The 56,576-nt window shown below is 44.1% G+C and carries 60 protein-coding genes, 2 tRNA genes and 3 rRNA genes (2 of these 65 running past the window's edge); 4 read left to right on the plus strand and 61 right to left on the minus strand.

The window, feature by feature from the left end; translation table 11 throughout:
* From rpoC to pbp1b, 3 genes are all read right to left on the minus strand, one after another.
* On the minus strand, nt 1-1,023 hold the 5' end (the start) of the coding sequence (gene rpoC / locus HBA50_RS09420) for a DNA-directed RNA polymerase subunit beta' (protein WP_080940867.1). It extends 2,622 nt beyond the left edge of the window; 1,023 of the gene's 3,645 nt are visible here — the first part of the coding sequence; it begins with the start codon at nt 1,021-1,023; its stop codon lies beyond the left edge, outside the window.
* A 38-nt stretch (nt 1,024-1,061) separates the two neighbouring features.
* The gene (gene rpoB, locus HBA50_RS09425) at nt 1,062-4,634 is read right to left on the minus strand and encodes a DNA-directed RNA polymerase subunit beta (protein WP_045498139.1); all 3,573 of its coding nucleotides are present in this window, start codon (nt 4,632-4,634) and stop codon (nt 1,062-1,064) included.
* A 415-nt stretch (nt 4,635-5,049) separates the two neighbouring features.
* Nucleotides 5,050-7,470, minus strand: a complete 2,421-nt coding sequence (gene pbp1b / locus HBA50_RS09430) for a penicillin-binding protein PBP1B (RefSeq protein ID WP_045498142.1) — start codon at nt 7,468-7,470, stop codon at nt 5,050-5,052.
* Between the two features lie 195 nt (nt 7,471-7,665).
* Here pbp1b and tyrS point away from each other — a divergent pair, with 195 nt between their 5' ends.
* A complete protein-coding gene (gene tyrS / locus HBA50_RS09435; RefSeq protein ID WP_045498145.1) occupies nt 7,666-8,922 on the plus strand; it encodes a tyrosine--tRNA ligase in 1,257 nt (418 codons plus the stop codon).
* Between the two features lie 73 nt (nt 8,923-8,995).
* On the opposite strand, the gene HBA50_RS09440 is transcribed toward tyrS, so the two are convergent.
* Both HBA50_RS09440 and HBA50_RS09445 read right to left on the minus strand, forming a co-directional pair.
* On the minus strand, nt 8,996-11,074 hold the full coding sequence (locus HBA50_RS09440) for a heavy metal translocating P-type ATPase (protein WP_045498148.1): 2,079 nt from the start codon (nt 11,072-11,074) through the stop codon (nt 8,996-8,998).
* A gap of 1 nt (nt 11,075) precedes the next feature.
* A complete protein-coding gene (locus HBA50_RS09445; protein WP_000910910.1) occupies nt 11,076-11,354 on the minus strand; it encodes a DUF6110 family protein in 279 nt (92 codons plus the stop codon).
* A 151-nt stretch (nt 11,355-11,505) separates the two neighbouring features.
* Between HBA50_RS09445 and HBA50_RS09450 the strand changes: the two genes are divergently transcribed.
* Complete coding sequence (locus HBA50_RS09450) at nt 11,506-12,354, plus strand: methyltransferase domain-containing protein (protein WP_005591276.1); 849 nt, start codon at nt 11,506-11,508, stop codon at nt 12,352-12,354.
* A gap of 69 nt (nt 12,355-12,423) precedes the next feature.
* Here HBA50_RS09450 and HBA50_RS09455 read toward each other — a convergent pair whose 3' ends face one another.
* The 47 genes from HBA50_RS09455 to tgt all read right to left on the minus strand — a co-directional run bounded on the left by HBA50_RS09455 (nt 12,424) and on the right by tgt (nt 44,937).
* Nucleotides 12,424-13,554, minus strand: coding sequence for an ABC transporter ATP-binding protein (locus HBA50_RS09455; RefSeq protein ID WP_005591277.1), 1,131 nt, complete (start codon nt 13,552-13,554; stop codon nt 12,424-12,426).
* Between the two features lie 198 nt (nt 13,555-13,752).
* Nucleotides 13,753-14,316: a DUF6287 domain-containing protein gene (locus tag HBA50_RS09460; RefSeq protein ID WP_045498187.1), complete on the minus strand. Its 564-nt coding sequence runs from the start codon at nt 14,314-14,316 to the stop codon at nt 13,753-13,755.
* 68 nt (nt 14,317-14,384) lie between these two features.
* Complete coding sequence (locus HBA50_RS09465; protein ID WP_045498191.1) at nt 14,385-14,600, minus strand: heavy-metal-associated domain-containing protein; 216 nt, start codon at nt 14,598-14,600, stop codon at nt 14,385-14,387.
* A gap of 1 nt (nt 14,601) precedes the next feature.
* Nucleotides 14,602-16,863, minus strand: coding sequence for a heavy metal translocating P-type ATPase (locus tag HBA50_RS09470; protein WP_052687622.1), 2,262 nt, complete (start codon nt 16,861-16,863; stop codon nt 14,602-14,604).
* The gene (locus HBA50_RS09475; protein ID WP_045498194.1) at nt 16,863-17,306 is read right to left on the minus strand and encodes a CopY/TcrY family copper transport repressor; all 444 of its coding nucleotides are present in this window, start codon (nt 17,304-17,306) and stop codon (nt 16,863-16,865) included. The genes HBA50_RS09470 and HBA50_RS09475 overlap by 1 nt, the downstream gene beginning before the upstream one ends.
* A gap of 146 nt (nt 17,307-17,452) precedes the next feature.
* The gene (locus HBA50_RS09480; protein WP_045498198.1) at nt 17,453-18,955 is read right to left on the minus strand and encodes a zinc ABC transporter substrate-binding protein AdcA; all 1,503 of its coding nucleotides are present in this window, start codon (nt 18,953-18,955) and stop codon (nt 17,453-17,455) included.
* A gap of 9 nt (nt 18,956-18,964) precedes the next feature.
* Nucleotides 18,965-19,771, minus strand: coding sequence for a metal ABC transporter permease (locus HBA50_RS09485; RefSeq protein ID WP_045498201.1), 807 nt, complete (start codon nt 19,769-19,771; stop codon nt 18,965-18,967).
* Nucleotides 19,764-20,474, minus strand: coding sequence for a metal ABC transporter ATP-binding protein (locus HBA50_RS09490; RefSeq protein WP_005591283.1), 711 nt, complete (start codon nt 20,472-20,474; stop codon nt 19,764-19,766). The genes HBA50_RS09485 and HBA50_RS09490 overlap by 8 nt, the downstream gene beginning before the upstream one ends.
* Nucleotides 20,471-20,914: a zinc-dependent MarR family transcriptional regulator gene (locus HBA50_RS09495; RefSeq protein WP_005591284.1), complete on the minus strand. Its 444-nt coding sequence runs from the start codon at nt 20,912-20,914 to the stop codon at nt 20,471-20,473. Before HBA50_RS09495 ends, HBA50_RS09490 begins: the two co-directional genes overlap by 4 nt.
* Before the next feature lie 168 nt (nt 20,915-21,082).
* Nucleotides 21,083-21,156, minus strand: a tRNA-Asn gene (locus HBA50_RS09500).
* A gap of 5 nt (nt 21,157-21,161) precedes the next feature.
* Nucleotides 21,162-21,277, minus strand: a 5S ribosomal RNA gene (gene rrf, locus HBA50_RS09505).
* A 100-nt stretch (nt 21,278-21,377) separates the two neighbouring features.
* A 23S ribosomal RNA gene (locus HBA50_RS09510) occupies nt 21,378-24,275 on the minus strand.
* A gap of 126 nt (nt 24,276-24,401) precedes the next feature.
* Nucleotides 24,402-24,474: transfer RNA gene (locus tag HBA50_RS09515), tRNA-Ala, on the minus strand.
* A 53-nt stretch (nt 24,475-24,527) separates the two neighbouring features.
* Nucleotides 24,528-26,074: ribosomal RNA gene (locus HBA50_RS09520) — 16S ribosomal RNA — on the minus strand.
* The 16S, 23S and 5S rRNA genes sit together here with 2 tRNA genes alongside, the layout of an rRNA operon.
* Nucleotides 26,075-26,521: 447 nt before the next feature.
* On the minus strand, nt 26,522-27,793 hold the full coding sequence (locus HBA50_RS09525) for a gamma-glutamylcysteine synthetase (protein ID WP_045498204.1): 1,272 nt from the start codon (nt 27,791-27,793) through the stop codon (nt 26,522-26,524).
* Between the two features lie 213 nt (nt 27,794-28,006).
* Nucleotides 28,007-28,393: a 50S ribosomal protein L17 gene (rplQ, locus tag HBA50_RS09530; RefSeq protein WP_005591286.1), complete on the minus strand. Its 387-nt coding sequence runs from the start codon at nt 28,391-28,393 to the stop codon at nt 28,007-28,009.
* Between the two features lie 11 nt (nt 28,394-28,404).
* Nucleotides 28,405-29,343 carry a DNA-directed RNA polymerase subunit alpha gene (locus HBA50_RS09535; RefSeq protein WP_005591287.1) on the minus strand — a complete coding sequence of 313 codons (939 nt, stop codon included), beginning with the start codon at nt 29,341-29,343 and terminating at the stop codon, nt 28,405-28,407.
* 45 nt (nt 29,344-29,388) lie between these two features.
* Nucleotides 29,389-29,772, minus strand: coding sequence for a 30S ribosomal protein S11 (gene rpsK, locus HBA50_RS09540; RefSeq protein ID WP_001118385.1), 384 nt, complete (start codon nt 29,770-29,772; stop codon nt 29,389-29,391).
* 17 nt (nt 29,773-29,789) lie between these two features.
* On the minus strand, nt 29,790-30,155 hold the full coding sequence (rpsM, locus tag HBA50_RS09545) for a 30S ribosomal protein S13 (protein WP_005591288.1): 366 nt from the start codon (nt 30,153-30,155) through the stop codon (nt 29,790-29,792).
* 17 nt (nt 30,156-30,172) lie between these two features.
* Nucleotides 30,173-30,289 carry a 50S ribosomal protein L36 gene (rpmJ, locus tag HBA50_RS09550; RefSeq protein ID WP_001808836.1) on the minus strand — a complete coding sequence of 39 codons (117 nt, stop codon included), beginning with the start codon at nt 30,287-30,289 and terminating at the stop codon, nt 30,173-30,175.
* Nucleotides 30,290-30,313: 24 nt separating this feature from the next.
* Nucleotides 30,314-30,532: a translation initiation factor IF-1 gene (infA, locus tag HBA50_RS09555; RefSeq protein WP_001029883.1), complete on the minus strand. Its 219-nt coding sequence runs from the start codon at nt 30,530-30,532 to the stop codon at nt 30,314-30,316.
* 116 nt (nt 30,533-30,648) lie between these two features.
* Entirely contained in the window at nt 30,649-31,287 is a 639-nt protein-coding gene (locus HBA50_RS09560) for an adenylate kinase (RefSeq protein WP_045498215.1), read from the minus strand.
* 95 nt (nt 31,288-31,382) lie between these two features.
* Nucleotides 31,383-32,693 carry a preprotein translocase subunit SecY gene (secY, locus tag HBA50_RS09565; RefSeq protein ID WP_045498217.1) on the minus strand — a complete coding sequence of 437 codons (1,311 nt, stop codon included), beginning with the start codon at nt 32,691-32,693 and terminating at the stop codon, nt 31,383-31,385.
* A 12-nt stretch (nt 32,694-32,705) separates the two neighbouring features.
* Entirely contained in the window at nt 32,706-33,146 is a 441-nt protein-coding gene (gene rplO, locus HBA50_RS09570; protein ID WP_045498220.1) for a 50S ribosomal protein L15, read from the minus strand.
* A 151-nt stretch (nt 33,147-33,297) separates the two neighbouring features.
* The gene (gene rpmD, locus HBA50_RS09575; protein ID WP_002894509.1) at nt 33,298-33,480 is read right to left on the minus strand and encodes a 50S ribosomal protein L30; all 183 of its coding nucleotides are present in this window, start codon (nt 33,478-33,480) and stop codon (nt 33,298-33,300) included.
* Between the two features lie 13 nt (nt 33,481-33,493).
* The gene (gene rpsE, locus HBA50_RS09580) at nt 33,494-33,988 is read right to left on the minus strand and encodes a 30S ribosomal protein S5 (protein WP_005591292.1); all 495 of its coding nucleotides are present in this window, start codon (nt 33,986-33,988) and stop codon (nt 33,494-33,496) included.
* A gap of 18 nt (nt 33,989-34,006) precedes the next feature.
* Nucleotides 34,007-34,363: a 50S ribosomal protein L18 gene (rplR, locus tag HBA50_RS09585; protein WP_009659213.1), complete on the minus strand. Its 357-nt coding sequence runs from the start codon at nt 34,361-34,363 to the stop codon at nt 34,007-34,009.
* An 85-nt stretch (nt 34,364-34,448) separates the two neighbouring features.
* On the minus strand, nt 34,449-34,985 hold the full coding sequence (gene rplF / locus HBA50_RS09590) for a 50S ribosomal protein L6 (protein ID WP_005591293.1): 537 nt from the start codon (nt 34,983-34,985) through the stop codon (nt 34,449-34,451).
* 62 nt (nt 34,986-35,047) lie between these two features.
* Complete coding sequence (locus HBA50_RS09595) at nt 35,048-35,227, minus strand: hypothetical protein (protein WP_000648250.1); 180 nt, start codon at nt 35,225-35,227, stop codon at nt 35,048-35,050.
* A gap of 166 nt (nt 35,228-35,393) precedes the next feature.
* Complete coding sequence (rpsH, locus tag HBA50_RS09600; protein ID WP_002899666.1) at nt 35,394-35,792, minus strand: 30S ribosomal protein S8; 399 nt, start codon at nt 35,790-35,792, stop codon at nt 35,394-35,396.
* Nucleotides 35,793-35,972: 180 nt separating this feature from the next.
* Complete coding sequence (locus tag HBA50_RS09605; protein ID WP_001085697.1) at nt 35,973-36,158, minus strand: type Z 30S ribosomal protein S14; 186 nt, start codon at nt 36,156-36,158, stop codon at nt 35,973-35,975.
* A gap of 17 nt (nt 36,159-36,175) precedes the next feature.
* Nucleotides 36,176-36,718, minus strand: a complete 543-nt coding sequence (rplE, locus tag HBA50_RS09610) for a 50S ribosomal protein L5 (RefSeq protein ID WP_005591294.1) — start codon at nt 36,716-36,718, stop codon at nt 36,176-36,178.
* Between the two features lie 23 nt (nt 36,719-36,741).
* Nucleotides 36,742-37,047: a 50S ribosomal protein L24 gene (gene rplX / locus HBA50_RS09615; RefSeq protein ID WP_005591295.1), complete on the minus strand. Its 306-nt coding sequence runs from the start codon at nt 37,045-37,047 to the stop codon at nt 36,742-36,744.
* A 78-nt stretch (nt 37,048-37,125) separates the two neighbouring features.
* A complete protein-coding gene (gene rplN / locus HBA50_RS09620) occupies nt 37,126-37,494 on the minus strand; it encodes a 50S ribosomal protein L14 (RefSeq protein WP_002894494.1) in 369 nt (122 codons plus the stop codon).
* Nucleotides 37,495-37,519: 25 nt separating this feature from the next.
* Nucleotides 37,520-37,780, minus strand: coding sequence for a 30S ribosomal protein S17 (gene rpsQ, locus HBA50_RS09625; RefSeq protein ID WP_002885836.1), 261 nt, complete (start codon nt 37,778-37,780; stop codon nt 37,520-37,522).
* A gap of 27 nt (nt 37,781-37,807) precedes the next feature.
* Nucleotides 37,808-38,014, minus strand: a complete 207-nt coding sequence (gene rpmC, locus HBA50_RS09630; RefSeq protein ID WP_005591297.1) for a 50S ribosomal protein L29 — start codon at nt 38,012-38,014, stop codon at nt 37,808-37,810.
* Nucleotides 38,015-38,023: 9 nt separating this feature from the next.
* A complete protein-coding gene (gene rplP / locus HBA50_RS09635) occupies nt 38,024-38,437 on the minus strand; it encodes a 50S ribosomal protein L16 (RefSeq protein WP_005591298.1) in 414 nt (137 codons plus the stop codon).
* 3 nt (nt 38,438-38,440) lie between these two features.
* Nucleotides 38,441-39,094: a 30S ribosomal protein S3 gene (rpsC, locus tag HBA50_RS09640; RefSeq protein ID WP_005591299.1), complete on the minus strand. Its 654-nt coding sequence runs from the start codon at nt 39,092-39,094 to the stop codon at nt 38,441-38,443.
* Nucleotides 39,095-39,106: 12 nt separating this feature from the next.
* Complete coding sequence (gene rplV / locus HBA50_RS09645; RefSeq protein WP_005591300.1) at nt 39,107-39,451, minus strand: 50S ribosomal protein L22; 345 nt, start codon at nt 39,449-39,451, stop codon at nt 39,107-39,109.
* Nucleotides 39,452-39,462: 11 nt separating this feature from the next.
* Nucleotides 39,463-39,744 carry a 30S ribosomal protein S19 gene (gene rpsS / locus HBA50_RS09650; RefSeq protein ID WP_000533766.1) on the minus strand — a complete coding sequence of 94 codons (282 nt, stop codon included), beginning with the start codon at nt 39,742-39,744 and terminating at the stop codon, nt 39,463-39,465.
* Between the two features lie 86 nt (nt 39,745-39,830).
* Nucleotides 39,831-40,664 carry a 50S ribosomal protein L2 gene (rplB, locus tag HBA50_RS09655; protein WP_002894482.1) on the minus strand — a complete coding sequence of 278 codons (834 nt, stop codon included), beginning with the start codon at nt 40,662-40,664 and terminating at the stop codon, nt 39,831-39,833.
* A gap of 17 nt (nt 40,665-40,681) precedes the next feature.
* Nucleotides 40,682-40,981, minus strand: coding sequence for a 50S ribosomal protein L23 (locus tag HBA50_RS09660; protein ID WP_005591301.1), 300 nt, complete (start codon nt 40,979-40,981; stop codon nt 40,682-40,684).
* Nucleotides 40,981-41,604 carry a 50S ribosomal protein L4 gene (gene rplD, locus HBA50_RS09665; protein WP_005591302.1) on the minus strand — a complete coding sequence of 208 codons (624 nt, stop codon included), beginning with the start codon at nt 41,602-41,604 and terminating at the stop codon, nt 40,981-40,983. Before rplD ends, HBA50_RS09660 begins: the two co-directional genes overlap by 1 nt.
* A gap of 24 nt (nt 41,605-41,628) precedes the next feature.
* Entirely contained in the window at nt 41,629-42,255 is a 627-nt protein-coding gene (gene rplC / locus HBA50_RS09670) for a 50S ribosomal protein L3 (RefSeq protein ID WP_045498245.1), read from the minus strand.
* Between the two features lie 81 nt (nt 42,256-42,336).
* Nucleotides 42,337-42,645, minus strand: coding sequence for a 30S ribosomal protein S10 (gene rpsJ / locus HBA50_RS09675; protein ID WP_005591304.1), 309 nt, complete (start codon nt 42,643-42,645; stop codon nt 42,337-42,339).
* 262 nt (nt 42,646-42,907) lie between these two features.
* Nucleotides 42,908-43,321, minus strand: a complete 414-nt coding sequence (locus HBA50_RS09680) for a GyrI-like domain-containing protein (protein WP_005591305.1) — start codon at nt 43,319-43,321, stop codon at nt 42,908-42,910.
* A 473-nt stretch (nt 43,322-43,794) separates the two neighbouring features.
* Nucleotides 43,795-44,937, minus strand: a complete 1,143-nt coding sequence (tgt, locus tag HBA50_RS09685) for a tRNA guanosine(34) transglycosylase Tgt (RefSeq protein ID WP_005591306.1) — start codon at nt 44,935-44,937, stop codon at nt 43,795-43,797.
* 147 nt (nt 44,938-45,084) lie between these two features.
* Between tgt and HBA50_RS09690 the strand changes: the two genes are divergently transcribed.
* Nucleotides 45,085-45,918: a DUF975 family protein gene (locus tag HBA50_RS09690; protein ID WP_045498248.1), complete on the plus strand. Its 834-nt coding sequence runs from the start codon at nt 45,085-45,087 to the stop codon at nt 45,916-45,918.
* A 194-nt stretch (nt 45,919-46,112) separates the two neighbouring features.
* Here the strand turns inward: HBA50_RS09690 and HBA50_RS09700 are convergent, their stop codons facing one another.
* The 6 genes from HBA50_RS09700 to polA all read right to left on the minus strand — a co-directional run bounded on the left by HBA50_RS09700 (nt 46,113) and on the right by polA (nt 53,244).
* Nucleotides 46,113-47,579, minus strand: a complete 1,467-nt coding sequence (locus HBA50_RS09700) for an alpha-L-fucosidase (RefSeq protein WP_045498251.1) — start codon at nt 47,577-47,579, stop codon at nt 46,113-46,115.
* Nucleotides 47,580-47,804: 225 nt separating this feature from the next.
* On the minus strand, nt 47,805-48,470 hold the full coding sequence (locus HBA50_RS09705) for a DUF6287 domain-containing protein (protein WP_045498254.1): 666 nt from the start codon (nt 48,468-48,470) through the stop codon (nt 47,805-47,807).
* Between the two features lie 26 nt (nt 48,471-48,496).
* Nucleotides 48,497-49,141, minus strand: a complete 645-nt coding sequence (locus HBA50_RS09710; RefSeq protein ID WP_045498257.1) for a DUF6287 domain-containing protein — start codon at nt 49,139-49,141, stop codon at nt 48,497-48,499.
* A gap of 263 nt (nt 49,142-49,404) precedes the next feature.
* Entirely contained in the window at nt 49,405-49,902 is a 498-nt protein-coding gene (locus HBA50_RS09715; protein WP_045498260.1) for a kinase, read from the minus strand.
* Between the two features lies 1 nt (nt 49,903).
* Nucleotides 49,904-50,341: a CoA-binding protein gene (locus tag HBA50_RS09720; protein ID WP_015604237.1), complete on the minus strand. Its 438-nt coding sequence runs from the start codon at nt 50,339-50,341 to the stop codon at nt 49,904-49,906.
* Nucleotides 50,342-50,601: 260 nt separating this feature from the next.
* Nucleotides 50,602-53,244 carry a DNA polymerase I gene (gene polA / locus HBA50_RS09725; protein ID WP_045498263.1) on the minus strand — a complete coding sequence of 881 codons (2,643 nt, stop codon included), beginning with the start codon at nt 53,242-53,244 and terminating at the stop codon, nt 50,602-50,604.
* Nucleotides 53,245-53,356: 112 nt separating this feature from the next.
* Between polA and HBA50_RS10570 the strand changes: the two genes are divergently transcribed.
* Nucleotides 53,357-53,842 carry a YcxB family protein gene (locus HBA50_RS10570; protein WP_045498266.1) on the plus strand — a complete coding sequence of 162 codons (486 nt, stop codon included), beginning with the start codon at nt 53,357-53,359 and terminating at the stop codon, nt 53,840-53,842.
* A 47-nt stretch (nt 53,843-53,889) separates the two neighbouring features.
* Here the strand turns inward: HBA50_RS10570 and HBA50_RS09735 are convergent, their stop codons facing one another.
* The 3 genes from HBA50_RS09735 to thrC all read right to left on the minus strand — a co-directional run.
* Complete coding sequence (locus tag HBA50_RS09735) at nt 53,890-54,504, minus strand: HAD-IA family hydrolase (RefSeq protein ID WP_045498269.1); 615 nt, start codon at nt 54,502-54,504, stop codon at nt 53,890-53,892.
* Entirely contained in the window at nt 54,501-55,778 is a 1,278-nt protein-coding gene (locus HBA50_RS09740; protein WP_045498271.1) for an MATE family efflux transporter, read from the minus strand. Before HBA50_RS09740 ends, HBA50_RS09735 begins: the two co-directional genes overlap by 4 nt.
* A 108-nt stretch (nt 55,779-55,886) precedes the next feature.
* Nucleotides 55,887-56,576, minus strand: partial view of a threonine synthase gene (gene thrC / locus HBA50_RS09745; RefSeq protein WP_045498273.1) — the 3' portion only. Its footprint extends 795 nt past the window's final position; only the last 690 of its 1,485 coding nucleotides appear in the window; its start codon lies off the right edge, out of view — the gene reads right to left on this strand; its stop codon occupies nt 55,887-55,889.

The raw sequence follows: 56,576 nt of genomic DNA on the forward strand, positions 1-56,576 counted from the left end.
GCCTGAGAAGTCAACCCGTTTACCCAGCAAGTTTTGACGGAAGCGTCCTTGTTTACCTTTGAGCATGTGACTCAAAGACTTAAGTGGACGGCTACCTGGTCCTGTGATTGGACGACCACGACGACCATTGTCAATCAAAGCGTCCACCGCTTCTTGCAGCATCCGCTTCTCATTTTGAACGATGATGCCTGGTGCATTCAACTCAAGCAAACGAGCCAAACGGTTGTTCCGGTTGATAACGCGGCGGTAGAGGTCATTCAAGTCAGATGAGGCAAAGCGGCCACCATCCAATTGAAGCATTGGACGTAGATCTGGTGGAATGACTGGCAGGATGTTGAGAATCATCCATTCTGGCTTATTGCCAGAGCGGTAGAAGGCATCCAAAACGTCCAAACGACGAATAGCTTTGATTCGTTTTTGACCAGAAGCTGTTTTCAATTCTTCCTTGAGAGCCGCAATTTCTGTTTCCAAATCCACTTGTTTCAGCAAGTCTTGGATCGCTTCTGCTCCCATCTTGGCAACGAATGAACCTGCACCATATTCACGGAGGCGCTCACGATACTCGCGCTCCGTCATGATAGACTTGTGCTCCAGTGGTGTTTCCTTAGGATCAATCACCACATAAGCCGCAAAATAAATGACTTCTTCTAGGGCGCGCGGACTCATATCTAGAGTCAAGCCCATACGGCTTGGGATTCCCTTGAAATACCAAATGTGAGAAACCGGTGCTTTAAGCTCGATGTGCCCCATACGTTCACGACGAACCTTGGTCCGTGTTACTTCAACACCACAGCGGTCACAAATAATCCCTTTGTAACGAATCCGTTTGTATTTACCGCAGGCACACTCCCAATCCTTGGTTGGCCCGAAGATCACCTCGTCAAAGAGGCCTTCACGTTCTGGCTTCAAGGTCCGGTAATTGATTGTCTCAGGCTTCTTCACTTCTCCGTAAGACCATGAACGGACCTTACTTGGAGAAGCTAGGGTGATTTGCATACTTTTAAATCGATTTACATCAACCACTATTTCTTACCTTTCTTATTTATCTAATCAGCGACGAATTATTTTTCTTCATTTCCTTCAGCATCAAAAGCTGCTTTAGCTTCCTGAGCCTGTTTTTGACGTGCTTTTTCCAGATCATCCACATGGATCACATCTTCATCCATATCCTCATCCAAGTCACGAAGTTCTACTTCTTGGTCATCTTCGTCAAGGACACGCATGTCAAGACCAAGAGATTGCAATTCTTTCACAAGAACTCGGAAGGATTCTGGCACACCTGGTTTTGGAATTGGTTTCCCTTTGGTAATCGCTTCATAAGCTTTCAAACGTCCGTTGATATCGTCAGACTTGTAAGTCAAGATTTCTTGAAGTACGTTTGACGCGCCGTAAGCCTCTAGGGCCCAAACTTCCATTTCCCCGAAACGTTGTCCACCAAACTGAGCTTTACCTCCGAGTGGCTGTTGGGTAACGGTTGAGTATGGTCCGACTGAACGAGCGTGCAATTTATCATCAACCATGTGGTGGAGTTTGATCATGTACATGACACCAACTGATACACGGTTGTCAAACGGCTCACCAGTACGTCCATCGTAAAGGATTGTCTTGGCATCGCTATCCATACCAGCTTCACGAACTGTAGACCAGAGGTCTTCTGAGCTTGCTCCGTCAAAGACCGGTGTCGCAATGTGGATGCCCAAGTTACGGGCTGCCATACCAAGGTGGAGTTCCATAACCTGACCGATATTCATACGGGATGGCACCCCAAGTGGATTCAACATGATATCGACTGGAGTTCCGTCTGGCAAGTATGGCATATCTTCCACAGGAACGATACGAGAGACAACCCCTTTGTTTCCGTGACGTCCGGCCATCTTATCTCCGACCTTGATTTTACGTTTTTGAGCGATGTAGACACGCACCAGCATATTAACACCAGATTGCAACTCATCACCGTTTGCACGAGTAAAGATCTTCACATCGCGAACGACACCATCGGCACCGTGAGGTACACGAAGAGAAGTGTCACGTACTTCACGAGACTTATCACCAAAGATCGCGTGCAAGAGACGTTCTTCAGCTGAAAGATCTTTTTCACCCTTAGGCGTTACTTTACCGACAAGGATATCGCCTTCTTTAACCTCAGCACCGATACGGATAATCCCCATTTCGTCAAGGTCTTTAAGGGCATCTTCACCAACGTTTGGAATTTCACGAGTGATTTCTTCAGGCCCAAGCTTTGTATCGCGAGTTTCTGATTCGTATTCTTCGAGGTGGACAGAGGTGTAGACATCGTCTTTCACCAAGCGTTCGCTCATGATAACGGCATCCTCGAAGTTGTAACCTTCCCATGTCATGTAGGCAACGATTGGGTTTTGTCCAAGCGCCATTTCTCCATTTTCCATAGAAGGTCCATCAGCGATAAAGTCGCCTTTTTCAACGACATCGCCAACTTTTACAAGGGTGCGTTGGTTGTAGGCAGTTCCTGAGTTTGAACGACGGAATTTTTGAATGTGGTACACATCTAATGAACCGTCTTCACGACGAACTTCTACCTTATCCGCATCCGCATAGGTAACCTTACCATCATACTGAGCAATAACCGCCGCACCAGAATCGTGGGCAGCTTGGTATTCCATACCAGTACCGACATAAGGCGCTTTTGGATCAATCAAAGGCACAGCCTGACGTTGCATGTTGGCACCCATGAGGGCACGGTTGGAGTCGTCATTTTCCAAGAAAGGAATACATGCTGTCGCCACGGCAACTACCTGCTTAGGTGATACGTCCATGTAGTCTACTTGGTCTGATGGAAATTCTTGGTTATTACCTTGGTGGCGTCCCATAACAATAGGCTCTGCAAAGCCACCTTTTTCATTAAGTTTAGAGTTGGCCTGCGCTACGATAAATTCATCTTCCTCGTCAGCTGTCAGCCAAACGATTTCGTTGGTTACCACACCAGCTTCACGGTCTACCTTACGGTAAGGTGTTTGAATAAATCCGTATTTATTAAGATGTCCGTAAGAAGACAAGTTATTGATCAAACCGATGTTTGGTCCTTCAGGCGTTTCAATCGGACACATACGACCATAGTGAGTATAGTGCACGTCTCGCACTTCATAACCAGCGCGGTCACGTGTCAAACCACCAGGTCCTAAGGCAGAAAGACGACGCTTGTGAGAAAGCTCAGACAGCGGATTGTGTTGGTCCATGAACTGAGACAACTGAGAAGAACCAAAGAATTCTTTAATAGCAGCAGTTACTGGACGGATGTTGATGATTTGTTGTGGAGTCAGCACTTCATTGTCCTGAACAGACATCCGTTCACGAACATTACGCTCCATCCGAGAAAGTCCCAGACGAACTTGGTTAGCCAAAAGCTCACCAACTGCACGAATACGACGGTTCCCCAAGTGGTCAATATCATCCACACGACCGATACCTTCTGCCAAGTTGAGGAAATAGCTCATTTCAGCCAAGATATCAGCTGGTGTTACAGTCCGAACCTTGTCAGAAGGATTTGCATTACCAATAATGGTCACAACACGGTCTGGATCGCTTGGTGCGACGACCTTAAACTTCTGCAATTCTACAGGCTCTGTCAAGACAGCTGAGTCGTTTGGAATATAAGTGATCTTGTTCAAACCATTGTCCAGTTGCTCTGCAATGCTATCAATCACACTGCGAGTCATGACTGTACCAGCTTCGACAAGAATTTCACCTGTTTCAGCATCTACTAGATGTTCTGCCAATGTTTGATTGAGCAGACGATTCTTGATGTTGAGCTTCTTGTTAATCTTGTAACGACCAACGGCAGCCAAGTCATAGCGATGTGGATCAAAGAAACGTGCCACAAGTAAGCTACGTGAGCTTTCAGCCGTCTTAGGCTCACCTGGACGAAGACGCTCATAGATTTCTTTCAGAGCTTCATCCGTACGAGAGTCCATTGGGTTCTTGTGAATATCTTTTTCGATGGTGTTGCGCACCAAGTCGCTGTCACCAAAGATGTCCAAGATCTCATCATCTCCTGAGAAACCAAGCGCACGCACCAGAGTGGTAAATGGAATCTTCCGCGTCCGGTCAATACGAGTGTAGGCAATGTCTTTTGAGTCTGTTTCCAACTCTAACCAAGCACCGCGGTTAGGAATAACCGTTGAACCGTAGCCAACTTTTCCGTTTTTGTCAACTTTATCGTTAAAGTAAACCCCTGGAGAACGCACCAACTGGGATACGATAATCCGCTCACCACCATTGATGATGAAGGTCCCCATTTCAGTCATGATTGGGAAATCACCAAAGAAGACTTCCTGCGTCTTGATTTCACCAGTTTCCTTGTTAATCAAACGGAAAGTCACAAAGATTGGCGCTGAGTAGCTAGCATCGTGGATACGAGCTTCTTCCAGCGTATATTTAGGCTCACGGATTTCATAGCCGACAAATTCCAGTTCCATGGTGTCGGTAAAGTTTGAAATAGGAAGCACATCCTCGAAGACTTCTTTCAAACCATGGTCCAAGAAATCTTTAAACGAGTCTGTTTGAATTTCAATCAAGTTTGGTAAATCAAGAACTTCTTTAATTCTTGAAAAACTACGACGGGTCCGATGTTTCCCGTATTGAACGTCATGTCCTGCCAAGTTTCTAACTCCTTTTTTATAAAGTACAGAGGGAGGGAATCGGAGAAAATTGAGATTTTCTGATTATTGGAATACTAACCATTTGCCTCTCATATCACACTCTTCTTCACTCTTACCAAGGGGATACCCCTTCTACGCCATTGACTCTCGTCAAAACAGCTACAATCAGTCCTTTTTGCCAAGTTTTTAGAATCTTTAAGTTTGCGTTACAAATCCTAGAATTCTGAAAAATAGACACAAAAAGAGCAGCTAAATCTGACTTATAAAAAGTTTGATTTAACTGCTGCAAGCTTTAATCGGACAATATTTCAATTAAAGCACACGACAAATTATTGATACTATTATACCGTATTTATCTAGAAATTGCAAGGCTTTCCTCTTCTTTCTGAAAAGTTGAAAAGCCGTTTTTGATGTCCTAGTTTCCCTGTCGGTTACTGCTGGAATTCGTCCCATTATTGGAATTCGGATTAGAGCTAAAGTTAGAACCAGAATTAGAGGTATAACCACCCAAGATTGCTCCCCAAGCTTTCTGATAATCCGCATCAGATGCACCGATACCAAAGCGATAGCTCGTCGTTGGAGCGCCATTCTTAGCCCAGTAGCTAGGAACAGTCGGACCGCTTACATTGATGGAACGGCCATTGATTGTGACGGTTCCCGGTCTTTCTCCAGTAGATTTGAGAACATCAGACTTGATAACGCTCGAATCAAGATTGAATTTCTCTCCGATTCCCCAAGCCTCTGGATCCGCCTCATAAATGGCATTGGCTAGATAGGCCATATAGGCCGCATTATTATTGTAGCCTGTTAGGGCAGCCATAGAAGTATTGTCATCATGACCAATCCAGCCTCCAAGGGTCATCCGAGGAGTGGAAAGCATGAGCCACATATCTCCATTGCTGTTGGTTGTACCTGTCTTGCCAATCCAGTCTGCGCCGGCCAAGGTACCATTGACTTGACTAATCCTTGATTTAAAGGTCGTAGTTGCACCAGAGTTGAGCACACCCCGCATCAAGCTTTGCATAATCGTTGCAGTAGCAGGCGAGTAAACCTGAACTGGTTTCGCCTTATGCTCATAAACCACCTTGCCGTCTGGAGCTGTGATCTTTTCAATCATATACTTTTCTTGATAAGAACCATTATTAGCCAAAGTCTGGAAACCGTTGGTGTGCTGGGCAACCGAAACCTCGATTCCCCCACCCATTGGTAGACTTTCAATATCGTAGTTGTCAATATGGTAGCCCATTTTTTCCATATAGCCTCGGACATTCACACCCTTCTCGCGAAGTGCACGATAGGTCCAATAAGCTGGAATATTCCAAGAAGTATTGAGGGCTTCCTGCAGGTCCATCATGCCTGTTCCGCGACTGTCCACGTGCATAATTGGCTCACCGCTAGAGAAGTTCGTCGGATAATTGGAAAGGACACTCGCACTTCCCATCAGCCCTTGGTCAATGGCAATCCCATAAGCTAAAATTGGCTTGATAGTCGAACCAGGAGATCTTTCCGTATCAAAAGCATGGTTGTTTTGATTAGAGCTATAGTCTCTACCACCGACAAAACCAATAATGGCTCCTGTTTTATTGTCCTGAAGGACATTTCCAACCTCGACCATTCCTGTCCCATCATCCAAGAGACCACCGTAGTTGGCAACTGCATTCTGCATTGCCTGATGAATCGAATGATTGATGGTTGTTGTGACCGTATAGCCACCCTCGCTCAGCTCTTTTCGAGCCAACTCTTGATAGGCTTCAACCGTTGCATTATTTTTTAATTCTTGCTGGGATACATTGTCCCGCTGAATCAAATACTGATACATGGCCGTCTGCGCTTCTGAAAAGGCTGTATGGTAGAGGTAGCTATGCGAGCTCTTTTGAAGGCTCTCAGTCGGCTTGAAATCCTGCGTCAGATCATAGTCCTTGTACTGCTGATAGTCTGCTTCACTCAGTCGACCTGTACGGTACATATTATACAAAACATTCCGAGCCCGCTCTAGACCTAAAGCCATATCATCTGGACTCTTCATGCTACCATCAGAGGCATAGGGCGAATAGACAATTGGGCTCTGGGGCAATCCTGCAATAAACGCAGCCTGTGGAATACTCAAATCCTTGGCTGATACACCAAAAATCCCTTGAGCTGCTTCTTCCACTCCAGCAATATTTTGTCCTTTGTTATTCCGACCAAAAGGTGCTACATTCAAATAAGCAGTCAGAATGTCATCCTTGGACATATAGCGTTCCAGAGCCAAGGCATCAACAATCTCTACTGCCTTCCGCTTGAAAGTCGGAGCATCTCCCACGACCTGCTGCTTGATCAACTGCTGAGTTAAGGTCGAGCCCCCGCTGGATGAACCAACTCCAACTACAGAACCCAAGGTTGCCCGCAGAACAGCCTTGGGCACAACACCATTGTGAGTTTCAAAGTTCTCATCTTCCGTCGCAATGATAGCATTTTTGACATTATCCGAAATCGCATCGCTGGCAACTGGAATCCGCAACAAATCATTATCGATTTCAGAAATCAACTCTCCGTTAGCATAGGTCAGCTTCGAAATCCCAGAAATCTTATTGACCTGACTTACCAGCTCCTCCTGCTTCGGCACGGAGACATCACTAAAAAGGCTGGCGGCATAGCCCAATCCGAGTCCAGCCCCCAATACTATTCCAAAAAAGATAAATACAAAAGCGACATTTAAGAGTAGTTTTACTGTCCGAAAAATAACGGAAACAATATCAAGTACCGACCATGTCTCTCCTTTTGGCTTAGACGTCTTAACAGGTGAGGGCTCCCCCTTACCAAACTGTTTTAACTTTTTTATAAATGGTTTCAACATAGATTCTCCTTATCGACTATTATAGCAAACATCAGCAGATTATATCAAGAAAGAGCTAATTCTAGCGCTTTTACAGGAATTATTTTCTGGCTACTCATTGCTATTTGTCGGGTTTGTGATACAATAGAAAGATAAGACAAAAAATAATTGAGCAAGGGCAACTGTCTTTGCTATCTTAGAAAAGGAGAGACAACTATGCACATTTTTGATGAGCTAAAAGAGCGTGGTTTGATTTTTCAAACGACTGATGAAGAAGCTTTGCGTAAAGCCTTAGAAGAAGGGCAGGTCTCTTATTATACTGGATACGATCCAACAGCGGACAGTCTGCACTTAGGTCACTTGGTAGCTATTTTGACCAGCCGCCGCTTACAGTTAGCTGGGCACAAGCCTTATGCCCTCGTCGGTGGTGCAACAGGTTTGATTGGCGACCCATCCTTTAAAGATGCAGAGCGTAGCCTGCAAACCAAGGAAACCGTTGATGGCTGGGTTCAGTCTATCCAAGGCCAACTTTCTCGCTTTCTTGACTTTGAAAATGGCGAAAACAAAGCTGTCATGGTCAACAACTACGACTGGTTTGGCAGCATCAGCTTCATTGATTTCCTCCGTGATGTCGGTAAATACTTCACTGTCAACTACATGATGAGCAAGGAATCCGTGAAAAAACGGATTGAAACAGGGATTTCTTACACAGAGTTTGCTTACCAAATCATGCAAGGTTACGACTTCTTTGTCCTTAACAAAGAACATAACGTAACTCTTCAAATCGGTGGTTCTGACCAGTGGGGTAATATGACTGCTGGTACCGAATTGCTTCGTCGTAAGGCTGACAAGACAGGCCACGTTATCACAGTCCCTCTTATCACTGATGCAACTGGTAAAAAATTTGGTAAATCAGAAGGAAATGCTGTTTGGCTCAATGCCGACAAGACTTCTCCATACGAAATGTATCAATTCTGGATGAATGTCATGGACGCTGACGCTGTTCGCTTCTTGAAGATCTTTACTTTCTTGTCACTCGATGAGATTGAAGACATCCGCAAACAGTTTGAAGCAGCTCCACACGAACGCTTGGCTCAAAAAGTCCTCGCTCGTGAAGTCGTGACTCTTGTCCATGGTGAAGAAGCCTACAAAGAAGCCCTTAACATCACTGAGCAACTCTTTGCAGGAAATATCAAAAACCTTTCTGTCAAAGAACTCAAACAAGGACTTCGTGGAGTACCAAACTACCAAGTTCAAGCCGACGAAAATCTTAACATCGTGGAAATCCTCGTGTCATCTGGCGTGGTCAACTCAAAACGCCAAGCCCGCGAAGATGTTCAAAACGGAGCAATTTACGTCAACGGCGACCGCATCCAAGACCTTGACTATGTCTTGAGCGACGCAGATAAGTTAGAGAACGAACTCACTGTTATCCGACGCGGTAAGAAGAAATACTTCGTCCTTACATACTAAAACATTCAAAACTTATCCACACAAACAAAAGGAGTTACTCTTCCCTGAGATAACTCCTTTTGCTTATGGTTGATTAAAATCTTCTTACATACCTATTCTTAACAGAAAGACTACGAAGTACAATTCGCAAAGTTGTGAGGTTATGTAAGATAGAAAGATTGGAAGGACTAAGCCAGTTAAATAAACCAAAGCCAATCAAACTACTGTTTACGACGATAGTTTCTTGGATATTCTTCTGAATCAGTTTTTGCAAAGACGATGAAAGAGAGTCTAATTCTTCAAAAAAATCCAAGCGATTATCTAATAATAATATATCGCTCATTTGCTTAGAAATATCTGCACTTTCATTCATCACAACACCAATATCCGCAAGGGTTAGAGCTGCCGAGTCATTCAGGCCGTCTCCGACCATTAAGACAGCATGACCAGATTGCTGTAACTCCTGCACCAATTCAAATTTTCCATCAGGTTTCAAATCTGTATAAACTTGATCAAACGGCAAATCTTTTACAAGTTCTTCCGTTCTAACCAAGGTATCACCTGTTGCTAAAATCAGTTTCTTTCCTTGAGCTTTGAGCTTTTCTAAGGCAACTTTTGCTTCTTTTCTCAAAGGAGTATGGATACAGAACATCCCAATAAGATCATTGCGATAGCCCAAGAACAGTAGATTGTAGTGATTCTTATATTCTTCGATCAGGGCATTTTGTTCAGGACTAATATTGATTTGCTCGTCTTGCATCAGGACAAAATTTCCGATGACAACCGATTCACCATCAATATGGGACTTAATTCCCTTGCTTGCAATATATTGGAGTTTCCCATGCATTTCCTCATGTTCAATTCCCTCTATCTCAGCTTGCTTGACAATGGCATTAGCGATAGGATGATAGATGTGCTCCTCAAGACAGGCACTGATTCTGAGAATATCTTCCTCACTATAGTCTCCAAAAGGTAACACCTTTTCAACTATAGGATAGCTAGTTGTGATTGTCCCCGTCTTATCAAATAAGAAGGTATCGACTTCCAGATATTTCTCCAGAACATCCCCATCCTTAATCACCATTTCACGATTCAAACCCTCCTTGATAGCCGTTAAATAAGCTACAGGAGTAGAGATTTTCAAAGCGCAGGAGAAATCGACCAATAAGAAAGAAATAGCCTTAGAAAAAGAACCTGTTAATAGGTAAGTCAGACCAGCACCCAAGAAATTATATTTGACGACCTTATCCGCCATCTTGATGAAATAGCGTTGTTTCGTTTTCTTGTTTTCTTCAGATTTCTTCATCAACTCAATTAGCTGTAAAATACGGCTGTTCATCTGATTATCGGTTACACGAATGCGTAACTCTCCAGTTTCTAATACTGTATTTGCACAAACCAAATCAGACTCTCTTTTTTCAACTGGAAAACTCTCTCCTGTCAAGGAGCTTTCGTTGACCATACCTAAACCTGAAACTACTTGTCCATCAAACAGAATTTCATTTCCTTGAGATAGGACCAAGACATCTCCTATTTGAACATCGGAACTCTTGATACTAACAACCGTATCCCCCTGTACTAGAAATACATCGCTCTCTTTTGCAAGAAGGCTCTGTTCTAAATCTGTTGCAGTTTTTTTCAAGGACCACTGATCTAAATGATTCCCCAAATCAAGCATAAACATGATATTGCTAGCCGTCTTAGATTGGTTCATAAACAAGGACAATAAAATCGCCGAACAGTCCAGGACCTCCATCGTTAGTTCCTTGCGCGCTAGTGTTTGATAAGCTTCTCTAATATAGCCAAAAGCCTGATAACAAGTCCATATATAGCGAATAGGATACGGCACAAAACTACGAAAAAGTATACGCTTAATCGCTGCACCTGAAACAATAGAATAAGCACTCTCTTCTCTACGAATGGGAAGAGTCATCAACTCAGAAACTTTCCCTTTATCAATTCTTTTTAAAAAGGCTTCTGCATTGTCTAATACAGAGAAGCCTTCTTTTATACGTAGAGTAAAGTGCTGTTGATCCATGTAAAACTGGATGGACTCAATCCCCTTTTCATCTCTCGCCAAGGAACGAAGATAGTCTTGAATATCCAAGGTGAGTGAAAAAGAAGATGATAGTCGGATATGTTGGTATCCTCTATGTAGCACTTTAAAAGACATATTATTCCCCTATAAGGCTATCTAATTGCTCTTCTTTTTTCTCTTGCTCGTACAAATATTTGGCATCTTGCAAGACATCGTCTCCATGTTGTTTCACAACAGAAACAGATGCATCTAGCCCGTCTTTCAACTTGTAAGCCTTAGCCAAAGCTTTAGAATAACCTTTTTTAGCTTCCTTACTTGCTAAGATTTTCAAGCCAAGGGTACCAAATGCGACACCACCCAAAAATAGTGAAGATTTTTTCGCAACTTTTGCAACGGTTAATACTTCTTTTAACATACTTATTTCCTCCTTATCATTATTATATAGAAATTTAGATATAAAAGCAATTTCATTTTATAAATTGGAGAATTAGTTTTATTTCTACTGAATCTCCCATCTACTTACTCCTAAAGTTGCTTTCACTTGTCTCTTTTGATACACTTAAACTATGAATACAAACCTCAAACCCAAACTCCAGCGTTTTGCCACAGCGACCGCTTTTGCCTGTCCCATCTGCAAGGAAGAGCTGCAGCTGATGGATAGCAGCCTTAAATGCCAACATCGGCATTCTTATGACTTGGCTAAGTTTGGCTATGTCAATCTAGCACCTCAAATCAAGCAGCCCAAAGACTACGATAAGGCCAGTTTTCAAAATCGGCAGTTGATCTTAGAAGCAGGATTCTACCAAGCTATCTTAGAGGCTGTCTCAAACTTGCTTGCAAGCTCAGAATCTGCTAAAACAGTCTTAGATATTGGATGCGGTGAGGGCTTCTACTCTCGTAAACTCCAAGAAACCCATCCCCAAAAAACCTTCTATGCTTTCGATATTTCAAAAGATTCCATTCAGTTGGCGGCCAAGAGCGACAGCAGTTTCGCAGTCAATTGGTTCGTCGGTGATTTGGCCAAGCTACCGCTACAAGATGCCAGCATGGACATCATTTTAGACATCTTTTCTCCAGCCAATTATCAGGAATTTCGGCGAGTCATGTCTGACAATGCCCTCCTCATCAAGGTCATCCCCACCGAGCGCCATCTTCAAGAAATTCGCCAAAAAGCCGCTAGACAGCTCAGCAACAAGGATTACTCTAACCAAGAAGTCATCCAGCATTTCCGAGAGCACTTCGATATAATCTCTGAAATCAATGTTGAGTCTAGCCACTCCTTGACTGCCGAAAGTAGAGCCGCTCTTTTAGCGATGACACCACTCCTCTTTCACGTTGAGCAAGACCAGATCGACTGGACTGACCTCACCCAAGTAACTATTGCCGCTACCATTCTTATCGGAAAAGCAAAATAAAGAAAAGATAGTCCGCAGACCAAATGCATTCCGTTTGGCTTGCTGACTATCTTTTTTATAACTCATATTTTAATAAACTGTTTTCTCTGTTTCGAAATCAAAGAAATGCGCCTTGTTCAGGTCAAAACCAAGGTCAATACCTGCACCTGTTTCTGAGTAGTCACGAGCATCTACCCGTGCGATAAACTCGCTATCACCAACTTGGCAGTAAAGGTGAGACTCAGAACCCAAAAGCTCAGAGACAGAGATGGTCGCATGAACCACAGAATCTGGGAAGGTCTCTAAGAAGGCAGGTTCTGTATTGATGTCTTCTGGACGAATACCGAAGATCAATTTCTTGCCGTCATAACCCTTCTCACGCAGAACTTTCAGCGTTCCTTCTGGCACTGTCAAACGCAAGCCATCGGCAACGATTTCATTCCCCTCAAGTGTCACAGTGATAAAGTTCATCGCTGGGCTGCCAATGAATCCCGCCACAAACTTGTTGACTGGATTTCTGTAGACTTCCTGTGGACTACCGATCTGCTCTACTCGACCAATGGTTCCAGTTCCAGCAGGGTTCTTGGTTGCTGACATGATAACAATCCGGTCTGCAAGCGTCATCGCTTCTGTCTGGTCGTGGGTAACGTAAATGGTTGTTGCTCCGATACGGCGGTGGATTTTGGCAATCTCAGCCCGCATGGAAACACGCAGCTTCGCATCCAAGTTTGACAAAGGCTCGTCCATTAGGAAAACCTTTGCATCACGCACGATGGCACGACCCATAGCAACACGCTGACGTTGACCACCTGACAAGTCCGCTGGCTTGCGATCCAAGAATTCTTTCAAACCAAGAATTTCAGCTGCTTCTTGCACCCGTTTATCGATATCTTCCTTGCTATACTTGCGCAGTTTGAGCCCGAAAGCCATGTTGTCGTAGACTGTCATGTGTGGATAGAGGGCATAGTTCTGGAAGACCATAGCGATATCGCGGTCTTTCGGTGCCACATCATTGACCACTTTACCGTCGATTGACGCTGTTCCTTCTGTGATATCCTCAAGACCTGCAATCATACGCAACGTTGTGGATTTCCCGCATCCTGATGGACCGACGAAAACGATAAATTCCTTGTCCTTAATGTCCAAATTAAAGTCTTCAACAGAATAGTGCTCACTATTTGGATACTTCTTATAAATATTTTTCAGATTTAACTCAACCATAAGTTCCCCTTTACTTTATGTGAAAATAGTTGCCTTTGAAACCCCTAAAAATTTCAAAGCGCTTTCATAAAAATATTATATCCTTTTTTAATTATTATTTCAAGCATTTATTCAAACGTTTGCACAATTTTTTATCATATTTTAACTAACTACTCTTTTAAAACAAAAAATAGGATAGAAAATTTCTATCCTACACGACTAGTTAGTAACACGATAATAAAATTGACCTTGTTCATCAAAGCTATTCATCCCAACTCCCGTCCACAGACGATCTTGGCTGGCATCTGAGCTATCTTGGAAATTTTCTTTATTCGCAAGCTTGACACCTTTTGGAATGAACTCTAGCAAGAAACCACCAGTTTCACCGCCGTATACACCGCCAGAAGCCGTTCCATAATCCGTTAACGATGCTCCGTACAGCTCATAGCTATCAGAAACTAACCCTTTATCATTGAACACCAGCTGGTGACCAGCAGCATTCTGCCAGGTTCCTTTTACACTGGAGTAGTCTCCATTGGCCAAGGCCGAAATATCCATTGCTTTTTTCTCCTCTTGCGTCTTTTCTGGACTAACTTCTGCTGAGCTTTGACTGCTTGTGGCAGAAGAAGACGATTCTGCAACACTCTGACTAGAAGCTACTTGAGAAGATTCCTGAGTAGTACTCGAACTTGTCTGAGTAGAATTAACTGACTTACTAGAGCAGGCTGCCAAAGTCAATAGAGCTAAGCAACATAACAAAGGATAGACTATTTTCTGCTTCATGGCTTTCTCCTTATCCAATAAATGATTACTAATATTATAGACTTTTTCGGCCTATTTTACAAGTTAGCTCAGTTATCCTGCACCGCTAAGACCTTATAGATGGTTTTTCTCAAAGCCGCCTGATAGTCCTCTACAGTCAGGGGTCTCTCTGTAATAATTTCTGCAGTCTGCCTGCCCAGATCTACTGTCACATCTGACACATCTTCCATAGACAGGAAATGCCTGGTGACGTGTTTGACACAATTTTGGCAAGATAAGTTTTCTAATTGGACTGTTTGTTTCATGTTATTTCTCCATATATTTCTTCATTTTAAAGCGTCCGAGACGCAGAGCATTGGCAACAACTGACACTGAGCTCAAACTCATGGCCAGACCAGCCAGCATCGGATTGAGCAAGGGACCACCGAAAAGATGCAATAGCCCCATAGCAATTGGGATGCCTAGTGTATTGTAGGCAAAAGCCCAGAAGAGATTTTCCTTGATATTGCGAATGGTGGCCTGACTGAGCTTGATAGCCTTGACTACATCCTGCAAATCACTATGCATGAGCACTATATCTGCCGACTCAATAGCTACATCTGCGCCTGAACCGATGGCAATTCCCACATCTGCCTGAACCAGAGCTGGTGCATCATTGATACCGTCCCCGACCATGGCCAGTTTTTTCCCAGCTTCCTGTAAGTTCTTGATAGCAGTGGCCTTCCCATCTGGCAATACACCTGCGATAACTTTTTGGATTCCAGCTTTCTGGGCAATAGCTGCCGCTGTTTCTTCACGATCTCCTGTCAGCATGATGACTTCTAGTCCCATAGACTGGAGCTCCTGCACAGCCGACAGACTGCTGGATTTCATCTCATCTGCTACCGCTAAAATACCAGCCAGCTGTCCATCTATTGCGACAAACATGGCTGTTTTTCCTTCCTGAGATAGCTCTAACAACTGTTCCTGAAAAGAACTGCTATCAATGTGCTCTTCTTTCATCAAAGACTCATTTCCCACCAGAAGCCGTCTGTCCTCAACCTGAGCTAACAAACCTCGTCCAACCATAGCCTCAAAATGACTGACAGGCAGCAAGTCAAGTTCCTCCTCTTCAGCTGCTTCTAAGATAGCCTGAGCCAAAGGATGCTCAGAATGCTGCTCAGCACTGGCTATTAGCTGCAACAAGTCAGAGCGATTAAAAGCACCTAAAGGTAACAAATCCGTCAGACTGGGCTTACCAACCGTAATCGTCCCAGTCTTATCCAGAACAATAGTATCCAGCTGATAAGCAGCTTCCAATGCTTGACCAGACTTAATCAGAATGCCATTTTCAGCCCCTTTACCAGTCCCAACCATGATGGCTGTCGGAGTGGCTAACCCCAGCGCACAAGGGCAGGCAATGACCAGAACTGCGATAAAGATTGACAGGGAAAAGCTAAGACTCTCACCAGCTAGAAAATACCAGCCAAATGCAGATAAAGTAGCCAAGCTCAGCACGATTGGAACAAAATAAAGCGAAATCTTATCGGCCAAAGCCGCTATCGGTGCCTTAGACCCTTGCGCTTCCTCCACCAATCTAACAATCTGAGCTAAGGTAGTATCCGAACCAACCCTAGTTGCTTGATAGTCAATACTACCATTTTGATTGATTGTTGCACTAGTAATGGTATCGCCGACCTTCTTTTCAATCGGGACACTTTCACCAGTCATCATGGACTCATCCACAAAGGTCTGTCCCTCCGTCACAAGGCCATCTACCGGCATACGCTCCCCTGGCTTGATACGGATAATGTCTCCAACTCGGATGTCCTCTGTATCAATGGTCACAGCCTCACCATAGCGAATCACTGTCGCCTGACTAGGCACTAGCTCAAGCAGAGACTGAATTGCCTGAGACGTTCGACCCTTTGCTGAACTTTCCAGATATTTACCCAGAAGAACTAAGCTAATAATTACTGCAACCGACTCAAAGTAAAGCTGATGAACAAAGGCATGATGACCTAGAAAAACCTGACTGACCGAGTAGAGACTGTAGAAAAATGCTGCACTGGTTCCCACCGCAATCAAACTATCCATATTAGGATGTCGCTTGATAAGATTGCGAAATCCTCTCTGATAGAAGCCGCGCCCGATCCACACAGCAGGCAGAGTCAAAAGCAGTTGTGAAAGAACGAAGACCAAGGGATGCTTCATATGGTCCAAGAAGCTAGGCAAGGGAAGACCAATCATACTTCCCATAGAGATATAAAGCAAGGGCAGAGCTGTAAATAAAAGAATCAGTAGCTCTTTTTTCTTTCTTCGTAATATTTGCGCTCTAGCTACAGCCTCTTCGTTTACGTCAGACGGCTTGTTTTTCCCTTTTTCTTCAGCTTGATAACCGGCCTCGGCTACAGCATCCAGCACTTGCTGGCTATCAAATCCCGCCTTAGGCAGCAAACTGAGACGTTCTGTCGCCAGATTGACACTGACATCCTCGACCGTTTCTAAGTCCTTGACCGCCATCTCCACCGTCATAGCACAGGCAGCACAGGTCATGCCTGAGAGCTTGTATTCTTTCTTCTCGCTCATCAATGTGTCTCCTTTCCGTGCCCGCAACGACACTGACCTTGAGGGCAGTGGCATTTGATTTCTAGCGGAGCCGAAGCTCTTTTCTTATCAATGACTTGGCTGAGCCGCTCCAAGTCCCCTTGACTGAACTGACTTCTCTCAATCATCGAAATCAAAAGATCTCCATGTTTAGTATTACAGATATTGTCAAAAAGAGCCTGCCAAGTACTTTCCAGATGGTCCGCTTCTAAAATCCGAGCATTGTAGTAAAATTTACCTTCTATTTTTTCCATAGCGATAAATTCTTTGGTTTTCAGACGATTCAAAAGGGTCTTGATGGTTGCCGGTTTCCAGGAAAAATCGGCTTCCAACCGCGCTATAATCTCTGTACTGCGACTGTGTGGATACGCCCATAGCACACGCATCACTTGCCATTCTGCTTGGCTCATATTTTGCTGTTCCATTGTTTAACACTTCCTTGATATTTACATTTGTAATCCAGTTCTATATTAGTTTACATCTGTAATCGAAAATTGTCAAGCCTTTTTATCGTCACTTCCTCATCTATAAAAAAGAAGGCGGGATAGTCCCGTCTTCTTACTTTATTCTATTAGTGCGCCAACATCTCTTGGGCAATTTCTTGACCGGTCAACTTACTTGGATAATAGGTTGGCCAGTTTTCCAGCTCATTAAAGAGCGCTTCCTGGCTCTCACCACCATAGAAGATATGGAAGTGAGCTGCCTTGGTCGGTGCAATGTTGTGGTCGCTAAACTGAACATATTTGTACTCCCCAGCATCCGCATCTGTCGCTTCAAACATAAAGCGAACTCCACGATTTCCCTTAGAGTAAGTCAGTGTGTGCTTACCAACGTATTTATACGTATATTTCTTGGATTTTCCATCTACCACAAATTCCATGGTCTTGTCTGTGATATTGATATTGGAAACATCCGTCTTGTAGCCCTTGTCATAGTAGTCCTTGTATTCAGCTGCCGTCATTTTGCCAGTCAGCTTAGCCTTGTAGTCAAAGACCTGGTCCAAGGTGCCGTCTTTCAGATAAGGATATACAGACTGCCACTCGCCAGCATAGTCAGACAAAGTTCGATCCTTGACGGCGCTGTCTTCAAAGTAGCCATTCTGAACTGTCTTAGTATCCTCTTCTTTCTCAGCCGTAATCTCTGCTCCCTCTTGGTCCGTCGTTTTCTTGAGAGCCTTTAGATTAGCCTGCATGATCGAAATATAGTCTGACCCGTCCTTGGTCTGCTTTTCTGTCAAGCTTTCCAGCGGATTCAATACATCAAGCTCTACTCCTGTTTCCTTAGCCAAAGTAGAAGCCAAAGCCTGGGAAGCATTTTCTTCGAAGTAGATATACTTGATTTTATTTTTCTTGATGTACTCGGTCAATTCAGCCAAGCGTGAAGCGGATGGTTCACTGTCTGGTGAAAGTCCAGAAATTGGTACCTGTTTCAAGCCATAGTCCAATGCCAAATAGTTAAAGGCAGCGTGCTGAGTGACGAAGCTCTTTTGCTTGGCATTAGTCAAACCATTTTCAAACTCCTTATCCAAGGCTTCTAGCTTCTTGATATAAGCCGCTGCATTTTTCTCAAAGGCAGCTTTCTTGTTAGGATAGGCCTTGCTCAGACTATCTCGAATATGCTCCACCATTTTAATAGCTCGCTTCGGAGACAACCAAACATGGGGGTCATATTCATGATGATGCCCCTCTTCCCCATGGTCGTGGTCTTCTTCCTCTTCACCACCAGGCAGCAAAAGCATATTTCCAGTCGCCTTGATAACCTTTTCTTCCTTATTTTTCAAGTTTTTTAGTAAATCAGGAACCCAAGTCTCCATGTTTTCATTTTCATAGACAAAGGCATCTGCATCCTGAATCGTCGCAACTGCCTTAGCTGAAGGCTCATAATCATGCGGCTCTGTACCAGCCCCGATTAGAAGTTCAACATTGGCTTCATCTCCAGCCACCTGCTTGGTAAACTCATAAACAGGATAAAAAGTCGTGACAATATTGAGCTTGCCATCTACATTTTTTTGATTGGAACAAGCTACTAAGAAAATACTCAGTAAACCTGCTAATAGTAAACTAATTTTTTTCATTTTCTGCTCCTATTTCATAAATTTTTTGACCAGATTCACCAGCAAGAACAAGCTGACGAAGATAATCGTAATGCTGGCGCTTGCTGGCGTCTCTGCATAGTAAGAAATATAAAGTCCGGCAATCATACCAAAAAAGCCGATGGCATTTGCCAACAAAATGACCGATTTGAAATTTTTCCCAATCCGCAGGGCAATACTGGCCGGCAAGACCATAATGGTCGAAACCAGCAAAGCACCCGCAGCTGGAATCATGAGGGCAATCGCAACACCCGTCACAATATTAAAGAGAATAGACATAGTCCGCACAGGCAGCCCATCCACAAAGGCCGTATCCTCATCAAAGGTCAAGATATACATAGGCCGAATGAAGAGGAAGGTCAAGACAAGCACCACAGCAGCAATGACAAAAAGAGAAATCACCTGCTCCCTACTGATAGTCACAATAGAGCCAAACAGATACTGATCCAGACTCATCGAGCTAGAACTCTTACCCTTACTCATAACAATCAAGGAAATAGCTAAGCCGGTTGACATAAGAATGGCTGTCCCGATTTCCATGAAATTCTTATAGATTGTGCGCAGGTACTCTAAGAAGACTGCTGCGATTATAACTACCACTACTGTTGTGAAGGTCGGTGACAAACCTAGAACCAAACCAAAGGCCACACCTGCCAGTGAAACGTGACTAAGCGTGTCACTCATGAGGCTCTGACGACGTAAAATAAGGAAAGTACCTAAAATCGGCGAGAAGAGGCTCATGGCAATAACTGCTAAAAAGGCTCGCTGCATAAAATCATAGGAAAATAGATTAAGCATGACTCACCTCCTGTCCGTTGTCGCTTTCATGCACATTGAAACAGCGCCAAGGTGAGTCCTGATTACGGACCAGATGAATGTTGCGATCAGCATATTTGCGAACTTCCTCTGGATCGTGTGTAATCATCAAGACCGCTTTTCCATGCTTGTGAGCACTATGGTGCATGAGCTTGTAAAATTCATCCTTGCTGCCTGCATCCATCCCTGTTGTCGGCTCATCTAGGACAAAAATATCCGGATCCGAAGCAAACATACGAGCAATCACAGCCCGCTGCTTTTGACCACCAGAGAGAGAACCAATCCTCTTGTCCCGATGTTCCCACATTCCAACCGACTCCAAACTGGCCTTGATATGTTCCTCATCATGTTCATTTAAACGTCGAAACCAACCCTTGCGCGGATAGCGGCCAGACTTAACAAACTCGTAAACCGTGCTAGGAAAACCTGCATTAAAACTAGCAATCTGCTGCGGAAGATAAGCAATTCTCAATTTCTTGCCTCTCTCATTGGTCTTGGAAATCTTGACCTCGCCATGCTTAGGCTGCAGAATCCCCAGACTAGCCTTGACAAGTGTCGTCTTAGCAGCCCCATTCTCCCCTGTCAAGGTTACAAACTCGCCACTATCCAAAAAGTAATGAATATACTCCAACACAGGTTCCTTGTCATAGTAAAAGGACAGATTTTCCACTGTGATATATCTCATTTCCCAATTTCTCCAATCAAACCATCCAAAAACTTCACAATCACTTCTTGCTCATCAGAAGAAAATTGCTCTGCCAATCTCTGGTAAGTCTCCAAAGTATGAACATGATGATGTTGATGCTCTTCCGCAATCGGTCGTGCCAAATCAGTCAATCGGTAAAAAGTCACACGAGCATCCTTCTTATCCTTGAATGTTTCCAACATCTTTTGCTCCACCAAAGCCTTAACAGCTTTAGTTACAGCAGCCTGGCTAACATTCAGTCTTTTAGCTAGATCAGAATTCGTCAAAGACTCCTGAGACAAGAGCATTAAGATATGTTCCTGCGTGTTCGTTAGCTGCACATCGCTCGTACAAGAGCCGACCAAGATTTCATGTTGATTCTCAGCTGTCAATATAACCTCATTCAAAAAATGATTAATTTTCTCTGCTAAATGCCCCATCCTTCGCTTCCTTTCTTAACCGGTTAAAACTTTACCGGTTAATTATACCACAAAAAAGAAAAGAGTCAAGCTCCAACTATAGTAACACTCTGATTCTAAAACAATGCAAAAGCATCGATAGAGAGAAAGAAAAAAGAGCTAAGTGCTCTTTTCTCATATGCTCATTTACTCCGCCAGTAGGACTCGAACCTACGACATCATGATTAACAGTCATGCGCTACTACCAACTGAGCTATGGCGGATAATAGCTAAGCGACTACCATATCTCACAGGGGGCAACCCCCAACTACTTCCGGCGTTCTAGGGCTTAACTTCTGTGTTCGGCATGGGTACAGGTGTATCTCCTAGGCTATCGTCACTTAACTTGCTGAATTAACTTGCAATATCTTATTGCCTTGTCAACTCAAAATTGAATAACTACTCAAAGCTCACAATACTTGCCAAAAGCTGCGCTCAATGAAAATTGGATAAGTCCTCGAGCTATTAGTATTAGTCCGCTACATGTGTCGCCACACTTCCACTCCTAACCTATCTACCTGATCTTCTCTCAGGGCTCTTACTAACTTGCGTTATGGGAAATCTCATCTTGAGGTGGGTTTCACACTTAGATGCTTTCAGCGTTTATCCCTTCCCTACATAGCTACCCAGCGATGCCTCTGGCGAGACAACTGGTACACCAGCGGTAAGTCCACTCTGGTCCTCTCGTACTAGGAGCAGATCCTCTCAAATTTCCTACGCCCGCGACGGATAGGGACCGAACTGTCTCACGACGTTCTGAACCCAGCTCGCGTGCCGCTTTAATGGGCGAACAGCCCAACCCTTGGGACCGACTACAGCCCCAGGATGCGACGAGCCGACATCGAGGTGCCAAACCTCCCCGTCGATGTGAACTCTTGGGGGAGATAAGCCTGTTATCCCCAGGGTAGCTTTTATCCGTTGAGCGATGGCCCTTCCATGCGGAACCACCGGATCACTAAGCCCGACTTTCGTCCCTGCTCGAGTTGTAGCTCTCGCAGTCAAGCTCCCTTATACCTTTACACTCTGCGACTGATTTCCAACCAGTCTGAGGGAACCTTTGGGCGCCTCCGTTACCTTTTAGGAGGCGACCGCCCCAGTCAAACTGCCCGTCAGACACTGTCTCCGATAGGGATCACCTATCCGGGTTAGAGTGGCCATAACACAAGGGTAGTATCCCAACAACGCCTCCATCGAAACTGGCGTCCCGATCTCATAGGCTCCTACCTATCCTGTACATGTGGCACAGACACTCAATATCAAACTGCAGTAAAGCTCCATGGGGTCTTTCCGTCCTGTCGCGGGTAACCTGCATCTTCACAGGTACTAAAATTTCACCGAGTCTCTCGTTGAGACAGTGCCCAAATCATTACGCCTTTCGTGCGGGTCGGAACTTACCCGACAAGGAATTTCGCTACCTTAGGACCGTTATAGTTACGGCCGCCGTTTACTGGGGCTTCAATTCATACCTTCGCGTTACCGCTAAGCACTCCTCTTAACCTTCCAGCACCGGGCAGGCGTCACCCCCTATACATCATCTTACGATTTAGCAGAGAGCTGTGTTTTTGATAAACAGTTGCTTGGGCCTATTCACTGCGGCTGACCAAAGTCAGCACCCCTTCTCCCGAAGTTACGGGGTCATTTTGCCGAGTTCCTTAACGAGAGTTCTCTCGCTCACCTGAGGCTACTCGCCTCGACTACCTGTGTCGGTTTGCGGTACGGGTAGAGTATGATACAACGCTAGAAGCTTTTCTTGGCAGTGTGACATCACTCACTCGCTACTAAACTTCGCTCCCCATCACAGCTCAACGTTACAGGTATAAGCATTTGACTCATACCACGCCTCACTGCTTAGACGTACATCCATTCGTACGCACGAGTTAGCCTACTGCGTCCCTCCATCACTTCATACTCTAGTACAGGAATATCAACCTGTTGTCCATCGGATACACCTTTCGGTCTCTCCTTAGGTCCCGACTAACCCAGGGCGGACGAGCCTTCCCCTGGAAACCTTAGTCTTACGGTGGATGGGATTCTCACCCATCTTTCGCTACTCATACCGGCATTCTCACTTCTATGCGTTCCAGCGCTCCTCACGGTACACCTTCGCCACACATAGAACGCTCTCCTACCATACCTATAAAGGTATCCACAGCTTCGGTAAATTGTTTTAGCCCCGGTACATTTTCGGCGCAGGGTCACTCGACTAGTGAGCTATTACGCACTCTTTGAATGAATAGCTGCTTCTAAGCTAACATCCTAGTTGTCTGTGCAACCCCACATCCTTTTCCACTTAACAATTATTTTGGGACCTTAGCTGGTGGTCTGGGCTGTTTCCCTTTCGACTACGGATCTTAGCACTCGCAGTCTGACTGCCGACCATAATTCATTGGCATTCGGAGTTTATCTGAGATTGGTAATCCGGGATGGACCCCTCACCCAAACAGTGCTCTACCTCCAAGAATCTTTATGTCGACGCTAGCCCTAAAGCTATTTCGGAGAGAACCAGCTATCTCCAAGTTCGTTTGGAATTTCTCCGCTACCCACAAGTCATCCAAGCACTTTTCAACGTGCCCTGGTTCGGTCCTCCAGTGCGTTTTACCGCACCTTCAACCTGCTCATGGGTAGGTCACATGGTTTCGGGTCTACATCATGATACTAATTCGCCCTATTCAGACTCGGTTTCCCTACGGCTCCGTCTCTTCAACTTAACCTCGCATCATAACGTAACTCGCCGGTTCATTCTACAAAAGGCACGCTCTCACCCATTAACGGGCTCGAACTTGTTGTAGGCACACGGTTTCAGGTTCTATTTCACTCCCCTTCCGGGGTACTTTTCACCTTTCCCTCACGGTACTGGTTCACTATCGGTCACTAGGGAGTATTTAGGGTTGGGAGATGGTCCTCCCAGATTCCGACGGGATTTCGCGTGTCCCGCCGTACTCAGGATTCTGCTAGGTACAGATTCTATTTAAAATACGAGGCTCTTACTCTCTTTGGCTGACCTTCCCATGTCATTCTTCTATAAAATCTGAGTCCACATTGCAGTCCTACAACCCCGAAGAGTAAACTCTTCGGTTTGCCCTCCTGCCGTTTCGCTCGCCGCTACTAAGGCAATCGCTTTTGCTTTCTCTTCCTGCAGCTACTTAGATGTTTCAGTTCACTGCGTCTTCCTCCTCATCTCCTTAACAGAGATGGGTAACAGGTAGTACCTGTTGGGTTCCCCCATTCGGACATCCCCGGATCTGCGCTTACTTACAGCTCCCCGAGGCATTTCGTCGTTTGTCACGTCCTTCTTCGGCTCCTAGTGCCAAGGCATCCACCGTGCGCCCTTACTAACTTAACCTTATTTTTGACCTTTCAGTCTTAAACTCATTAATATTCACAGCGTTTCGGTTTATTTTCTTGTTACTATTTGATATAGTTATTCAATTTTCAATGGACAAGTTTAGAATAGTCATCACTATCCTAATGGAGCCTAGCGGGATCGAACCGCTGACCTCCTGCGTGCAAAGCAGGCGCTCTCCCAGCTGAGCTAAGGCCCCACAAGACCTCTCAAAACTAAACATGACGACCAATGGCTTCCGTTTTTCCTTAGAAAGGAGGTGATCCAGCCGCACCTTCCGATACGGCTACCTTGTTACGACTTCACCCCAATCATCTATCCCACCTTAGGCGGCTGGCTCCTAAAAGGTTACCTCACCGACTTCGGGTGTTACAAACTCTCGTGGTGTGACGGGCGGTGTGTACAAGGCCCGGGAACGTATTCACCGCGGCGTGCTGATCCGCGATTACTAGCGATTCCGACTTCATGTAGGCGAGTTGCAGCCTACAATCCGAACTGAGACTGGCTTTAAGAGATTAGCTTGCCGTCACCGACTTGCGACTCGTTGTACCAGCCATTGTAGCACGTGTGTAGCCCAGGTCATAAGGGGCATGATGATTTGACGTCATCCCCACCTTCCTCCGGTTTATTACCGGCAGTCTCGCTAGAGTGCCCAACTGAATGATGGCAACTAACAATAAGGGTTGCGCTCGTTGCGGGACTTAACCCAACATCTCACGACACGAGCTGACGACAACCATGCACCACCTGTCACCGGTGTGCCGAAGCAAAATCCTATCTCTAGGACGGGCACCGGGATGTCAAGACCTGGTAAGGTTCTTCGCGTTGCTTCGAATTAAACCACATGCTCCACCGCTTGTGCGGGCCCCCGTCAATTCCTTTGAGTTTCAACCTTGCGGTCGTACTCCCCAGGCGGAGTGCTTAATGCGTTAGCTGCGGCACTGAGTCCCGGAAAGGACCCAACACCTAGCACTCATCGTTTACGGCGTGGACTACCAGGGTATCTAATCCTGTTTGCTCCCCACGCTTTCGAGCCTCAGCGTCAGTTACAGACCAGAGAGCCGCTTTCGCCACCGGTGTTCCTCCATATATCTACGCATTTCACCGCTACACATGGAATTCCACTCTCCCCTTCTGCACTCAAGTTAAACAGTTTCCAAAGCGTACTATGGTTAAGCCACAGCCTTTAACTTCAGACTTATCTAACCGCCTGCGCTCGCTTTACGCCCAATAAATCCGGACAACGCTCGGGACCTACGTATTACCGCGGCTGCTGGCACGTAGTTAGCCGTCCCTTTCTGGTAAGATACCGTCACAGTGTGAACTTTCCACTCTCACACTCGTTCTTCTCTTACAACAGAGCTTTACGATCCGAAAACCTTCTTCACTCACGCGGCGTTGCTCGGTCAGACTTCCGTCCATTGCCGAAGATTCCCTACTGCTGCCTCCCGTAGGAGTCTGGGCCGTGTCTCAGTCCCAGTGTGGCCGATCACCCTCTCAGGTCGGCTATGTATCGTCGCCTTGGTGAGCCGTTACCCCACCAACTAGCTAATACAACGCAGGTCCATCTGGTAGTGGTGCAATTGCACCTTTTAATTGACTATCATGCAATAGTCAATGTTATGCGGTATTAGCTATCGTTTCCAATAGTTATCCCCCGCTACCAGGCAGGTTACCTACGCGTTACTCACCCGTTCGCAACTCATCCAGAAGAGCAAGCTCCTCCTTCAGCGTTCTACTTGCATGTATTAGGCACGCCGCCAGCGTTCGTCCTGAGCCAGGATCAAACTCTCATTAAAAGTTTGAGTTCTCACTCATTTCTGTCACTGACAGATTTATTGTTTTTTCTTTGTTCAGTACTACAACATATGTTGTAGCGCCCTGCACATTGGTTCGTCTTGTTCAGTTTTCAAAGGTCTTTATCGCTCTCTCAAGCGACAACTATATCAGTATATCACCTATCTATCCCCTTGTCAACACTTTTTTGAAATTTTTTTATCTTTTTTTCATCTTTTCTTCCTAACACCTCTATAACTACCTATAACTCAATAAATTAAAAGGGAAAGCCAACCTCTCCCTCTTACCTCTCCCCTATCCACTATATCACCGTGCTGCTAAAGTCTATTAAGTATTCCAAATACAATTAAATTCATTCAAACATACTCAAACTAATATAATACACAATCCAATCAATCACATAAAGAAATTTACTTCAGCTTTCTATTAGAGGTTAAAAAGAAATTACTTTATCTCTCATTCATAAGTGGAAACAAGTAGCACTCTTCCCCTTCTTTTCGTTTCTCCAAACCTTTAACAGCCAATTGAAGGAGATCTGATGCAAATGATTGAATAGAGTCTTGCTCTGTCTGTGTTAACTCGATCTGCGAATACTTTCTGCGCAGCCTTTTATAGTTACGCCCCTCTAATTTGAAGAAATCACAATCTTTAAGATAAGCGATCACTTCCTCAAGATTAGCCAACAATCCCAAATGAAAAGCTGCTGGTGCAAAGGTCCTATCGAAAGGCTGAGCACAAGTGCTCCTAAATTCTATCGTTCCCCGCGTTGTCAAATCTTGGTACTGGTAGCTTCTGTGATTACAAAAATCATCTGCTTGGGGGATTACTAGACTTTCCTTGCCACTTAAATTGTATCCCTTGATTTGCTCCTGCTTTAGATACTCTCCAGCTACGATAGGAGGAAAATAATAGGTGTCACCCTCTCGCTCAACATTGAAAATGGCTGTATGATTTAAATAATTGAAAAAATCTTCCTCATCTTTGAAATCATAGGGATTAACACCGACATTTTCTACTAACAAGCCATGCATGGACTCTTCCCAGAAGCGGTCTCTCGAGATTCTAGTGTTAAAATCTTCTGTAAGTAATTCTGAATTGGCAAAAAGATAAGCTTTGGCAGCCTCGATTTGATTAAAGGTGTTAATTACCTGTATGAAATTTGCCCGTGAAACATCTAACTGTACCTGGCTCCCACAGATATAGCTACCATAATCAGGATGGCGATGGAAGAAATCTCCTCCAATTTTCTCACTCAAAGCTAGATATTGCATTAACATTTGATAGCGGGGATATTTAACAGGACCATTATCATTCTCCTTCCAGAATGGATGTAAACCATGTCCCTGAAGCTCATGATGACTTTCGCGCAAAATCTTTTGAATGGTGTCTAGGTAATGATTAAAGCGTCTTTCGACTTCTTGAATCGTTTTCGCTTTTTCAAATGCAAATTCCAAAATATTATAAGACACTTCAAAAAGTATCCGATCTTCGCTATCTGAAGCTTTTAACTGGATAGGATTGCCCTCTGAATCCCTTCTTTCTACGATAAAGCCATAGTCTGAATTCAGCCTTACTAACAGCTCCTTTGTTACACGAGTATCTGTCGCTCCTCCCTGAAGATTCACAATTGGAAATTCTAACTCAATCCCAATGTATAAGTCTGGATTCTCTTTTATATTGGCTAAATAACGTTCTTTCAAAATAGCAATCGAATCTTGCATTTCTTCTCCTTCCCTCAACAAAGTTTTTCTTTTCCCATTCAAAAACGCCTGCTTACGAAATTGTTTTTCACTAAAAGCAATTTCGTAAACAAGCGTCTACCCTTTCATCATGATGATGAGTGTTCCCGCTAGGAAAAATCCTAGCGGTAGACCAGAGCTAGACTAAGAGTATAAGAACTCCATCATCATAACACTCAACAAAATTGATAAAAATTATACTAATTCAATAATTGCCATTGGCGCAGCATCCCCACGGCGTGGTTCAGTCTTAAGAATACGAGTGTATCCACCATTGCGCTCAGCATAGCGAGGTGCCAATTCAGAGAATAATTTTTGAAGAGCTGTAGTTGTAGTGTACTTGTTAGTCTCTTCATTGTAGTTTTCTGATGCAATTTCGTTACGTACAAAAGCTGCTGCTTGACGACGAGCATGCAAGTCACCACGTTTACCAAGAGTAATCATTTTTTCAACTGTTTTACGGATTTCTTTAGCACGAGCTTCAGTTGTTACGATTGATTCATTGATAATCAAGTCAGTAGTCAAATCACGAAGCATTGCTTTACGTTGTGAGCTAGTGCGTCCTAGTTTACGGTAAGCCATGTATTCCTCCTTTATTTATCATTTCTTAACCCAAGACCAAGGTCAGCAAGTTTAACTTTAACTTCTTCAAGACTCTTGCGGCCCAAGTTACGAACTTTCATCATTTCAGGCTCAGATTTTTCTGTCAAATCAAAGACAGTATTAATTCCTGCGCGTTTCAGACAGTTGTATGAACGAACTGATAGATCCAATTCTTCAATTGTACGTTCCAAAATGCGATCATCTGAAGATTTCTCTGCTTCCTTCATCACATCAGTTGAAATAGCAACTTCTGTTAAATCTGTAAAGAGGTTCAGATGCTCTGTCAGGATACGAGCTGATAGTCCCAAAGCGTCTTCGGGAATAATCGTTCCATTCGTTAAAATTTCAAGGGTAAGTTTATCAAAACCATCGTTGCTACCAACACGAGCTGGTTCAACCTGGTAATTTACTTTTGTCACAGGCGTATAGATAGAATCTACCGCAAGTGTGCCTACTGGTGCATCATCTTTTTTATTTTCGTCAGCTGGTACATATCCACGACCGCTATTCACAGCCATTTTCGCTTTGAAGCGAGCACCTTCACTGATTGTAAAGAGATAATGATCAGGGTTTACAATTTCGATATCACTGTCTGTCAAAATGTCTCCAGCAGTTACTTCTGCAGGACCTTCAACATCCAATTCAATCATCTTTTCGTCTTGGACGTAAGATTTTACAGCAATCCCCTTGATGTTCAGAATAATCTGCATAACATCTTCACGGACCCCAGAAATCGTATCAAATTCGTGCAATACTCCTTCAATGTTGATAGAAGTCACTGCTGCACCTGGAAGTGAGGCGAGAAGTACACGACGAAGCGAATTTCCAAGTGTTGTACCGTAACCGCGTTCTAGCGGCTCAACTACAAACTTGCCATAATTTTTATTTTCATCAATTTTTGTTATATTTGGTTTTTCAAACTCAATCATTTAGTTAACTCCCTCTTAAACGAAAAGCAGTGTAATTGTTTATGATTATACACGGCGACGTTTTGGAGGACGAGCACCATTGTGTGGCACAGGAGTCACATCACGAATAGCAGTTACTTCCAGACCAGCTGCAGCAAGTGCACGAATAGCTGACTCACGACCAGAACCTGGACCTTTAACTGTAACTTCAACTGATTTAAGACCGTGTTCTTGTGCAGACTTAGCAGCAGCTTCAGATGCCATTTGGGCAGCAAATGGTGTAGATTTACGAGAACCTTTGAAACCAAGAGCACCAGCAGATGACCAAGCAATCGCATTACCATGCACATCAGTAATCATAACAATAGTGTTATTAAATGTAGCGTGAATATGTGCAATACCAGATTCGATATTTTTCTTCACACGACGTTTACGTGTTGGTTTAGCCAAGACTTTTACCTCCTATATTATTTTTTCTTACCTGCAATCGCAACGGCTTTACCTTTACGAGTACGAGCATTGTTTTTAGTGTTTTGTCCACGGACAGGAAGTCCACGACGATGACGGATACCACGGTATGAACCGATTTCCATCAAACGTTTGATGTTAAGGTTTACTTCACGACGAAGGTCACCTTCAACCTTGATTGCATCCACTTCGCGACGGATAGCGTCTTCTTGATCTGATGTCAAATCTTTGACACGGATATCTTCTGAGATTCCAGCTGCAGCCAAAATTTTCTTAGAAGTTGGAAGTCCGATACCATACACGTAAGTAAGTGAAACGACTACACGTTTGTCATTTGGAATGTCAACTCCAGCAATACGAGCCATGTTTTCTCCTTTCTATCTTATCCTTGACGTTGTTTGTGTTTTGGATTTGCTGGGCAAATTACCATAACACGGCCATTACGACGAATAACTTTACAGTATTCGCAAATTGGTTTGACCGATGGTCTTACTTTCATTTCTTATCCCTCCAAGTTTTTCGATTATTTAAAGCGGTAAGTGATCCGTCCACGTGTCAAATCATAAGGACTCATCTCGACAGTAACACGATCTCCCGCTAAAATACGAATATAGTTTTTACGAATTTTACCAGAAACTGTTGCTAAAATCTGATGTCCATTTTCAAGTTCAACCGTAAACATTGCGTTCGGCATCGTATCAACTACTTTGCCTTCGACTTCAATCACATCGTCTTTTGCCACGCAAAAGCACCTCCCTAAATTTCGATAGATTCCTCTGAGCACAGAGGTAACAATTATAAGTCAGACTAACTCATTGTATCACTACTTGTCAAATATTGCAAGCGGGAAAAACGCTTTTATTTTAAATTTGACAAGACTTTTTCGATATCTGAGAAGACTGCCTCAATCTCTTGATTGCCCTGAATGTCGTGAACGAGTCCTTGAGCACGGTAATGATCAATAATTGGTTGGCCTTGAGCGATATTAACATCCAAACGACGTTTTACTGTTTCAGGTTTGTCGTCTTCACGTTGATAGTAATCTTCTTCTTTGTAATCCACTGGTGGGTTGAAAACTTTGTGGAAGGTTTCCCCTGTTTCGCGGTGAATAATCCGTCCGCTCAAACGTTCTAACAAACTATCTGGATTAACTTCGATATTGATAACTGCATCAAGTTGGATGCCCAAATCCGCAAGGATTTGATCCAAAGCATGGGCTTGATCAATTGTCCGTGGATAACCATCCAACAAGAAACCAGTTTCTTTAATATCATCCTGTGCCAAGCGCTCTTTCACGATTCCGTTCGTCACTTCATCTGGCACCAACTCGCCTTTAGAAATGTAGGATTTCGCTAAAACACCCATTTCTGTTTCATTGGCCATAGCAGCACGGAACATATCCCCAGTTGAAATATGTGCCACGTGGAATTGTTCCACAATTTTGGCTGCTTGTGTTCCCTTGCCTGCACCTGGCAAGCCCATAATCAAAAGATTCATGTTTTGTCTCCTTTTTTGTTTTTAAAGCAATCTATTAAAACACTTAATAAACTTTTTTAAAAACAAAATAGAAGGTTGACTAAGTCAACCTATTTCTATTCTGTTGTAGTATCCATAAATCCGACATACTTACGCTTCAGAAGGTAGCCTTCCAACTGTTTCATCCCTTCAATACCAGTCGAAATGATGATAAGAAGACTAGTTCCCCCAAGAGCAACTGCATCGGTCAGACCGAAAAGATCTTTGGCTAGGATCGGAATGATTGTGATAATTCCTAGGAATAGTGAGCCAACTGTCGCCAAACGGCGAAGCAATTTAGACATATATTCTTCCGTTCCCTTACCTGGACGAACACCTGGGATATAGGCTCCACTCTTTTGTAAATTCTCTGCCGTCTTTTCAGGATTAATTTGTACAAATGTATAAAAGAAAGTAAAGAGAATAATCAAGAGAGCATAGGTAAACATACCACTGATGGTTGTAGTCGCCAGAAGCGCCTGCGCCGTCCGAACCCATGATGCGTTATAGCCCATAGCACTTACAAATTGGAAGATAGCTGCTGGAGCAGCTGTAATCGAACTTGCAAAGATAACTGGGATAACACCAGCAGGATTTACTTTTAACGGTAGGTAGGAACTTGAAGGGGCACCTTGAGCAATCTTCGTATATTGAATTGGAATTTTGTACTCAGCTTGTTGCACAAAGGTTGTGAAATAGATAATCACCAAAACTGCAATAATTAAAATCCCAACGAAAATCAAAGACGAATTGAGTCGATCGCTCGGGATATTAACAAAGTAATCTTCATAGATTCCTTTGATCATACCAGGAATACCAGATACAATCCCTGCAAAGATAATCATGGATACACCATTACCATAACCCTTATCTGTGATTTGCTCTCCTAACCAGGTCACAATAACTGAACCTGTCGTGAGGAGGGCACCAATCAAAAGATAGGTTTGCCAATTTGGATTCGCTACTAGTTTAGTTCTTGACAAAGTCGCAAATCCAGCTGTAATCCCGATAGATTGGACAAAGGCCAATACCAGGGAAATATAGCGAGTTGCTTGATTAAGCTTTCTCCGTCCTACTTCCCCTTGCTTGCCCCACTCTACAAATTTTGGAAGCAAATCCATTTGCAAGAGCTGAACCACGATTGAAGCCGTGATATAGGGACTAACTCCAAGGGCAAAAACAGAGAAGTTACGCATGGCATTCCCAGAAACCAAACTAAGCATGTTTAAGAAAGGTAAATCGCTTAAACTGTTCAATGCTTTCGCATTAATTCCTGGAACGGTTATAGTTGTACCAATACGGAAAACTAAGATGATGAACAGTGTGAACAAAATCTTAGACCGTACTTGTTTTATTTTAAGTGCGTCTTTTAATAGCTTGAAAAACATAGGTCACCTCTCTTAGATGACTTCGACTGAACCACCTTTAGCAGTGATAGCTTCTTCAGCTGATTTAGAGAATTTAGCTGCTTTAACAGTCAACTTCTTAGTCAATTCTCCGTTACCAAGAATCTTAACACCAGATTTTTCAGCTTTTACAATACCTGCTTCGATGAGAACAACTGGAGTTACTTCTGCACCATCTTCAAAGACATTTAATTGGTCAAGGTTAACAATCGCGTATTCTTTACGGTTTACATTCAAGAAACCACGTTTTGGTACACGACGGAACAATGGAGTTTGTCCACCTTCAAAACCAAGACGAACACCGCCACCGCTACGTGCTTTTTGACCTTTTTGACCGCGACCAGAAGTTTTACCGTTACCTGATGAAGTACCGCGACCAACACGGTTGCGAACTTTACGTGAACCTGCAGCAGGTTGTAATTCATGAAGTTTCATTATTTTTTCTCCTCTTTTGTAAAATGCTAGCGCTCGTACCAGAGAAAAGGTGTCTCTGATACAAACTCGCCTATACATATATTTAGTTTTAGGGGCTGAGAAAATTCTCAAATCCCCTAATGTATCTTAATAAAAGTTTTTCAGCTAAGGCTTACTTAACTTCTTCAACAGTTACCAAGTGAGATACAGCAGTGATCATACCACGTACCGCTGGATTGTCTTCTTTGATAACTGAGCTGTTCAATTTGCCAAGTCCAAGTGCTACAACAGTTTTACGTTGTGACGGGATGCGTCCGATTGGAGACTTAGTCAAAGTAATTTTAATTTGAGCCATGAGTTCCCCTTTCTTAAGCCAAGTCAGAAACTGAAATACCACGAAGGGCAGCAACTTCTTCAGCGCGTTTCAATTGTTTCAAGCCTTCAACAGTTGCGCGAACGATGTTGATTGGAGTGTTTGAACCAAGTGATTTAGATGTAACATCTGCCACACCCGCCAATTCGATGACGGCACGAACAGCACCACCAGCAGCAACTCCAGAACCTTCAACAGCTGGCTTAAGCAATACTTTCGCTCCACCAAATTCTGAAAGAACTTCGTGAGGAATAGTTGTACCAACCATTGGAACTTCGATCAAGTTTTTCTTCGCATCTTCAACTGCTTTACGGATAGCTTCTGGTACTTCTTGAGCTTTACCAGTACCGAAACCAACACGACCGTTGCGGTCACCAACTACTACAAGAGCTGCAAAACGAAGACGACGTCCACCTTTAACAACTTTAGTAACACGGTTGACTGCAACTAAGCGTTCTTCAAGTTCAACTGCATTGTCTTTAAATGCCATTTTCTAGTGTCCTCCCTATTAGAATTTCAATCCGTTTTCACGAGCTGCATCAGCCAAAGCTTTTACACGTCCGTGATAGAGATATCCACCGCGGTCAAACACCACTTCAGAAATACCTTTAGCAACTGCACGTTCTGCAACGAGTTTACCTACAACAACGGCTTGTTCAGTTTTAGTTCCTTTTGAAACTTCTTTGTCAAGAGTTGAAGCGCTTGCGAGCGTTACACCCGCTACGTCATCAATTACTTGAGCGTAGATGCCTGTATTAGAACGGAATACGTTCAAACGTGGGCGATCAGCAGTTCCAGAGAGTTTTCCGCGAACGCGACGGTGGCGTTTTTGGCGGATTTTATTTTTATCTGGTTTCGTAATCACAATTTTCACCTCTTATTTTTATTGACGTGCCTTAGCACAAAATCGGAAAATAAATTGGCTGGCTGAAAAGATCAGCCAATCAATATTATTTACCAGTTTTACCTTCTTTGCGGCGAACGAATTCACCAACGTAACGGATACCTTTACCTTTATATGGTTCTGGTGCACGAAGGCTACGTACATAAGCAGCTGTTTGTCCAACTGCTTCTTTTGAAATTCCGCTAACAACGATTGTTGTTGGGTTTGGAAGTTCAAAAGTAATTCCTTCTGGAGCTTCAACTTCGTCTGGGTGAGATTTACCAACAGCCAAGACAAGTTTTGAGCCTTGAAGTTGTGCACGGTAACCAACCCCACGCATTTCAAGTTCTTTCTTGAATCCTTCTGATACTCCAACAACCATGTTGTTCAAAAGGGCACGAGTAGTTCCGTGGATTGTTTTCATTTCTTTTGAATCGTTTGGACGGTGAAGAGTTACTTCAGTTCCTTCCACACGGATTTCAATATCTTTTGAGAACTCACGAGTCAGTTCTCCTTTAGGTCCTTTTACAGTTACAACGTTGTCATTGTTAGTGATTTCAACACCAGCAGGCAACACGATAACTTTATTACCAATACGTGACATACTTATTTTCTCCTGTTAAATTGTCAGACCATGACGGCCAGTTTTCACGGGGGGCATTCGGATTAGAGCAAACCTAGTTTCTTTCGAAAAGCTTTGACAAACTCCTGATATTCTGTCAATACATCAATAGCCGCAGGACTATAACCAATTTCACATAAAAGAGATACAAGGTCATCTTTTGACAATTCAGCCAAAGCGTCTTCTGCAACAATAAGTTTTTCATTCAATTCAGTAGCTTTCATCTTTTTCTCCTAAACTAATTTACTCTCTATTTAGCTGATCAGTAAATCAGCTAAATTGAACACGAGCTATGGTCTGTGTGAAAAAGACAAATCTTCCTAGAGTGTTAACACTCTTTGTCAGATTTCCTATTTTCACATTGCCCATGACGCTCTTTGTATCTTGATTTTACCAAACGTAAGCGATAACTTCTCCACCAACGTTCTTTTGGCGTGCTTCTTTATCAGTCAGCAAACCTTCAGATGTTGAAAGAATAGCAATTCCAAGTCCGTTCAAGACTTTTGGAAGGTCTTCGCGTTTCTTGTAAACACGTAGACCTGGTTTTGAAACACGTTTCAAACCAGTGATAACTTTTTCACCATTTTGTCCGTACTTAAGGAAGACACGGATGATGCCTTGTTTGTCATCTTCGATGATTTCAACGTTTTTTACAAAACCTTCACGCTTCAGGATCTCAGCAATCCCTTTTTTGATGTTTGATGCAGGTACTTCAAGTACTTCGTGGTTCGCTTGATTAGCGTTACGGATACGTGTCAGGAAGTCTGCAATTGGGTCAGTCATAACCATTTTATATTTCTCCTCTTACTAGTAGTTTGCAAGCTGCACTTGCTAGTTAATGATTGAGCTAGGCTCAGAATAAGTTTCTAGGCTTCAAGTCCTAAGTGAGTCTAGGCATCGGCTTGTAGGCATAACTAAAGTTAGGCAAAAGCCGATAACGAAGAATCATGACGGAATTGGAAGCTAGAATTACCAAGATGCTTTGGTAACGCCAGGGATTTGTCCTTTGTATGCTAATTCACGGAAGCAAACACGGCAAAGTTTAAACTTGCGGTAAACTGAATGTGGACGGCCACATTTTTCACAACGAGTATAAGCTTGCGTAGAGAACTTCGCTGGGCGTTTGTTCTTAGCAATCATTGATTTTTTAGCCATTTGTTTTACCTCCTATATTATTTTGCAAAAGGCATTCCAAGGCCTGTAAGCAATGCACGTGACTCTTCGTCAGTGTTAGCAGTTGTTACGATAACGATATCAAGACCGCGAGTCTTATCAACGTCATCAAAGTTGATTTCTGGGAAGATCAGTTGTTCTTTCACACCAAGTGTGTAGTTTCCGCGTCCATCAAATGATTTTGTTGGAACACCATGGAAGTCACGCACACGTGGAAGTGATACAGTAACCAATTTATCCAAGAACTCATACATACGTTCGCCACGAAGGGTTACTTTAGCACCGATCGCTACACCTTCACGAAGACGGAAGCCGGCGATTGATTTTTTAGCTTTAGTGATAAGTGGTTTTTGACCTGAGATAAGAGCCAATTCTTCAGCAGCTTTTTCAAGGTTTTTAGCGTTTGATACAGCGTCACCGACACCCATGTTCAAAACGATTTTATCCACTTTTGGCACAGCCATAACAGATGAGTAGTTGAACTTTTCAGTCAAAGCAGGTACTACTTCATTAAGATATTTTTCTTTTAAACGATTTGCCATTATACTTCTCCTTTCCTTCGTGATTAGTCAAGCACTTCGCCTGATTTTTTGTTGTAACGAACTTTTTTGCCGTCTACAAACTTATAACCAACGCGTCCTGCAACACCATTTTTGTCAAGAACTTGAACGTTTGACGCATGGATTGGTGCTTCTTTTTCTACGATAGCACCTTGAGGGTTTTCGCTATTTGGTTTTTGGTGCTTCTTAACAAGGTTAACACCTTCAACAACAACTTTGTTTACTTTTGGAAGAGCTGCAACAACAAGTGCTTCAACACCCTTGTCCTTACCAGCAATTACGCGAACTTTGTCGCCTTTTTTTACAAACATTATTAGGTTTCTCCTTTAATTTCTTACGCCCATGAGGGCACCCTGGAAAACTTCCAGGGGACTTGTTTGATTTTTAGATTAAAGTACTTCTGGAGCCAATGATACGATCTTCATGAAGCCACCGTCACGCAATTCGCGAGCAACTGGGCCGAAGATACGAGTTCCGCGAGGAGTTTTGTCTTCACGGATGATGACTGCAGCGTTTTCGTCGAATTTGATGTATGAACCATCTTTACGACGAGCACCTGATTTAGTACGAACGATAACCGCTTTTACAACGTCACCTTTTTTAACCGCACCACCAGGAGTAGCTTGTTTTACAGATGCCACGATGACATCACCGATGTTGGCGAACTTACGTCCTGAACCACCAAGAACTTTGATTGTCAGGATTTCGCGAGCACCGCTGTTGTCAGCAACTTTCAAACGAGTTTCTGTTTGAATCATTTAAGTTTTCTCCTTTCTGGTTTGATTAGATGATAACCGCTTCTTCAACAACTTCTACAAGACGGAAGCGTTTTGTAGCTGAAAGCGGACGAGTTTCCATGATACGAACGATATCGCCTTCTTTGGCAACATTGTTTTCATCATGTGCTTTGTACTTCTTAGAGTAGTTAATACGCTTACCATAGACTGGGTGGTTACGTTTTGTTTCAACTACAACTGTGATTGTCTTATCCATCTTGTCAGAAACGACGCGTCCGACGAGGGTTTTACGTTGATTACGTTCCATTTTAGAATTTCTCCTTTCCCAAGTCTATTATTTAACTTCTGATTGAACAGTTTTGATACGTGCAATTTGTTTTTTCACTTCTTTCAAACGCGCTGTCTGCTCCAATTGACCAGTAGCGGCTTGGAAACGAAGATCAAACAATTCTTTCTTCAATTCATTTTCACGCTTCGCGAGTTCTTCTTGAGAAAGACCACGAAGTTCTTTAACAAAATCTTGAATTTCTTTAAGTTTCATGCTTTCTCCTTATTCTGCTTCACGCTTTACGAATTTACATTTAACTGGCAATTTGTGGCTTGCAAGACGAAGAGCTTCACGAGCGATTTCTTCTGATACGCCAGCGATTTCAAACATCACTTTACCACGTTTAACTGGTGCTACCCAACCTTCTGGAGCCCCTTTACCAGATCCCATCCGTACACCGATTGCTTTTGCAGTGTATGATTTGTGTGGGAAGATTTTGATCCAAACTTTACCACCACGCTTCATGTAACGAGTCATAGCGATACGGGCAGCTTCGATTTGACGGTTAGTGATCCAGTGGCTAGTAGTTGCTTGAAGACCATATTCTCCAAAAGTTACTTCTTTACCACCTTTAGCTTCACCACGCATTTTTCCGCGGAATTCGCGACGGTGTTTAACACGTTTAGGTACTAACATTGGTTATTTACCTCCTTTAGTGTTTTTACGAGCTGGAAGAACTTCACCACGGTAGATCCATACTTTAACACCAAGTTTACCGTATGTAGTATCAGCTTCTTCCCAAGCGTAATCGATATCCGCACGAAGGGTGTGAAGTGGAACAGTTCCTTCAGAGTATCCTTCGCTACGAGCGATATCTGCACCGTTCAAACGACCTGATACTTGAGTTTTGATTCCTTTAGCTCCTGCACGCATTGCACGTTGGATTGCTTGTTTTTGAGCACGACGGAAAGCAACACGTTGCTCCAATTGACGAGCAATTCCTTCACCAACAAGGTGAGCATCCAAATCTGGAGATTTGATCTCGATGATGTTGATGTGTACTTGTTTTCCAGTTAATTTGTTGAGTTTTGCACGAAGTGCATCAACGTTTGCTCCACCTTTACCGATAACCATACCTGGTTTAGCTGTGTGAAGTGAAACGTTAACTTTGTTTACTGCGCGTTCGATTTCAATAGTTGAAACAGCTGCGTCAGCCAATTCTTTTTGAACGAATTTACGGATTGCAAGATCTTCATGAAGGTAATCCGCGTATTCTTTTTCAGCATACCATTTGGCATCCCAATCACGGATGATGCCGACACGCATACCAATTGGATGTACTTTTTGACCCACGATGTTACCTCCTTATTTTTCTGCAACTACCACAGTGATGTGGCTTGTGCGTTTGTTGATTGGTGAAGCTGAACCTTTAGCACGTGGACGGAAACGTTTCATAGTTGGTCCTTCGTTTGCGAAAGCTTCAGATACTACCAAGTTAGCTTTTTCCAAACCAAAGTTGTTTTCAGCATTAGCGATTGCAGAGATCAATACTTTTTCAATAATGCCAGCAGCTTTGTTTGGAGTGAATTTCAAGATTGCGATTGCGTCAGCGACGTTTTTACCACGGATATTGTCAAGAACTAGACGAGTTTTACGAGGTGAAACACGCACTGTACGAGCCATTGCTTTAGCTGAAGTAATTTCTGCCATTTATGTTCTCCTTATTTTCTACGTGTTTTCTTGTCGTCTGCAGCGTGACCTTTGTAAGTACGAGTTGGTGCAAATTCACCAAGCTTGTGACCTACCATGTCTTCTTGGATGTAAACAGGTACGTGTTTACGTCCGTCATAGACTGCGATTGTGTAACCGATGAAACTTGGGAAAATCGTTGAACGACGTGACCAAGTTTTAATAACTTTTTTCTTTTCGTCATTAGCTTGAGCTTCAACTTTTTTCATCAAATGCTCATCGACGAAAGGTCCTTTTTTAAGACTGCGTCCCATTTTTATGTTTTCTCCTTTAAAATAAGTACCACAGCGGCCTGCGCTGCTAGGCAGCGCTACCGAGCTGGCGGATAGATTGTTTTAGATTATTTCTCGTTGCGACGACGAACGATAAGTTTGTCAGATTTCGCTTTCTTGTTACGAGTTTTAAGACCAAGAGCAGGTTTGCCCCATGGAGTAGATGGCGCTTTACGACCAACTGGTGCTTTACCTTCACCACCACCGTGTGGGTGATCGTTAGGGTTCATTACAGAACCGCGAACTGTTGGACGGATACCTTTCCAACGGCTACGACCTGCTTTACCAAGGTTAACCAAGCCATGTTGTTCGTTTCCGACAACACCAACTGTAGCACGGCAAGTACCAAGGATCATACGAACTTCGCCTGATTGAAGACGAACAAGAGTATATTTACCTTCTTGACCCAATACTTGAGCAGAAGCTCCAGCGGCACGGACCAATTCACCACCACGACCTGGTTTCAACTCAATGTTGTGAACCAAAGTACCAACTGGGATGTTAGCAAGTGGAAGTGCGTTGCCGACTTTGATATCTGCTTCTGGACCTGAAACGATACGTTGACCTACTTCAAGACCTTTAGGAGCGATGATGTATGCCTTCACACCGTCAGTATAGTGAACCAAAGCGATGTTTGCTGAACGGTTTGGATCGTACTCGATAGTTTTAACTACTGCTTCAACAGCATCTTTGTTACGTTTGAAGTCAATCAAACGGTAGTGACGTTTGTGACCGCCACCTTGGTGACGAACAGTGATGCGTCCGTTGTTGTTACGACCAGCTTTGCTCTTAAGAGAAACGAGCAAAGATTTTTCTGGAGTGCTAGTAGTGATTTCAGCGAAATCCAAAGAAGTCATATTACGGCGACCGTTTGTTGTTGGTTTATAAACACGAATTCCCACGATATTTCCTCCTTAGATTATTCTGCTTCAGCAGCTCCGAACAACTCGATTGCTTTTGAATCTGCTGTCAGAGTGATGATAGCTTTTTTAGTTTTGTTAGTAAAACCAGTGTAACGTCCAACGCGTTTTGCTTTAGGTTTTACGTTGATAGTGTTGACATTAGCAACTTTAACTCCTTCAAAAGCAGCTTCAACAGCTTGCTTGATCAAAAGTTTGTGAGCGCGAGTGTCTACTTCAAATACGTATTTGCCTGCTTCAAGCTGAGCCATTGAGCTTTCAGTGATGACAGGCTTTTTGATAACGTCATACAAATTCATTATGCAAGAACCTCCTCAATTTTAGAGATAGCTGCTTGAGTAACAAGAAGTTTGTCGCTGTTTGCGATGTCAAGAACACTTGCTGTTGTTGCTGTTGCAACTTTAACATTTGGAAGGTTACGTGCTGAAAGTGCAGCAAATTCATTTCCTTCTTCAAGAATAACAAGTACTTTTGTGTCAATGCTTAATGCTGCAAGCACTTTTGCAAACTCAGCAGTTTTTGGAGCTGTAAATGAAAGGCTGTCTACAGCTACGAATTTGTTTTCAGCAACTTTTTCAGAGTAAACTGATTTCAATGCCAATCTACGAACTTTTTGTGGAAGTTTGTAGGCATATGAACGAGGAGTTGGACCGAAGACGATACCACCACCACGCCATTGTGGAGAGCGGATAGAACCTTGACGAGCACGTCCAGTTCCTTTTTGACGCCATGGTTTGCGTCCGCCGCCTGATACTGCAGAACGGTTTTTAACAGCGTGAGTTCCTTGACGGAGGCTAGCGCGTTGGCTGATGATCACGTCGAAGACAACTGATTCGTTTGGTTCAATACCAAAGATTGCGTCGTTAAGAACTACTTCACCAGCTTCTTTACCAGTTTGGTCAAATAATTTTACGTTTGCCATTATGACTGATTTCCCCTTTCTTTATTATTTACCAGCTTTAACTGCTGATTTGATAGTGATAAGAGATTTCTTAGCACCAGGTACGTTTCCTTTGATCAAGATAACGTTTTTCTCTGGAACAACTTGAACGATTTCAAGGTTTTGAATCGTTACACGGTTGCCACCCATACGTCCAGCCAAGTGTTTGTTTTTGAAAACACGGTTTGGCGCAACTGGTCCCATTGAACCAGGACGACGATGGTAACGTGAACCGTGAGCCATTGGACCACGAGATTGGCCGTGGCGTTTGATTACACCTTGGAAACCTTTACCTTTTGAAGTTCCTGTTACATCAACAACATCACCAGCTTCGAATGTATCAACTGTGATTTCCGCACCAACTTCCAAGCCTTCAATGTTTTTGAATTCACGAATGAAGCGCTTAGGAGCCGTGTTAGCTTTCGCTACATGTCCTTTAGCAGGTTTGTTGCTCAATACATCACGAAGGTCATCAAAACCAACTTGAACTGCGTTGTAACCGTCTGTTTCAACTGTTTTCACTTGAAGAACAACGTTTGGAGTTGCTTCAACAACAGTTACAGGGATTAATTCGCCAGCTTCAGTGAAGATTTGAGTCATTCCCACTTTTTTCCCTAAGATTCCTTTTGTCATGAGAAAATGTTTCCTTTTCTATAATTTTTTTCAAAAAGTTTTTAACGAGCGTTTTTCATGCTCAAGATACCAAGCTTTAGATTAAAGTTTGATTTCTACGTTCACACCACTTGGAAGGTCCAACTTCATCAAAGCGTCAACTGTTTTTTGAGTTGGGTTGATGATGTCGATCAAGCGTTTGTGAGTACGCATTTCAAATTGTTCGCGAGAATCTTTGTATTTGTGAGTCGCACGAATGATTGTGTAGAGGCTACGTTCAGTTGGAAGTGGGATTGGACCCGCAACTTCAGCACCTGTACGTGCAGCAGTTTCTACGATTTTTGCAGCCGCTGTGTCAAGTGTACGGTGTTCGTATGCTTTCAAACGGATGCGGATTTTTTTGTTTGCCATCTTTTTCTCCTTTTTTTCGTCTATTTAAGATAATAGGCTAGCTCCACAAGAAAACCGACAGGTGATTGCGTGGCAATGCAACCGAGCGTGTCGCAACCTCTTGCATCAAAGCTACACGCTGTTTTTTACAGCACCATAGTATCTTAACACAAAGAACCAAGCATTGCAAGGGATTTGAATAATTTTTTAAATCTTTTTTACTAGCCTAAGTTCTTGGAGTAAGTTCTGATCCTCTTATGTAACTAGAACTCAGTTTGACAACTTACCCATTGTTGGGGGTAGCGATAAAGATAGATACTGTCTGATCTGGATCATATTTTTCAAAATCAATACTATACTGACGTTGCAGTTCTCTTGCTTCTTCTGCCCGCCAAATTTGCTGCCAGGTATGAAGGCAACCTTTTGAATCACTTGTATCCACCTCAAATACTTGGTAAGTTTGCTCTGAAGTGTCAAAGTCCCAGTCTTCTTTATCAGACAGACTACAGAGCGACAAGCTGTAATCACCCTTGTAGTCGCTGGCATAATCATGATAAACTGCATAAATCGGAAGCCCTTGGGCAAATGCCTCCTCTACTTCTTTCTGGTGTTCCTGCCATAGATGGTTAATTTTTTCCATCATGTTTGGATCTTGAAAATTATTGGTAGAGATACTACTGATTATTTTTAAAAACATATTTTGCTCCTTTTACTTTCACTTCTAAGGTGACTGACTAACAATCGACCTCAGCTCTAAACCTTCTAACTACCAAGCTACTACTTCACTCAACAAAATGAATTAGCTCTCTTTGCGTATAGGATATATCACGCCGTTCACTATCAACTCCTCTTTCCTAGAGAGAATGGCACCCATAGTAAACAAAACGTTAAATTTACCAGTCTCAATCAGAGACGAAAAACATGTAGGCTTCGACCAAGACCAGCCTTCCAATTCTTATTGATATAGTTTGGAAAGTTTTTAACGAGCGTTTTTTATGCTCAAGTCTAAGATACAAAGGGATTCAAACTCAAAGCAAAAATAGGAAACCGACGCGCGTTTCGTGGCAATGCAATCGATTACGTCGCAACCTCTTGCATCACAGCTAACGCTGTGATTTACAGCACCACGGTAGAATAGCACAAAGCCCCTGCGATTTCAAATGAGGACTCTTAGAAATTTCTCTTGGAGCGGTTGTAGCCGTAACGCTCAACAAAGTCTTCTCGGAATTCCAACAGATTATCATCCATAATGGCTTGACGAACCTTCTTCATGAGATTTACCAAGAAGTAGAGGTTGTGGTAACTGGTCAAGCGGAGACCAAAGGTTTCATCCGCCTTGAGCAGGTGGCGGATATAAGCCCGCGTATAATTGGTACAAGTGTAGCAATCACAGTCGTGATCCAGCGGCGTAAAATCTTCCTCAAACTGGGCATTTTTGACAACCAGACGTCCCTCGCTGGTCATACAGGTACCATTTCGGGCAATCCGAGTCGGCAGGACGCAGTCAAACATATCGACCCCGCGGATAACACCGTCAATCAAGCTATCTGGCGCCCCAACTCCCATAAGATAGCGGGGCTTATTTTCAGGCAGTAGAGGCGTTGTGAAGTCCAGCACCGCATTCATTTCCTCATGTGACTCACCAACAGCCAGTCCTCCGATAGAGTAACCTGGGAAATCCATGCTGACCAAGTCTTGAGCAGACTGGCGGCGTAAATCTTCAAAGCCAGCTCCCTGAACAATCCCAAAGAGACCTTGGTCGTGTGGACGAGTGTGGGCCTTGAGTCCACGCTCTGCCCAACGGCTAGTCCGCTCGATAGACTTCTTGACATAGTCATAAGGCTGGTAGAACTGCGGGCACTCATCAAAGGACATCATGATGTCGCTGCCCAGATTGTTCTGAATAGAGATGGCCTTCTCTGGCGACAGGAACATTTTGGAACCATTGAGGTGGTTTTTGAAGGTTACTCCTTCTTCTGTGATGTTGCGGCTGTCCGCTAGAGAATAAACCTGAAAACCACCACTATCGGTCAGAATAGGCTGGTCCCAGTTCATGAACTTGTGCAGGCCACCTGCACGGGCAATCAGCTCATCACCTGGCCGCAACCAGAGGTGGTAAGTATTGGCCAAGATGATACCAGAACCCATTTGCTTGAGCTCTTCTGGTGACTGGGTCTTGACCGTCGCCTGAGTGCCGACCGGCATAAACATAGGCGTTGGGAAGGTGCCATGCGGGGTGATGATTTCTCCTAGACGAGCACCTGTGTGCTTTTCTTTTTTGATCAAACGATACTGAATCGGTGAATCTGACATGTTTCCTCCTGCTGGGAAAGACAGTCCCAGCTATTTTCTTCTATAAAATAAGCGACAAGCGCTCATAAGATACCGTATGATTTTACCAAAAAAAGTCTTGTCTGTCACGATATGTGGTATAATAAAAATCATGAAATGGAGGTCTGTATGAATTTAAGCGAAATCCGTGCCCAGGCACGAACCATCCGAAATCAAACCAACGGCATTTTCTCACTCTTTGCCATTCCAACTCTGGTAACCATTTTATCTACCTATCTGTCTCCCAACCGTCATCTGGAGGAGATTGTTCCCCAGTTGGAGATCAATCAGGCCTTTGTTGTGATTTTTGGCCGTCAAATTTTTCCACAAATCGTAGAATTTATCATCGCCCTGCTCTTTTTATCTGCTAGCTTCAGCATGATAGAAGTCGTTCGGAAAAAACGCGATACGGTTGGCTTTGCAGATATTGGCCGAATCTTTTCTGCCGAGCTTTTCTCACCGATTTTTATCACACAACTGACTAAAAGTATTCTCCTCTTGTTGTGGAATTCTATCAGCCTTGTCGGTTCATTTTTCCTTATTTTCAGCAGTTACAAGGTGCTAGCTATTTATAGGAAAATATCCGATGTGTCCCAATTGACAGCTGCTAGTCCTGAGGTGGAGCAAATCGTCAGCTATGCGCCCATGATGTTTCTCGGCACTCTCATTGTCTTGGCTGGTACGGCAGTCTTCCTGATGGCAAACTACGCTTACTCTCAGACCGACTTCATCCTTTATGATCAGCTGAGCACTGGCACCTACCAAGGACCTTGGCAAGTCATTGTGCAAAGCAGACGCATGATGAAAGGCTATAAATGGAAACGTTTCTTGCTGGATCTGAGCTTTATCGGCTGGTATATCCTGATTGGTATTACACTGGGAATCGCTGGAGTTGTGGCCTATCCTTACATCACAACAGCCCGAGTACTCTTTTATGAAAATTTAAAATCACTAAGTAAGTAAAATGAGAGTGGGACAGAAATCGGTAATTCCTTAGAATTCGATTTCGTCGTCCCACCTCCGCACAGTTGAGTAGGGCTGTAAAAGCTGATGAAATCAGCGTAGTAGAGCCCACTCAACCACTGCGTCTTGCTCGACAATCCAAAGACAATTGAGAGGCTAGGACTTTTGTCCCAGCCTCATTTTTTCGTCTAGATTTAACGCAGTTGGACCTTCAACACCAAGGGTAATTCGCCTGCTACACTCGGCATGAAAAGACGCAAACCTTGGGGCATTTGTTCCCATTCGAGCGGTTCCTCATAGCCTAGTAAGGATACCTCTTCTATGATACCATGAAAGCGAGACGCGGGATTTTCTCTTTCGTCAGCCAAGGCCTGAATCGTCAGCCACTGATTTGCTGCAGGCTCCATCAGAAAGGCGTACACTGCTCCGCCCTTAGCCGTGAAACGGAAATCCTGGTTTGTATACGGGATGTTTTTCCCATCCGAAAATGGCCCACTATCTACTTGTGTCGGACCTTCTCCAAATTGCCTCCACGCGCGTGAATCATAGATCGCTTGACCGTTCACTTGGAGCCAAGCCCCGATTTCTCTCAAGATTTCTTGATCTTTTTCTGGAATCGTCCCGTCTCCTTTTGGCCCAATATTCAGCAGCAAATTCCCATTTTTGGATACGACATCAATCAAGGTCTGGATGATTTCTTTAGCTGACTTATAGTCAAGGTTCTCTGTGTAGCCCCAAGAATTTCGCGCGATAGCCGTATCCGTCTGCCAAGTGAAAGGCTGGATCTCTGCAAAACCGCCGCGTTCCACTTCCACAATCCCCGCACCAAAAGCCAGCGCATCATGCTTGTAGCAGATGCTAGTCGGCTTCCCAGAAGCTGCTCCTAAATTATAGTAATAGGCCGCAAAAAGCTTTATATACTCTTTAAAAGCTGCATGCTGAATCCACCAGTCAAAATACAAAATCTCAGGCTGGTAATCTCGAACCAGCTCACAGGTACGCAGGAGCCAATCATCTAGAAACTCCTGACTCGGACAAGGCTGACCAAACAAATCATGGTGGTCTGGCTCTGGCATAGCCGGCCAATAGAGTTCCTCGCGACTGACTTCGCTGGCAATGTCACTGGCAAACTCCTTTCCATGCGAAAAGAAAAAATGATGCTCTGCCCGATGGGAAGAGGTACAAAAATGTACTTGCTCTCTTTGGGCTGCCTGACTCAATTCACCCAAGATGTCACGTTTTGGACCCATTTCCACACTATTAAAAGGAGAGAGTTGACTGCCATAAAGCTGGAAGCCGTCGTGATGCTCTGCCACTGGAAAAATATATTGGGCTCCCGCTTCTTTAAAGAGGCGCAGCCATTCGTCCGCATGAAAATTTTCGGCAGTAAAGAGTGGGATAAAATCCTTGTAGCCAAAATCTTTGTGAGGCCCGTAAGTTTTGATATGGTGGTCAAACTCTGCTGTGCCCTGGATGTACATATTTCGAGAGTACCACTCGCTCCCAAAGGCAGGAAGGCTGTAAAGTCCCCAGTGGATAAAAATCCCAAACTTAGCCCTTTTGAACCAGCGAGGAACTTGATAGGCCGCAAGAGAATCCCAGTCTGGATAGAAAGGTCCTTGGTTGGCAACTCTTTGAATTTCTTCTAAAGATATTTTCATCGTTACTACCTCATCATTCAATTAAAACGCTTTCCTTTATTGTACCAATTTTTGGAGAAGAAAGAGCCATTTTACAAAAAAATAATCCAAAACAGCCCTACGAGCAAACTTTTTCGATAAAGCAAAGAAAAAGGAACAGCAATCAATTCTGTTCCTTGTTTTTATATTGTCAGCATGGCGAGCACCTCGGAAAACCACTCGCACCACGAGTCTCATCTCAATACATCAATTCGCTACGCGATAGTAGGGATGTTGGCTTGCATAGGTAAAATCTTGCCCCACTAAAATGCGTTCTTTCGGATTTTCACTTCCAGTATCATAAAGACGAGCTCCTTTAGGAATGGCTGTGAAGGAGGCCACTTGATTCCCTGATTTATGAGTTAAAAACGCTCCAAACTTACCTTCATATACTTGACTATTTGTCAAAGTGTAGTCACTTGACTCATTTCCTCTGTAAGTATGGGACAGCAAGCCATTTGCATCAAAGACTAACCGATTGCCCAAATCGTCTTGCCAAGTACCAGTAATGCTAGAGAAATCACCATTTGCTAGAGCATTGATATCCATACCGGAAGTTGTTGGAGCCACTGGGGCAGCTGGAGTTGGTGACGTGTTCGAATCTGCTGAAGTCTTGTTTTCCACGGGCTTCTCAGTCTGGCTGGGAACACTCTGGTCGCTAGATGTCTGAGGCGTTGAAGAGGATGTCACGGAGTTAGAAGCAGAACTTTGCTTAGCTGATGGTTTGGTAGAAGACTTGCTAGAACTGCTGATCTTAGAGCTCTGAGAGGTAGAACTGCTAGCCTCTGTGGAAGGTTTGGAACTACAGGCTGCGAGCAGGAAAGCAGAGAGTAAGGCAGTGGCTGTCAATAGAATAAATTTACTACGTTTCATAATGGAATCTCCTTGTCAGTTTATCATCAATTTGCTACGCGATAGTAGGGATGTTGTGCAGAAGAGATTGCATCACTTCCAAGCATGATTTGTTCTTTAGGCGCTGGAGCACCATTAAGTGGCAATGCTACGCCTACTGGAACAACGAATAAAGGATCACTACTGCCTGCTCCATTATAACCAAAATCAGCTCTAAACTTATCTCCTTCTACATGACCATTGTAAATAGCGTTATGGTTCAATGTTTCACCATTATTACGTTGCAATGTTACTAATCCATTTGCATCAAAAACTAATTGGTTGCCCAAATCGTCTTGCCAAGTACCTGCAATGCTAGAGAAATCACCGTTTGCTAGAGCATTGACATCTATACCGGAAGTTGTTGGAGTGTTTGAATCTGCTGAAGTCTTGTTTTCCACGGGTTTTTCAGCTTGACTGGAAACACTCTGGTCGCTAGAAAGCTTAGTAGTAGAAGATGCTTTTGCTTCGTTGGAAGCAGAACTTTGCTTAGCTGATGGTTTGGTGGAGGACTCGCCTAAGCTACTAGTCTTAGATGTCTCAGAAGTGGAACTGCTGTTCACCTTCGTGGAAGGCTTAGAGCTACAGGCGGCGAGCAGGAAAGCAGAGCACAAGGCAGTAGCTGTCAATAGAATAAATTTACTACGTTTCATAATGAAATCTCCTTGTCAGTTTATCATCAATTTGCTAAACGATAGTAGCGATGTTGGCTTGCATAGGGGACATCTTACCCCACCAAAATATATTCTTTAAAGCTTTTACTTTGTAACAAAAGAAATATTTTGTAATCTAATTGTAATCCTATGAAATAATTTTGTCAACATTTTGTGTGATATTTTTCTCAAAATTTATTTAAAATTTCTGAAAATGCCTTTTTGATGCAAAAACACAGGAGTTCCTCCTCCTGTGCTTCGTTTCAAATTTTCTCTAAATCCTGAACGATCCGCTCAAAGGCTGCCTCCAAGGAATCTTCGTCTCTAAAGAATGATTCCTCTTCCCAGCCTAAGAAATCTCGATCTTTCCACCAGCGTCTCATATCAGCTGGGGTGAATTCTTCTTGCTTGGCTCTGGTCTGATGGCGGCGAACGGTTTCTTCAAAAGTCAAATCATAGCAATAGGCTAGAGTCTGAGAACCAAATAAATTCCGCAAACGCTCTAGCATGTGCCCATAAATATCTGTCTCATAGAAACCTTCTACCAAGACCAGCAAATCATGTTCGTAGCCGAAGCGTGCCAATGTCTCTGTCAGGTCAATAGACAAATTTCCCGGCTCTACTTTTTCCTTAAACATGTCCCGTCTAACTGTATCCTGCGCAATCAAAAGAGTCCCTTGACCATAGTGTGCCTGCAGTTTCTTAGCCAGACTCGATTTGCCAGAGCCGGAATTGCCACGAATGATGACTAACTTGGCCATCTTATTCGCCTAGAATCAAGCGAGTATGCTCGCGTTTGATGCAGCGATCCATGACGATATCGTCGTGACCAGCTGCACGCAAAATCTGTTCAGCTTCTTCATTTTCCAAGCCCAACTGAGCCCAGAAAATCTTGGCATCTGCTTCCAGAAAATCACGCGCCACATCTGGCAAAAACTCGCTACGACGGTAAACATCGACAATATCCACTGGGAAAGGAATATCTTTGAGACTGGCATAAACTGTTTCACCAAAAATCTGACTGCCTGCTGCCCGCGGATTGACTGGGATAATGCGATAGCCTCGCGCTTGCATTTCCTTGGACACACGGTTACTGGTCGTTTCTTCACGGTCAGACAGACCGACAACAGCAATCACCTTGCTGGTTTCTAGATAGCGCTTGACAACGCCGTCACTGGGATTTTGAAAATGGTAAGTCATAATGCTCCTCCTGTTTTATAAATAATTTTTAACTTTTTTAACAATGATATCTTAGCTGAATACGGTACAAAAAAGGTGATTTCCCTCGCATTCCTTGAATGCTGTGTCAGCTTTCTATTTTCACTTTGTGTTTTACGCCCTTGATATCTTAAATTGAACACGAGCTAAAACCTTGGAAAATAGATAATCCGTTCTAGGAGCATGGCTCCTTCGTCCGGATCCTAATTTTCAGTCGGTTTTGACGCTCTTTGTATCTTGTTTTATTTCGCCTCGTACCAAGTTTGGCCAGCATTTTCATCAGCCACTAGTGGAACGGCCAGCTCAATCGCAGCTTCCATGGTTTCTTTGACTAACTGGCGGACGGCTGTTAGCTCGTCATTTGGCACTTCCAGCACGATTTCATCGTGCACCTGCAAGAGCATGCGAGACTTGAAATTCTTCTCTGTCAGAGCTCGATCCAGATTAATCATAGCGACTTTGAGAATGTCTGCGGCCGATCCTTGGATCGGGCTGTTAATGGCTGTGCGCTCCGCAAAATTTCGGATGTTAAAGTTGCGGGAATTGATGTCTGGCAAGGAGCGACGACGATGGTAAATAGTCTCTACATAGCCCTTATCACGCGCTTCGCGGACAATGGTTTCCATATAATTCTTGATACCTGGGAAACGCTCAAAATAAGTCTCAATGTAGTCCTTGGCAGCCTTGCGGGAAATACCCAAATTATTGGCCAGTCCGAAGTCGGAAATGCCATAGACTACTCCGAAGTTGACAGCCTTGGCATTGCGGCGGTCATTAGGCGTCACATCCTCTGCCTTTTCAATACCAAAGACCCGCATGGCTGTGGCCGTGTGAATATCTTCTCCATGCTGAAAAGCAGTAATCAAATGCTCATCCTGCGAAATGTGAGCCAGCACCCTCAGCTCAATCTGGGAATAATCCGAGCTGAGTAGCACGCTGTCTGCCCACTCCGGTACAAAAGCCTTGCGAATGAGGCGCCCCTGCTCCAAACGAACGGGGATATTCTGTAAGTTCGGGTCAACCGAAGACAAGCGGCCCGTCTGAGTCAAATCCTGAACATAGCGAGTGTGAATCTTGCCGTCAGCCGCAATCGCCTCCTGCAGTCCGATGATATAAGTGGACTGGAGCTTGCTGATTTGACGGTATTCCAGAATCTTAGACACAATCGGTGCAATCGGTGCTAAACGCTCCAGCACGTCCACCGCTGTCGAGTAGCCTGTCTTGGTCTTTTTGGTGTACTCCAGCGGCAACCCCATATCCTCAAAGAGAATGGTTCCCAGCTGTTTAGGTGAGTTGATATTGAACTCCTGACCAGCCAGATCATAAATCTCCTGCGTCAGACTTTCCAGTGTCTTTTCATTTTCCACCTGCATGCCCTGCAGGGTCTCCCGCTCGACCTTAATCCCCGCAATCTCCATCTTAGCTAGGACAAAGGCCAGCGGCTGCTCCATTTCAAGCAACAAATCCAGCTGATTGTGGGCGCGGAGCTGTTCCAGCATCGGCTCTTCTGTTTCCAGCAACACTTGGATTTTACGAGCTAGATTCTCAAAGAGCTGCTCTTGCTCCGGCAGAGCACGCTTGGCCCCCTTGCCATAAACCTCATCATCAGTCGGCAGGATTGTTTGGCCGTAGAGGCGAGCAATAGTCGCCAGCTCATTGTCTTCGACCGTCGAAAGCAGATACTTGGCTAGGCGCGCATCAAAGGCTGCTGCTGGCAGTTCGATACCATAATGACTGAGCAGTACTTTGGCCCGCTTGAGGTCGTAGGTTTTCAGAGCTGTTTTTGTCAAAAACTTCTGAAAGAGAGGCTGCTGCAGTAAATCGCTGGTGCCGACATAAATCTGACGGCTATCCCCCCAGGCAAGACCGACAATCTCTTCCCTGTGATAGTTGTCGCCCAAGATCTCAAAATAGAAAAATTGCTCTGGTGCCAGCATATCTGCTGTCACCTCAGTCACTTTGGTAAATTCAATTGGTTTGACTTCTACCGGCTCTTGACCAGTTCCTAGCTGAGCCTTGAGCTGCTTGAAGCCCATCTCGTCGTAGAACTTGCTCAGAGCCTCTACCTGAGGACCCTTATAAACCAAATCATCCAGCCCGATTTCAATCGGAGCCTGAGTATTGATGGTAGCTAGAGTTTTGGATAAGAAGGCCTTGTCCTTGTCATTGATTAAATTTTCCTTCATCTTGGAAGCCTTGAGCTGGTCAATATTTTCATAGAGATTTTCCAAAGAGCCATACTCCAAGAGGAGCTTGAGACCAGTCTTCTCACCGATCTTGGTCACTCCGGGGATATTATCCGACTGATCGCCCATCAGCGCCTTGAGGTCGATGAACTGCTCTGGTGTGATGCCCATCTTTTCCATGAGGTAGGCTGGGGTAAATTCCTCAAACTCGGCTACGCCTTTCTTGGAAATCTCCACCACGGTATTTTCATCCGTCAGCTGAATCAAGTCTTTATCGCCACTGACAATGGTCACATCGTAAGGCACAGCTGTTTTTTCAGCCATCTTGTCCAAGGTTCCAATGATGTCATCCGCCTCGTATTGAGCCAAGTCATAGAAGTGAATGCCTAGGTGCTTCAGCATTTCTCGGATAAAGGGCAGCTGCTCACGAAATTCATCCGGTGTCTTGGCCCGACCAGCCTTATAATCAGCATACATCTCGGTCCGGAAGGTCGTCTTGCCAGCATCAAAAGCTACTAGGACATGAGTCGGCTGCACGCGCTCCAAGAGATGATTGAGCATGAGGTGGAATCCATAAATGGCGTTGGTATGCAGGCCCGATGGACTCTTGAAACGGTCGATTTGATTATAAAGCGCAAAAAAAGCGCGAAAAGCAACGGACGAACCGTCGATTAATAATAACTTATTCTTATTTTCCATAGGTTTATTATAACACGAAAGGCGGACAAAGACAGGAAAGGCGGCGTGGAAAATTTAAAAGTGATTTTAATAATTCCTCTATGGTATAATAATAAAAACTAGGAGGTGAAGCATGTTCCCAATAACCATTCCAACTCTTGTGACTGAGGAAGTGTATCAACGATTTGCTTGGGCTGTTTTCTTACGCGGGAAAAGATTTTTGCTGAATATGTTCATTTTGATAGGAATTCTATCTCTCTATCTTATCTTCCTACCTGACAACCTGAAGCGATTTTCTTTCTTCATCGTGCTATTTACATCTTTGATTGTATTCCCAATAATGTACTTTGGCACGGACTTTCAGATAAGGAAGGCCTATCGAAAAACTCCTTTCTGGAAGGATATGGAGCAAACTCTTATATTTGAGAAAGATAAATTCTCTGTGAAAAGCAAACGAGGAGAGTTTCTTTATAGCTATGATGACATCGTCAAAGTTTTTCATACTAAGGAAGATTTTTATATCATGTTGGGACCAATTGTTGGTTTCCCTATTGAAAAAAAGAACTGTACTCCCGAGGCGCTTGAGTTCTTGCTAGAACTTCACATTGAGCATATGTAAAAGAAAAAGCAGGCTAGACTGACAGTAAATCAGTTTTAGTCTGCTTTTTATCTTGTAAATAATTGCTTTATATCCACCAACTTCTCTATTTTCTGATTGATTTCTGGTCGGTAGTCACAGAAGTTAATGCTCTGGATGCCACTGTTGGCAGCGACATCCACATCCAGCGTCCGGTCGCCGATATAGTAGGTTTCCTGCTTGTCCAGGCTATATTTCTCGAGCAGATAGTCGACACCTTCTGGGTGAGGCTTGCGCTCAAAGCCGTTGGCTGTTGTGATAATTTCTGTAAAATAATCATGAATGTCCAAGCCTTGCAAGATTTGATGGGCATTGAGTCCCTTGTGGGTATAGACAAACTGGGCAATGCCCTGCTCCTCAGCCCAAGCCAGTATCTCCGCTGCTCCCTCCATCAGATGGATCTGAGCATTTTTCTCCTTTAGGCTTGCTCCACGGAAGGCATTCATCTCGGCAGCGTCCAGGCCTTTCTCAGACGCTACTTTTTCCAAGAGCTTCTGGACAGAGTGCTTTAGGATATAGCTGTGAATACTTGCCCTGTCAAAGTCCAGATCATAGTGGGCGTAGGTTTCCTCAATTCCTGCCAAAATAGCATCGTAAGAGTCCAGCAAGGTGCCGTCCAAATCCCAAATAAACGCTGTTGTCATGTGATTTCCCTCATTTTTCTGTCGTATAAAACCTTTAAAAATAGCCAGCGGAAGCCATTGTCCAAGAGAGTCCCAGCCCAGACTCCCGGCAGACCCAAGCCAAAGGTCGCACCTAGTAAATATCCTGAGACGATGCGAATCAGCCACATGCCAATAGTCGTAGCATAAAAGGGTAGTCTGGCATTGCCCAGCCCCTGCCAAACCGCTGTGTAAATCACGGTTCCGACTGCCATAGGAGTTCCTAGCAGGGAGAAAAGTATGACTGAAAGACTGGCTGTGATCGCTCCGCTATTGTCCGTATAGAGCAAGGTCAGCGGTCGACCAAGGGCGAAAATCCCTAAAGCCAAGGGCAGCATGCAAGCAAAAGACAGCCAGAAGGCCCGCTGACGAATCAGACCTACCGCTTGCATATCTCCCTCGCCAACCGCATGGGCCACAAGCATGACTGTTGCTGTCGCGACCCCGAAAGCCGGCATGTAGTTAAACTGAGTCAGGACTTCACCAATGGCATTCCCCGCTACTGCGTCCGTCCCAAAGACGACCACAATGGCGATGATTACCACATCACCTGCCCGCATCATGAGGCGCTCTCCAGCAGCCGGCAGAGACAGGCGCAAGAGCTCGCCATCTAGGCCCCAGCTCCAACGGATCGTGGACAAGTCTAGCTCCCGCCAGAGAATCAGCACACCGACCAAACGAGCCAGCACCGTTCCCAGCGCTACACCGACAATACCAAGCTGAAAGACATAAATCCCCAGACCGGAAAAGAGAGCATTGAGGACATTAGTCAGAAGACTGACATACATGGGGAATCTAGGATTGCGCGTGACCCGCACCAGAGCTCCAAAGGAAGTCATCAAGCCTAGCAGAACAATTGTCCCACCAACCAGAGCCAGATAAAGACCACCTGCTTCAGCCACCGCCTTTTCCGTCCCCAGCAGATCCAGCATCTGCCTGCCAAAGAGCAGGGAAATCAACCCCAATAGAAGGCTCAGAAGCAGCGTCAGCTTGATAGCCTCAGCTGTATGATAGGCCAGACGCTCCTTGTCTCCCTGAGCCAGAGTCTTGGAGATGAGACTGGAAACAGCAGCCCCCAGCGCGATAAAAATTGCCTGATAAATGGTAATAATGTTTCCGGCCACCGAGACACCAGAAATCGCAATCAGCCCAAGACTGGCCACCAGATAGCTGTCGACCATGCCCATGAGCATCTGCAAAAAGTTCTCCGCCATAGCCGGCAAGGCGATATTCATGATTTTTTTATAAGTCGTCATAGAGAAAATTCTCCCTCTTAAGCATAAGCTACTTCACTTTCTTGCATTAGATGTCCTAAGAAAAAATCAGCCAGATATCCAGCTGATTTTAGGCTTTCTAAGCCAATTTTACAATCCCAAGTAATTCTCTACTGCTGCCTGCATTTGGTCTGCAGCGACCGTCGTTGTGTGGCGAACTGGTGCTGTTTCTAAGCCGTCCACAGCTGGTGGCAGGGCTACACCAGAAAGTTCGTGCAGTTGACCCAAAGCCTCAAAATCACTGAGGCCTGTCTGACCAGTCACAGCCTCAACTGCTACAACTGGGAATTTATAAGGACTAGCGGTAGATGCGATAACAGTCTTGCGCTGATCACCTGTTTCTGCCAAGTATTTTTGATAGACAGCAGATGCAACGGCTGTATGAGGGTCTTCAATGTAGTCAGACGCTTGATAGACCCGCTTGATTTCAGCAGCTGTTTCCTCTTCTGTCGCATAATCAGCCGCAAAGAGTTCTAAAATTTCAGCATCAAAGTCCGTCAGTTCATACTGGCCTTGCTCATTCAGAGCCGCCATCAGGGCAGCCGTTTTCTCAGCGCTGTTACCAGACAGATGGAAAATCAAACGCTCCAAGTTAGATGAAACCAAAATATCCATGGACGGGCTAGTCGTCACCTTAAAGCTCCGCTTCTTGTCATACACCTGGGTCTTGAAAAAGTCAGTCAGGACATTGTTCTCATTTGATGCGCAGATCAGCTTGCCAACCGGCAGACCGATTTGCTTAGCATAGTAGGCCGCCAAGATATTACCAAAGTTCCCCGT

This window comes from Streptococcus cristatus ATCC 51100, assembly GCF_011612585.1.
GTDB classification, from domain to species: domain Bacteria; phylum Bacillota; class Bacilli; order Lactobacillales; family Streptococcaceae; genus Streptococcus; species Streptococcus cristatus_H.

What these genes read in the sequence shown, in the direction of transcription:
- pbp1b (WP_045498142.1), bottom strand. Translation starts at nt 7,470, where the DNA reads ATGTTGAAACCATTTATAAAAAAGTTAAAACAGTTTGGTAAGGGGGAG.
- tyrS (WP_045498145.1), top strand. Translation starts at nt 7,666, where the DNA reads ATGCACATTTTTGATGAGCTAAAAGAGCGTGGTTTGATTTTTCAAACG.
- HBA50_RS09440 (WP_045498148.1), bottom strand. Translation starts at nt 11,074, where the DNA reads ATGTCTTTTAAAGTGCTACATAGAGGATACCAACATATCCGACTATCA.
- HBA50_RS09445 (WP_000910910.1), bottom strand. Translation starts at nt 11,354, where the DNA reads ATGTTAAAAGAAGTATTAACCGTTGCAAAAGTTGCGAAAAAATCTTCA.
- HBA50_RS09450 (WP_005591276.1), top strand. Translation starts at nt 11,506, where the DNA reads ATGAATACAAACCTCAAACCCAAACTCCAGCGTTTTGCCACAGCGACC.
- HBA50_RS09455 (WP_005591277.1), bottom strand. Translation starts at nt 13,554, where the DNA reads ATGGTTGAGTTAAATCTGAAAAATATTTATAAGAAGTATCCAAATAGT.
- HBA50_RS09460 (WP_045498187.1), bottom strand. Translation starts at nt 14,316, where the DNA reads ATGAAGCAGAAAATAGTCTATCCTTTGTTATGTTGCTTAGCTCTATTG.
- HBA50_RS09465 (WP_045498191.1), bottom strand. Translation starts at nt 14,600, where the DNA reads ATGAAACAAACAGTCCAATTAGAAAACTTATCTTGCCAAAATTGTGTC.
- HBA50_RS09470 (WP_052687622.1), bottom strand. Translation starts at nt 16,863, where the DNA reads ATGAGCGAGAAGAAAGAATACAAGCTCTCAGGCATGACCTGTGCTGCC.
- HBA50_RS09475 (WP_045498194.1), bottom strand. Translation starts at nt 17,306, where the DNA reads ATGGAACAGCAAAATATGAGCCAAGCAGAATGGCAAGTGATGCGTGTG.
- HBA50_RS09480 (WP_045498198.1), bottom strand. Translation starts at nt 18,955, where the DNA reads ATGAAAAAAATTAGTTTACTATTAGCAGGTTTACTGAGTATTTTCTTA.
- HBA50_RS09485 (WP_045498201.1), bottom strand. Translation starts at nt 19,771, where the DNA reads ATGCTTAATCTATTTTCCTATGATTTTATGCAGCGAGCCTTTTTAGCA.
- HBA50_RS09490 (WP_005591283.1), bottom strand. Translation starts at nt 20,474, where the DNA reads ATGAGATATATCACAGTGGAAAATCTGTCCTTTTACTATGACAAGGAA.
- HBA50_RS09495 (WP_005591284.1), bottom strand. Translation starts at nt 20,914, where the DNA reads ATGGGGCATTTAGCAGAGAAAATTAATCATTTTTTGAATGAGGTTATA.
- HBA50_RS09525 (WP_045498204.1), bottom strand. Translation starts at nt 27,793, where the DNA reads ATGCAAGATTCGATTGCTATTTTGAAAGAACGTTATTTAGCCAATATA.
- rplQ (WP_005591286.1), bottom strand. Translation starts at nt 28,393, where the DNA reads ATGGCTTACCGTAAACTAGGACGCACTAGCTCACAACGTAAAGCAATG.
- HBA50_RS09535 (WP_005591287.1), bottom strand. Translation starts at nt 29,343, where the DNA reads ATGATTGAGTTTGAAAAACCAAATATAACAAAAATTGATGAAAATAAA.
- rpsM (WP_005591288.1), bottom strand. Translation starts at nt 30,155, where the DNA reads ATGGCTCGTATTGCTGGAGTTGACATTCCAAATGACAAACGTGTAGTC.
- rpmJ (WP_001808836.1), bottom strand. Translation starts at nt 30,289, where the DNA reads ATGAAAGTAAGACCATCGGTCAAACCAATTTGCGAATACTGTAAAGTT.
- HBA50_RS09560 (WP_045498215.1), bottom strand. Translation starts at nt 31,287, where the DNA reads ATGAATCTTTTGATTATGGGCTTGCCAGGTGCAGGCAAGGGAACACAA.
- secY (WP_045498217.1), bottom strand. Translation starts at nt 32,693, where the DNA reads ATGTTTTTCAAGCTATTAAAAGACGCACTTAAAATAAAACAAGTACGG.
- rplO (WP_045498220.1), bottom strand. Translation starts at nt 33,146, where the DNA reads ATGAAACTTCATGAATTACAACCTGCTGCAGGTTCACGTAAAGTTCGC.
- rpmD (WP_002894509.1), bottom strand. Translation starts at nt 33,480, where the DNA reads ATGGCTCAAATTAAAATTACTTTGACTAAGTCTCCAATCGGACGCATC.
- rpsE (WP_005591292.1), bottom strand. Translation starts at nt 33,988, where the DNA reads ATGGCATTTAAAGACAATGCAGTTGAACTTGAAGAACGCTTAGTTGCA.
- rplF (WP_005591293.1), bottom strand. Translation starts at nt 34,985, where the DNA reads ATGTCACGTATTGGTAATAAAGTTATCGTGTTGCCTGCTGGTGTTGAA.
- HBA50_RS09595 (WP_000648250.1), bottom strand. Translation starts at nt 35,227, where the DNA reads ATGAAAGCTACTGAATTGAATGAAAAACTTATTGTTGCAGAAGACGCT.
- rpsH (WP_002899666.1), bottom strand. Translation starts at nt 35,792, where the DNA reads ATGGTTATGACTGACCCAATTGCAGACTTCCTGACACGTATCCGTAAC.
- HBA50_RS09605 (WP_001085697.1), bottom strand. Translation starts at nt 36,158, where the DNA reads ATGGCTAAAAAATCAATGATTGCTAAGAACAAACGCCCAGCGAAGTTC.
- rplE (WP_005591294.1), bottom strand. Translation starts at nt 36,718, where the DNA reads ATGGCAAATCGTTTAAAAGAAAAATATCTTAATGAAGTAGTACCTGCT.
- rplX (WP_005591295.1), bottom strand. Translation starts at nt 37,047, where the DNA reads ATGTTTGTAAAAAAAGGCGACAAAGTTCGCGTAATTGCTGGTAAGGAC.
- rplN (WP_002894494.1), bottom strand. Translation starts at nt 37,494, where the DNA reads ATGATTCAAACAGAAACTCGTTTGAAAGTTGCTGACAACAGCGGTGCT.
- rpsQ (WP_002885836.1), bottom strand. Translation starts at nt 37,780, where the DNA reads ATGGAACGTAATCAACGTAAAACCCTCGTCGGACGCGTCGTTTCTGAC.
- rpmC (WP_005591297.1), bottom strand. Translation starts at nt 38,014, where the DNA reads ATGAAACTTAAAGAAATTCAAGATTTTGTTAAAGAACTTCGTGGTCTT.
- rplP (WP_005591298.1), bottom strand. Translation starts at nt 38,437, where the DNA reads ATGTTAGTACCTAAACGTGTTAAACACCGTCGCGAATTCCGCGGAAAA.
- rplV (WP_005591300.1), bottom strand. Translation starts at nt 39,451, where the DNA reads ATGGCAGAAATTACTTCAGCTAAAGCAATGGCTCGTACAGTGCGTGTT.
- rpsS (WP_000533766.1), bottom strand. Translation starts at nt 39,744, where the DNA reads ATGGGACGCAGTCTTAAAAAAGGACCTTTCGTCGATGAGCATTTGATG.
- HBA50_RS09660 (WP_005591301.1), bottom strand. Translation starts at nt 40,981, where the DNA reads ATGAATTTGTATGACGTTATCAAAAAGCCTGTCATCACTGAAAGCTCA.
- rplD (WP_005591302.1), bottom strand. Translation starts at nt 41,604, where the DNA reads ATGGCAAACGTAAAATTATTTGACCAAACTGGTAAAGAAGCTGGTGAA.
- rplC (WP_045498245.1), bottom strand. Translation starts at nt 42,255, where the DNA reads ATGACAAAAGGAATCTTAGGGAAAAAAGTGGGAATGACTCAAATCTTC.
- rpsJ (WP_005591304.1), bottom strand. Translation starts at nt 42,645, where the DNA reads ATGGCAAACAAAAAAATCCGCATCCGTTTGAAAGCATACGAACACCGT.
- HBA50_RS09680 (WP_005591305.1), bottom strand. Translation starts at nt 43,321, where the DNA reads ATGTTTTTAAAAATAATCAGTAGTATCTCTACCAATAATTTTCAAGAT.
- tgt (WP_005591306.1), bottom strand. Translation starts at nt 44,937, where the DNA reads ATGTCAGATTCACCGATTCAGTATCGTTTGATCAAAAAAGAAAAGCAC.
- HBA50_RS09690 (WP_045498248.1), top strand. Translation starts at nt 45,085, where the DNA reads ATGAATTTAAGCGAAATCCGTGCCCAGGCACGAACCATCCGAAATCAA.
- HBA50_RS09700 (WP_045498251.1), bottom strand. Translation starts at nt 47,579, where the DNA reads ATGAAAATATCTTTAGAAGAAATTCAAAGAGTTGCCAACCAAGGACCT.
- HBA50_RS09705 (WP_045498254.1), bottom strand. Translation starts at nt 48,470, where the DNA reads ATGAAACGTAGTAAATTTATTCTATTGACAGCCACTGCCTTACTCTCT.
- HBA50_RS09710 (WP_045498257.1), bottom strand. Translation starts at nt 49,141, where the DNA reads ATGAAACGTAGTAAATTTATTCTATTGACAGCTACTGCCTTGTGCTCT.
- HBA50_RS09715 (WP_045498260.1), bottom strand. Translation starts at nt 49,902, where the DNA reads ATGGCCAAGTTAGTCATCATTCGTGGCAATTCCGGCTCTGGCAAATCG.
- HBA50_RS09720 (WP_015604237.1), bottom strand. Translation starts at nt 50,341, where the DNA reads ATGACTTACCATTTTCAAAATCCCAGTGACGGCGTTGTCAAGCGCTAT.
- polA (WP_045498263.1), bottom strand. Translation starts at nt 53,244, where the DNA reads ATGGAAAATAAGAATAAGTTATTATTAATCGACGGTTCGTCCGTTGCT.
- HBA50_RS10570 (WP_045498266.1), top strand. Translation starts at nt 53,357, where the DNA reads ATGTTCCCAATAACCATTCCAACTCTTGTGACTGAGGAAGTGTATCAA.
- HBA50_RS09735 (WP_045498269.1), bottom strand. Translation starts at nt 54,504, where the DNA reads ATGACAACAGCGTTTATTTGGGATTTGGACGGCACCTTGCTGGACTCT.
- HBA50_RS09740 (WP_045498271.1), bottom strand. Translation starts at nt 55,778, where the DNA reads ATGACGACTTATAAAAAAATCATGAATATCGCCTTGCCGGCTATGGCG.